The 57671-nt window shown below is 36.1% G+C and carries 58 protein-coding genes (2 of these 58 cut by a window edge); 14 read left to right on the plus strand and 44 right to left on the minus strand.

Annotated elements, in window-relative coordinates; translation table 11 throughout:
• The 4 genes from ACIQ7T_RS06700 to ACIQ7T_RS06715 all read right to left on the minus strand — a co-directional run.
• Positions 1 to 1486 carry the 5' portion of a carbon starvation CstA family protein gene (locus ACIQ7T_RS06700; RefSeq protein ID WP_370078063.1) on the minus strand. Its footprint begins 308 nt before the window's first position, so 1486 of the gene's 1794 nt are visible here — the first part of the coding sequence; its start codon is at positions 1484 to 1486; the stop codon falls past the left edge of the window.
• A 118-nt stretch (positions 1487 to 1604) separates the two neighbouring features.
• A complete protein-coding gene (locus tag ACIQ7T_RS06705; protein ID WP_402869283.1) occupies positions 1605 to 2351 on the minus strand; it encodes a LytR/AlgR family response regulator transcription factor in 747 nt (248 codons plus the stop codon).
• A gap of 4 nt (positions 2352 to 2355) precedes the next feature.
• Positions 2356 to 4107 carry a LytS/YhcK type 5TM receptor domain-containing protein gene (locus ACIQ7T_RS06710; RefSeq protein WP_370078272.1) on the minus strand — a complete coding sequence of 584 codons (1752 nt, stop codon included), beginning with the start codon at positions 4105 to 4107 and terminating at the stop codon, positions 2356 to 2358.
• Between the two features lie 23 nt (positions 4108 to 4130).
• A complete protein-coding gene (locus ACIQ7T_RS06715) occupies positions 4131 to 4628 on the minus strand; it encodes an NUDIX hydrolase (protein WP_370078067.1) in 498 nt (165 codons plus the stop codon).
• Positions 4629 to 4798: 170 nt separating this feature from the next.
• On the opposite strand from ACIQ7T_RS06715, the gene ACIQ7T_RS06720 reads away from it, so the two are divergent.
• Both ACIQ7T_RS06720 and ACIQ7T_RS06725 read left to right on the plus strand, forming a co-directional pair.
• Positions 4799 to 5350 (plus strand): hypothetical protein, encoded by a 552-nt coding sequence (locus tag ACIQ7T_RS06720; RefSeq protein ID WP_402869285.1) that lies wholly within the window; start codon positions 4799 to 4801, stop codon positions 5348 to 5350.
• Between the two features lie 126 nt (positions 5351 to 5476).
• Positions 5477 to 6810, plus strand: a protein-coding gene (locus tag ACIQ7T_RS06725) for an IS3 family transposase (RefSeq protein WP_402869287.1) whose coding sequence is annotated in 2 segments (ribosomal slippage) — positions 5477 to 5864 and positions 5864 to 6810 — 1335 coding nt in all. Because the reading frame shifts where the segments join, the coding sequence is not laid out codon by codon here.
• A 143-nt stretch (positions 6811 to 6953) separates the two neighbouring features.
• Here the strand turns inward: ACIQ7T_RS06725 and ACIQ7T_RS06730 are convergent.
• A complete protein-coding gene (locus tag ACIQ7T_RS06730; RefSeq protein ID WP_370078071.1) occupies positions 6954 to 7397 on the minus strand; it encodes a MarR family winged helix-turn-helix transcriptional regulator in 444 nt (147 codons plus the stop codon).
• A gap of 144 nt (positions 7398 to 7541) precedes the next feature.
• Between ACIQ7T_RS06730 and ACIQ7T_RS06735 the strand changes: the two genes are divergently transcribed.
• Entirely contained in the window at positions 7542 to 8033 is a 492-nt protein-coding gene (locus ACIQ7T_RS06735) for a CarD family transcriptional regulator (protein WP_370078073.1), read from the plus strand.
• Positions 8034 to 8093: 60 nt separating this feature from the next.
• Here ACIQ7T_RS06735 and ACIQ7T_RS06740 read toward each other — a convergent pair whose 3' ends face one another.
• Positions 8094 to 8495 (minus strand): NUDIX hydrolase, encoded by a 402-nt coding sequence (locus ACIQ7T_RS06740; protein WP_402869529.1) that lies wholly within the window; start codon positions 8493 to 8495, stop codon positions 8094 to 8096.
• 272 nt (positions 8496 to 8767) lie between these two features.
• Here ACIQ7T_RS06740 and ACIQ7T_RS06745 point away from each other — a divergent pair, with 272 nt between their 5' ends.
• Together ACIQ7T_RS06745 and ACIQ7T_RS06750 are read left to right on the plus strand one after the other, a co-directional pair.
• On the plus strand, positions 8768 to 9010 hold the full coding sequence (locus ACIQ7T_RS06745; protein WP_402869289.1) for a hypothetical protein: 243 nt from the start codon (positions 8768 to 8770) through the stop codon (positions 9008 to 9010).
• Positions 9011 to 9196: 186 nt separating this feature from the next.
• Positions 9197 to 9382: a hypothetical protein gene (locus tag ACIQ7T_RS06750; protein WP_402869291.1), complete on the plus strand. Its 186-nt coding sequence runs from the start codon at positions 9197 to 9199 to the stop codon at positions 9380 to 9382.
• A gap of 143 nt (positions 9383 to 9525) precedes the next feature.
• Here the strand turns inward: ACIQ7T_RS06750 and ACIQ7T_RS06755 are convergent, their stop codons facing one another.
• Positions 9526 to 9897, minus strand: coding sequence for a HesB/IscA family protein (locus ACIQ7T_RS06755; RefSeq protein WP_370078077.1), 372 nt, complete (start codon positions 9895 to 9897; stop codon positions 9526 to 9528).
• A gap of 429 nt (positions 9898 to 10326) precedes the next feature.
• On the opposite strand from ACIQ7T_RS06755, the gene ACIQ7T_RS06760 reads away from it, so the two are divergent.
• Positions 10327 to 11019 carry a DUF2225 domain-containing protein gene (locus ACIQ7T_RS06760; protein ID WP_370078079.1) on the plus strand — a complete coding sequence of 231 codons (693 nt, stop codon included), beginning with the start codon at positions 10327 to 10329 and terminating at the stop codon, positions 11017 to 11019.
• A gap of 50 nt (positions 11020 to 11069) precedes the next feature.
• On the opposite strand, the gene ACIQ7T_RS06765 is transcribed toward ACIQ7T_RS06760, so the two are convergent.
• Complete coding sequence (locus ACIQ7T_RS06765) at positions 11070 to 11306, minus strand: NifU family protein (protein ID WP_010857481.1); 237 nt, start codon at positions 11304 to 11306, stop codon at positions 11070 to 11072.
• A gap of 83 nt (positions 11307 to 11389) precedes the next feature.
• Between ACIQ7T_RS06765 and ACIQ7T_RS06770 the strand changes: the two genes are divergently transcribed.
• On the plus strand, positions 11390 to 11725 hold the full coding sequence (locus ACIQ7T_RS06770; RefSeq protein WP_370078081.1) for a YuzD family protein: 336 nt from the start codon (positions 11390 to 11392) through the stop codon (positions 11723 to 11725).
• Positions 11726 to 11784: 59 nt separating this feature from the next.
• Here ACIQ7T_RS06770 and ACIQ7T_RS06775 read toward each other — a convergent pair whose 3' ends face one another.
• Positions 11785 to 12849 (minus strand): NAD(P)/FAD-dependent oxidoreductase, encoded by a 1065-nt coding sequence (locus ACIQ7T_RS06775; RefSeq protein WP_402869294.1) that lies wholly within the window; start codon positions 12847 to 12849, stop codon positions 11785 to 11787.
• Positions 12850 to 13191: 342 nt separating this feature from the next.
• Between ACIQ7T_RS06775 and ACIQ7T_RS06780 the strand changes: the two genes are divergently transcribed.
• Positions 13192 to 13428, plus strand: coding sequence for a YuzB family protein (locus ACIQ7T_RS06780; RefSeq protein ID WP_285398312.1), 237 nt, complete (start codon positions 13192 to 13194; stop codon positions 13426 to 13428).
• 118 nt (positions 13429 to 13546) lie between these two features.
• On the opposite strand, the gene ACIQ7T_RS06785 is transcribed toward ACIQ7T_RS06780, so the two are convergent.
• Together ACIQ7T_RS06785 and ACIQ7T_RS06790 are read right to left on the minus strand one after the other, a co-directional pair.
• On the minus strand, positions 13547 to 14302 hold the full coding sequence (locus tag ACIQ7T_RS06785; RefSeq protein ID WP_402869296.1) for a TIGR01457 family HAD-type hydrolase: 756 nt from the start codon (positions 14300 to 14302) through the stop codon (positions 13547 to 13549).
• Positions 14299 to 14751 carry a DUF86 domain-containing protein gene (locus ACIQ7T_RS06790; protein WP_402869298.1) on the minus strand — a complete coding sequence of 151 codons (453 nt, stop codon included), beginning with the start codon at positions 14749 to 14751 and terminating at the stop codon, positions 14299 to 14301. Before ACIQ7T_RS06790 ends, ACIQ7T_RS06785 begins: the two co-directional genes overlap by 4 nt.
• Before the next feature lie 88 nt (positions 14752 to 14839).
• Between ACIQ7T_RS06790 and ACIQ7T_RS06795 the strand changes: the two genes are divergently transcribed.
• The gene (locus ACIQ7T_RS06795) at positions 14840 to 15106 is read left to right on the plus strand and encodes a DUF3055 domain-containing protein (protein ID WP_068985326.1); all 267 of its coding nucleotides are present in this window, start codon (positions 14840 to 14842) and stop codon (positions 15104 to 15106) included.
• Positions 15107 to 15273: 167 nt separating this feature from the next.
• On the opposite strand, the gene ACIQ7T_RS06800 is transcribed toward ACIQ7T_RS06795, so the two are convergent.
• Both ACIQ7T_RS06800 and ACIQ7T_RS06805 read right to left on the minus strand, forming a co-directional pair.
• Positions 15274 to 15468, minus strand: a complete 195-nt coding sequence (locus ACIQ7T_RS06800) for a hypothetical protein (protein ID WP_142510565.1) — start codon at positions 15466 to 15468, stop codon at positions 15274 to 15276.
• 64 nt (positions 15469 to 15532) lie between these two features.
• Positions 15533 to 16060 (minus strand): D-glycero-alpha-D-manno-heptose-1,7-bisphosphate 7-phosphatase, encoded by a 528-nt coding sequence (locus tag ACIQ7T_RS06805; protein ID WP_402869300.1) that lies wholly within the window; start codon positions 16058 to 16060, stop codon positions 15533 to 15535.
• Between the two features lie 122 nt (positions 16061 to 16182).
• On the opposite strand from ACIQ7T_RS06805, the gene ACIQ7T_RS06810 reads away from it, so the two are divergent.
• Positions 16183 to 16392, plus strand: a complete 210-nt coding sequence (locus tag ACIQ7T_RS06810; RefSeq protein ID WP_402869302.1) for a hypothetical protein — start codon at positions 16183 to 16185, stop codon at positions 16390 to 16392.
• A gap of 98 nt (positions 16393 to 16490) precedes the next feature.
• On the opposite strand, the gene ACIQ7T_RS06815 is transcribed toward ACIQ7T_RS06810, so the two are convergent.
• The 8 genes from ACIQ7T_RS06815 to ACIQ7T_RS06850 form a co-directional block, all read right to left on the minus strand.
• Complete coding sequence (locus ACIQ7T_RS06815) at positions 16491 to 16844, minus strand: YutD family protein (protein WP_370078093.1); 354 nt, start codon at positions 16842 to 16844, stop codon at positions 16491 to 16493.
• 32 nt (positions 16845 to 16876) lie between these two features.
• Positions 16877 to 17800 carry a lipoyl synthase gene (lipA, locus tag ACIQ7T_RS06820; protein ID WP_370078095.1) on the minus strand — a complete coding sequence of 308 codons (924 nt, stop codon included), beginning with the start codon at positions 17798 to 17800 and terminating at the stop codon, positions 16877 to 16879.
• Between the two features lie 415 nt (positions 17801 to 18215).
• Positions 18216 to 18983 carry a sporulation protein YunB gene (yunB, locus tag ACIQ7T_RS06825; RefSeq protein WP_402869531.1) on the minus strand — a complete coding sequence of 256 codons (768 nt, stop codon included), beginning with the start codon at positions 18981 to 18983 and terminating at the stop codon, positions 18216 to 18218.
• 64 nt (positions 18984 to 19047) lie between these two features.
• The gene (locus ACIQ7T_RS06830; RefSeq protein ID WP_402869304.1) at positions 19048 to 20157 is read right to left on the minus strand and encodes an HD-GYP domain-containing protein; all 1110 of its coding nucleotides are present in this window, start codon (positions 20155 to 20157) and stop codon (positions 19048 to 19050) included.
• Between the two features lie 41 nt (positions 20158 to 20198).
• The gene (locus ACIQ7T_RS06835) at positions 20199 to 21563 is read right to left on the minus strand and encodes a bifunctional metallophosphatase/5'-nucleotidase (protein ID WP_402869306.1); all 1365 of its coding nucleotides are present in this window, start codon (positions 21561 to 21563) and stop codon (positions 20199 to 20201) included.
• A 98-nt stretch (positions 21564 to 21661) separates the two neighbouring features.
• A complete protein-coding gene (locus ACIQ7T_RS06840) occupies positions 21662 to 22483 on the minus strand; it encodes a sulfite exporter TauE/SafE family protein (protein WP_402869308.1) in 822 nt (273 codons plus the stop codon).
• Positions 22483 to 23340 carry a DUF72 domain-containing protein gene (locus ACIQ7T_RS06845; RefSeq protein WP_402869310.1) on the minus strand — a complete coding sequence of 286 codons (858 nt, stop codon included), beginning with the start codon at positions 23338 to 23340 and terminating at the stop codon, positions 22483 to 22485. Before ACIQ7T_RS06845 ends, ACIQ7T_RS06840 begins: the two co-directional genes overlap by 1 nt.
• Positions 23341 to 23484: 144 nt before the next feature.
• Positions 23485 to 23673 carry a hypothetical protein gene (locus tag ACIQ7T_RS06850; RefSeq protein WP_402869312.1) on the minus strand — a complete coding sequence of 63 codons (189 nt, stop codon included), beginning with the start codon at positions 23671 to 23673 and terminating at the stop codon, positions 23485 to 23487.
• Between the two features lie 138 nt (positions 23674 to 23811).
• On the opposite strand from ACIQ7T_RS06850, the gene ACIQ7T_RS06855 reads away from it, so the two are divergent.
• Complete coding sequence (locus tag ACIQ7T_RS06855) at positions 23812 to 24636, plus strand: GNAT family N-acetyltransferase (RefSeq protein WP_370078105.1); 825 nt, start codon at positions 23812 to 23814, stop codon at positions 24634 to 24636.
• Between the two features lie 61 nt (positions 24637 to 24697).
• Here the strand turns inward: ACIQ7T_RS06855 and ACIQ7T_RS06860 are convergent, their stop codons facing one another.
• The 3 genes from ACIQ7T_RS06860 to ACIQ7T_RS06870 form a co-directional block, all read right to left on the minus strand.
• Positions 24698 to 25300 (minus strand): nitroreductase family protein, encoded by a 603-nt coding sequence (locus tag ACIQ7T_RS06860; RefSeq protein WP_370078107.1) that lies wholly within the window; start codon positions 25298 to 25300, stop codon positions 24698 to 24700.
• A 78-nt stretch (positions 25301 to 25378) separates the two neighbouring features.
• Positions 25379 to 25981 (minus strand): DsbA family oxidoreductase, encoded by a 603-nt coding sequence (locus tag ACIQ7T_RS06865; RefSeq protein ID WP_370078109.1) that lies wholly within the window; start codon positions 25979 to 25981, stop codon positions 25379 to 25381.
• 93 nt (positions 25982 to 26074) lie between these two features.
• Positions 26075 to 26512: an Rrf2 family transcriptional regulator gene (locus ACIQ7T_RS06870; protein WP_370078276.1), complete on the minus strand. Its 438-nt coding sequence runs from the start codon at positions 26510 to 26512 to the stop codon at positions 26075 to 26077.
• A 694-nt stretch (positions 26513 to 27206) separates the two neighbouring features.
• Between ACIQ7T_RS06870 and ACIQ7T_RS06875 the strand changes: the two genes are divergently transcribed.
• A complete protein-coding gene (locus ACIQ7T_RS06875; protein WP_402869314.1) occupies positions 27207 to 27557 on the plus strand; it encodes a DUF3592 domain-containing protein in 351 nt (116 codons plus the stop codon).
• Between the two features lie 230 nt (positions 27558 to 27787).
• Here ACIQ7T_RS06875 and ACIQ7T_RS06880 read toward each other — a convergent pair whose 3' ends face one another.
• Complete coding sequence (locus ACIQ7T_RS06880; protein WP_402869316.1) at positions 27788 to 28255, minus strand: DUF6097 family protein; 468 nt, start codon at positions 28253 to 28255, stop codon at positions 27788 to 27790.
• 446 nt (positions 28256 to 28701) lie between these two features.
• Complete coding sequence (locus ACIQ7T_RS06885) at positions 28702 to 28887, minus strand: hypothetical protein (protein ID WP_402869317.1); 186 nt, start codon at positions 28885 to 28887, stop codon at positions 28702 to 28704.
• Positions 28888 to 29012: 125 nt separating this feature from the next.
• On the opposite strand from ACIQ7T_RS06885, the gene ACIQ7T_RS06890 reads away from it, so the two are divergent.
• The gene (locus ACIQ7T_RS06890) at positions 29013 to 29882 is read left to right on the plus strand and encodes a ferritin-like domain-containing protein (protein WP_402869319.1); all 870 of its coding nucleotides are present in this window, start codon (positions 29013 to 29015) and stop codon (positions 29880 to 29882) included.
• A gap of 89 nt (positions 29883 to 29971) precedes the next feature.
• Here the strand turns inward: ACIQ7T_RS06890 and ACIQ7T_RS06895 are convergent, their stop codons facing one another.
• From ACIQ7T_RS06895 to ACIQ7T_RS06925, 7 genes are all read right to left on the minus strand, one after another.
• Positions 29972 to 31330 carry a lytic polysaccharide monooxygenase gene (locus ACIQ7T_RS06895; protein ID WP_402869320.1) on the minus strand — a complete coding sequence of 453 codons (1359 nt, stop codon included), beginning with the start codon at positions 31328 to 31330 and terminating at the stop codon, positions 29972 to 29974.
• A 418-nt stretch (positions 31331 to 31748) separates the two neighbouring features.
• Positions 31749 to 33146: a Fe-S cluster assembly protein SufB gene (gene sufB / locus ACIQ7T_RS06900; RefSeq protein ID WP_031417705.1), complete on the minus strand. Its 1398-nt coding sequence runs from the start codon at positions 33144 to 33146 to the stop codon at positions 31749 to 31751.
• Positions 33147 to 33246: 100 nt separating this feature from the next.
• Positions 33247 to 33675, minus strand: coding sequence for a Fe-S cluster assembly sulfur transfer protein SufU (sufU, locus tag ACIQ7T_RS06905; protein ID WP_370078118.1), 429 nt, complete (start codon positions 33673 to 33675; stop codon positions 33247 to 33249).
• A complete protein-coding gene (locus ACIQ7T_RS06910; RefSeq protein ID WP_100544504.1) occupies positions 33665 to 34894 on the minus strand; it encodes a cysteine desulfurase in 1230 nt (409 codons plus the stop codon). The genes sufU and ACIQ7T_RS06910 overlap by 11 nt, the downstream gene beginning before the upstream one ends.
• Positions 34894 to 36201, minus strand: a complete 1308-nt coding sequence (sufD, locus tag ACIQ7T_RS06915) for a Fe-S cluster assembly protein SufD (RefSeq protein WP_370078120.1) — start codon at positions 36199 to 36201, stop codon at positions 34894 to 34896. The genes ACIQ7T_RS06910 and sufD overlap by 1 nt, the downstream gene beginning before the upstream one ends.
• An 18-nt stretch (positions 36202 to 36219) precedes the next feature.
• Positions 36220 to 36999 (minus strand): Fe-S cluster assembly ATPase SufC, encoded by a 780-nt coding sequence (sufC, locus tag ACIQ7T_RS06920; protein WP_370078122.1) that lies wholly within the window; start codon positions 36997 to 36999, stop codon positions 36220 to 36222.
• A 708-nt stretch (positions 37000 to 37707) separates the two neighbouring features.
• On the minus strand, positions 37708 to 38244 hold the full coding sequence (locus tag ACIQ7T_RS06925) for a hypothetical protein (RefSeq protein WP_402869322.1): 537 nt from the start codon (positions 38242 to 38244) through the stop codon (positions 37708 to 37710).
• Positions 38245 to 38535: 291 nt separating this feature from the next.
• On the opposite strand from ACIQ7T_RS06925, the gene gltC reads away from it, so the two are divergent.
• Positions 38536 to 39438, plus strand: coding sequence for a glutamate biosynthesis transcriptional regulator GltC (gene gltC, locus ACIQ7T_RS06930; protein ID WP_370078126.1), 903 nt, complete (start codon positions 38536 to 38538; stop codon positions 39436 to 39438).
• 329 nt (positions 39439 to 39767) lie between these two features.
• On the opposite strand, the gene ACIQ7T_RS06935 is transcribed toward gltC, so the two are convergent.
• From ACIQ7T_RS06935 to ACIQ7T_RS06985, 11 genes are all read right to left on the minus strand, one after another.
• The gene (locus ACIQ7T_RS06935) at positions 39768 to 40862 is read right to left on the minus strand and encodes a polysaccharide deacetylase family protein (RefSeq protein WP_370078130.1); all 1095 of its coding nucleotides are present in this window, start codon (positions 40860 to 40862) and stop codon (positions 39768 to 39770) included.
• Between the two features lie 22 nt (positions 40863 to 40884).
• Positions 40885 to 44076 carry a hypothetical protein gene (locus ACIQ7T_RS06940; RefSeq protein ID WP_402869325.1) on the minus strand — a complete coding sequence of 1064 codons (3192 nt, stop codon included), beginning with the start codon at positions 44074 to 44076 and terminating at the stop codon, positions 40885 to 40887.
• A complete protein-coding gene (locus ACIQ7T_RS06945; RefSeq protein ID WP_402869327.1) occupies positions 44073 to 45497 on the minus strand; it encodes a glycosyltransferase family 2 protein in 1425 nt (474 codons plus the stop codon). Before ACIQ7T_RS06945 ends, ACIQ7T_RS06940 begins: the two co-directional genes overlap by 4 nt.
• On the minus strand, positions 45494 to 46537 hold the full coding sequence (locus ACIQ7T_RS06950; RefSeq protein WP_402869329.1) for a HEAT repeat domain-containing protein: 1044 nt from the start codon (positions 46535 to 46537) through the stop codon (positions 45494 to 45496). Before ACIQ7T_RS06950 ends, ACIQ7T_RS06945 begins: the two co-directional genes overlap by 4 nt.
• Positions 46538 to 46539: 2 nt before the next feature.
• Positions 46540 to 47436, minus strand: a complete 897-nt coding sequence (locus ACIQ7T_RS06955) for a response regulator (RefSeq protein WP_370078138.1) — start codon at positions 47434 to 47436, stop codon at positions 46540 to 46542.
• A 717-nt stretch (positions 47437 to 48153) separates the two neighbouring features.
• Positions 48154 to 48987, minus strand: coding sequence for an amidase (locus tag ACIQ7T_RS06960; RefSeq protein WP_370078140.1), 834 nt, complete (start codon positions 48985 to 48987; stop codon positions 48154 to 48156).
• A 542-nt stretch (positions 48988 to 49529) separates the two neighbouring features.
• The gene (locus ACIQ7T_RS06965) at positions 49530 to 50696 is read right to left on the minus strand and encodes a dicarboxylate/amino acid:cation symporter (protein ID WP_370078146.1); all 1167 of its coding nucleotides are present in this window, start codon (positions 50694 to 50696) and stop codon (positions 49530 to 49532) included.
• A gap of 886 nt (positions 50697 to 51582) precedes the next feature.
• Positions 51583 to 54759 (minus strand): hypothetical protein, encoded by a 3177-nt coding sequence (locus ACIQ7T_RS06970; protein WP_402869332.1) that lies wholly within the window; start codon positions 54757 to 54759, stop codon positions 51583 to 51585.
• Complete coding sequence (locus ACIQ7T_RS06975) at positions 54756 to 56180, minus strand: glycosyltransferase family 2 protein (RefSeq protein WP_370078149.1); 1425 nt, start codon at positions 56178 to 56180, stop codon at positions 54756 to 54758. Before ACIQ7T_RS06975 ends, ACIQ7T_RS06970 begins: the two co-directional genes overlap by 4 nt.
• Complete coding sequence (locus ACIQ7T_RS06980) at positions 56177 to 57223, minus strand: HEAT repeat domain-containing protein (RefSeq protein ID WP_402869334.1); 1047 nt, start codon at positions 57221 to 57223, stop codon at positions 56177 to 56179. Before ACIQ7T_RS06980 ends, ACIQ7T_RS06975 begins: the two co-directional genes overlap by 4 nt.
• On the minus strand, positions 57220 to 57671 hold the 3' portion of the coding sequence (locus ACIQ7T_RS06985) for a response regulator (protein WP_370078153.1). 421 nt of this gene lie beyond the right edge of the window; the window shows 452 of its 873 coding nt (coding positions 422-873); its start codon lies beyond the right edge, outside the window; its stop codon occupies positions 57220 to 57222. The genes ACIQ7T_RS06980 and ACIQ7T_RS06985 overlap by 4 nt, the downstream gene beginning before the upstream one ends.

Genomic DNA, 57671 nt, shown 5'->3' on the forward strand with positions numbered 1-57671 from the left:
TCGAAACGCCAAATAATACCCAAATCGAACTGATATCTCCTGAATACAATAAATAGCCCCACATAAAGCATGCAAGTGCACTTGCAAAGATTGTACCTGGAAGCCAATTTGTACGCTTCAACGGTTTGTATACATTGCCGCCAAAATCTTGAATTAAATAACGCGCTACACGTGTCCCGGCATCAATAGCCGTTAAAATAAAGACCGCTTCAAACATGATCACGAATTGATAGAAGTAAGAAGACATTTCAGCAAACCAAGGAATCCCTGTGAAAATATCAGTCATCCCAACTGCTAGCGTTACAGCTCCACCTGTACGTCCTTCTAAATCCATCCCAATACTTTCCGCTAATGCATGTAAATGTACCGGCTCCATTCCTAAAGTAGCAAAGACTGCTGGGGCTGAATTAATCGCAAAATAATCTGCAGGATGAAGAGCCGTTGCTGCGATTAAAGCCATTACCCCTACTAAAGATTCTACGAGCATAGCACCGAAACCAACGATACGAATATCTTCCCAGCGATCAATCATTTTCGGAGTTGTCCCAGAGCCTACAAACGCATGGAAGCCAGAAATAGCCCCACAGGCAATTGTAATGGAGACAAATGGCCATACTGGGCCAGCAATTACTGGACCACCACCATGAATAAACTCTGTAATTGGTGGAAATTGAATAACTGGGTTCACGAAAAAGACCCCGATAATTAACGCAATAAATACGCCAATTTTCATGAAACTACTTAAATAATCACGCGGCGCTAATAAGAGCCATACAGGTAATGCCGCTGCAAAGAAAGCATAGATAGGTAGAATAATAGCTAAAGTATTACGATCAAACGTTAAAAAATCACCAAATGCTGTTCCTTGAATCATAGGTCCAACAAATACACCGATCATTAACAAAATAAAACCAACTGTTGACGTAACAATTAAATTTCCTGTTTTACGATAAGCAATACCAACAAGCATCGCTATTGGAATCGTAATCCCTACCGCAAAAGTTCCCCATGGATTTCGCTCCAACGCGCCAAGGACAACCATCGATAGCCCGGCCATTGTAATAGTAATAATGAAAAGCATTGCAAGGCCTGTACAGAATCCTGCAACAGGTCCTAATTCCTTCTTCATTACCTCTGATAACGACTTTCCTCCGTGGCGCATAGAAGCGAATAACACTACCGCATCATGTACTGCACCACCGATAACTGCACCAATTAACAACCAAAGGAGCCCTGGTAAATATCCAAATTGTGCAGCTAAAATAGGCCCAACTAACGGTCCAGCTGCCGCAATCGCAGCAAAATGGTGCCCAAATGTTACCCATTTATTCGTCGGAACATAGTCTTTACCATCCTCCATAGCGTGTGCTGGGGTGGGCGTATCATCTTTTATCTTAAGTACCTTCTTTGTGAAAAATATGCCATACAAACGATAGCTAATCATCAGAACACAAATGGAACCTATTACTATTGTAATAGCATTCATGTTATCACTCCTTTTACGTTTTCCACATCATAGCAAATGAATTAAAAGATTATTCGTAAAATTCACCAAAATGTCAGAATTTTAAGTTGAAAGGGTGTTTTCTACTGTTGAAATGCAGTTATTTTGATAGCTGGAAAATCTTGCGCACATCCTTCATATAAAGCCTGCTGATAGGTATCGAATGTCTATTATGCAAAATCAAATTGTATTTAGAGCTACTCCAAGGCTCCAGCTCTACAATATGTTCTAAATTGACGATAAATGCCCGATGGACACGCACAAAACCTTTTAAATTGAGCTTTTTCTCCAAAACGGCTAACGACTCTGAAGCAAAATATCTCCCTTTTTCAGTGACAACAATCGTCTTACTATCTTCAGACGTACAATATAAAATTTCTTGTATATTAATAAGTAAGATTCGATCATTTATATAAACTGTTAATTTATCAAGCTTGTCCAATTGTAAATCCTTTAATTTCTCCATCGTTTTAGCCTGCGTCGCTCTTCTTTTCGCCACTAGCTTTTCAACTGCACTTTGTACACGCTCTTGCTCAAATGGTTTCAAAATATAATCAAAGGCGTTCACTTCGAATGCCTGTAATGCATACTCATCATAAGCAGTAGCAAAAATAATTTCAGGTTTAAGTATGCTTTGCTGCAGCTGTTTTGCTAATTCAAGGCCATTATTTACGCCTAGCTGAATATCTAAAAACACACAATCAATCTGCTCAAACTGCGGATCCTGCAGTATGTACTCCAGATTCTCCGATTCTCCAATAATCTGGACTAACTTTGTTTGCTCCAATAAATAGCGCAATTCAGCCCTTGCTAACGGTTCATCATCTACTATATAGACATTTAACATTTCTCTACTCCCATCTTGTGGCTTTTAACGGCAGCTGAATCATAATTTTTGTGCCAACGTCCAGCGTACTTGAAACATGAAAATCCGCCTCAGTTCCATAAATTTCATGAATACGTTGATAAATATTCCATAAAGCTGTCCCTGTCCCTTGCTCGGATTGCATGATCGTTTTGCCAAGCTGTTTAACCTGCTCTTCTCCAATCCCACAGCCATTATCCTCTGTTAACAACAATAGCTTATTATTAATTCGTTGCACCTTCACATCAATTTTGCCTTCCTTACGATTTTTAAAGGCATGATAAATGGCATTTTCAACAAGTGGCTGTAAAGTAAATGGGGGAATTTGTACGTCAAAAAGTGATTCATCCAGGTGAAATTGCACATTATAGCGGTTCGGAAACCTCGTTTGTTCAATCGACAAATACGCCTCCACATGGTCAATTTCATTTTTTAACGGAATCAGCATTTGACGAGCGCCCTGCAAATTACTCCTAAAAAATGTACTAAGCTTTATCAATAATGCTCTAGCTTCATCGGCATCCGTTCGAATCAAACTTGAAATCGTATTAAGACTATTAAAAAAGAAATGAGGATGAACCTGTGCTTGTAGCGCTTTAATTTCGGCATCCTTTAACAGCTTCCTTTGCTGCTCAATTTCAGCATATTCAAGTTGCGATGAAAATAGTCGACTGAGGCCCTCAGCAAGCTCCTTTTTCGCCCCTGTTAATGAAGAAACGTTGATAAAATATAACTTTAAAGTACCTACCGTTTTATGCTGTACTTTTAATGGTAAGACAATCGCAGCACTTAATGGACAATCTTCATGTGGACAATTGATTTCTTTTGCGGACATCGCTGTAATAATACGTCCCTCTACTAATACACGCTTCGTTAAAGCCGTCATTATTTCTTGATGAATAACATGATGGTCCTCACCTACTCCTACATGCGCTAAAATTCCATTTGTATCCGTAATCGCGACTGCATCAACCTCAATCTCTCTTTTAATAATTTCCGCAACCGTTCGGCAGGATTCTTCATTTAACCCTTTACGAAAATGTTCAATTGTTTGTTGGGCAATAGAAAAGGCTTGGTGTGTTTGTAATGCTTTTGTGCGCTCTTCTTCATCAATAAAAGTCTTGATAATAATGAAAAATATCAAAATCCCAAAGGCATTCATAAAAATCATCGGTAGCGCTATTAAAGAAACTAATTGCAAAGCTTGTTCAAACGGCTTTGCCACTATTAAAATAATAATCATTTGTAAAGTCTCTGCACAAATTCCGATAATAACAGCTTTTTTATAGGAGAAGGTTTGACGTATTTTTAATTGCTTACTTAAACTACCAGTAATGAATCCTGCTAGTATTGTCGAAACACCACAGGCAACCGCTGTAAAACCGCCAAGGGTAATACGATGAATCCCTGCAATAATCCCCACGCTAACACCAACAAGTGGTCCACCAAAAATACCTGCAATCGCTACGCCAATTAGCCTCGTATTCGCAATGGCTTCTTCTGCATTAATCGTGCTATGTATCATTTGATTTAAAGGATTGATGGACCCACTTTCGATCTTTATCCCTGTATAGCTGCTAACTATACTTAAAGCACTAAAAATAATTATAAGCCATACCTTTTCCTTAACCCCTTGATCTTGAAATAACACTCCCCGAAAGAGCCGCCATCTTGACATTAAAAAGGCAAACACAATGATTAGCCCTACTCGCTCTAACATAAACAAAAATAGCTCCATCATAGGTCCCCTCCTCTGTCACTTTATTTTTTAAAGAACAATTTATAAGAGGAATAGCCAAAGACATCTCCTGGATTAATGCCTTCAATCCCCTCTAATTGATGCTTTTCAAATTGGTTAGATGCCATTTCCTTTAACATCACTGATGTCATTTCATCCTCTGCAAGCTCCTTTGGATACATCCATTTCGCTTCTAATAATTCTTTTTCCTGAATACAAATCTTCTGCTGCTCATCCTTCATCCGACAATAAAAAATCGCCATATTATCACTAATGTCACCACGAATCACACCCGTTCGAAAACCAATTAAGCCTGATACGTAGCAATCGATACCCGTTTCTTCTTTTAATTCGCGAACAACAGCTTCATCTACTGTTTCGCCTGCATTGACAAAACCAGCCGGCAATGACCATCTTCCCTTTAATCCGCTATATGCCTTTTTGACAACTAGCCATTGTCCTAACTCATTTACTGTTACCCCTGCAACACCTAACCAAACTTTTCCTCTATCTTTTTTCATAAGCTTCACCCCTATATCACTATTATAACGGCCAATTTTCCATATATAGAAGTATTAAATCAGAATTTTATGGCTACTTCACAATCGAAAAATACACATATACACTAATTTGTAAATATCTTACACTTTATAAAGAGCGGAATATTCACTCTATTGCAAGGAGGAGATTTATGTTAAACGAATTATCACCTAATGCAAAACTTTTTATTATAGCGATAGTGTTACTTTTACTATTGCCCTTCATTGTTTTCTTGTTGCCATTCACCATTTCCCAAACATTTTATTTTAGTAAAGATAATATCGTGCTGATTACTCCAACAAGCAACTTCACTATGCTTTTCCTAGCAATCGCGTTCATTATTTTAACGTTGATCATGCTTGGATTTAAAAGAAATAAATACACCTATTTGATTTCGATTATAACAATCGTGAGCGGTCTGATTTTAGGCTATTTTTCTCTTTTAAGTTATATCGCTATACAGAATACACAAATTGTTTTCAAAGAATTTCATCATCAAATTACATATGAATGGCAGGATATTAAGGAAGTCATTTATGAGTATGAAATAGGTGCAGCAGGCACTTATTACTTCCAAACGAACAATAACGAAAAGTTTGTTATTAGAGAAAACGGACAATTTGGCTTAGATGAAAAAAGCGCCATTTACAATTTAGCAAATGACAATAGCGCTACATTCGTAGAGCGCGAGAAGGTAAAGTAACTGATTTTTAAAAAAGGCCACTTTCGCGCTGTAAAATGTACCCTATAAGATAGACACTTAAAAAAAGTCTCTCTTATAGGGTACTTTTATTTATAATGAACATAACAACTAGATGGAGCAGAACTTATGTCAAAGAAACTATTTACTAATCAAGAACAAAAATTACTCAAGAAACATCCTTATGTAAAGGCTGTTAGTGAAAAAGGAATTACTTACACAGATGAATTTAGAGCACTAGCTATTGCAGAATATGAAAAAGGCAAATGTTCACGTGAAATCTTTGAAGATGCAGGCTTCGATATCGACCTGGTAGGGATTCATCGAGCGAAATCAGCTTTAAAACGTTGGCGAGCAGCTTATAAAGAAAAAGGTGTTTCAGGGCTTGAAGACACACGTAAATATCATTCAGGACGTCCACTTGAACGTGAACTAAGTTTAGAAGAAAAAAATACTAGATTAGAAGCACAAATCGCCCTTCTTCGTGCAGAAAATGAACTTCTAAAAAAGATAGAATTAGCAGAAAGAGTGTTGAGAAAGAAAAAGGAAAACTAACAGCGGAACAGAAATTTCAACTGATCCACACCGTTATCCAAAAATATAAATTAAAGCGAATGGTACGTTATCTTTGCCAGTTAGTTGGGGTTTCTCGTTCAGGCTACTATCGTTACTTCACAGAAGAGGCAGAAATGAAAAGACAAACACTCCATCAAGCAGATGAGAAAGTCAAAGAAATCATTTTAAAAGCTTTCCATTTCCGTCGACGTCCAAAAGGAGCTCGTCAAATTAAAATGACGTTAGAGCAACAGTATCAAATCACCTATAACTTGAAACGTATTCGTCGTATTATGAAGAAGTTTCAAATCGTTTGCCCCATTCGAAAAGCCAATCCATATCGACGAATGGCCAAAGCGACAAAGGAACATCGGACATTACCGAACCTGCTAAACCGCCAATTTAAGCAAGGGGTAGCTGGGAAAGTATTATTAACAGACATCACCTATTTGAGTTATGGAAAAGGTAAACGCGCCTACTTGTCTACAATTAAAGATGCGGAAACCAATGAAATTCTGGCATATGAAGTATCTGATAAAATAACGCTAGATATCGCCCTAAATACACTAAGGAATTTGAAGAAGAATGGTATCAAACTAGCAGAAAATGCATTCATCCACTCGGATCAAGGCTTCCACTATACCAATCCCCAATTCCAAAAGCTTGTAAAGGAAATGGGACTAAATCAATCCATGTCACGTCGAGGTAACTGTTGGGATAACGCTCCTCAAGAATCGTTCTTTGGGCATTTTAAAGATGAAACAGATTTTAAATCATGTGAAACACTAGAAGATGTCATACGAGAAATCAAAAGTTATATGACCTATTACAATCATTATCGGGGTCAATGGAACTTAAAAAAGATGACGCCTGCACAATACAGACTTCATCTTCTTCAAGTTGCCTAGAGCTTTTTTAAAAATGTCCTTTACAAAGGGTACACTTTACTGAACGAAAGTGGCTTATGAAATGTAGCCTACCTGCAAAATAGTACTCTACATTTTTATGTTATAAACTTTGTTATTCATGTGCACCATACATTTTCGAATACTTATGCTTCCAACTGCTCGATATCCCAATTAAGCTTTAATATATTTTTTAATCGGATGACCTGATCTTCTCCAATTGTATTGACCAGTTGTTTTTCTATTTCTGCTTTACATAATTGATTTTTTTTATAGCAATCTTCACCAAATTCAGTCATTCGAATAGCTTTATGTTTTTTACTATGTTCGACACTCATAACTGTCACCAACCCTTTAACTTCCAAACTCTTTATTATTTTATGGGTTGCTTGTCTAGAAAATTTAACATTTTTAGCTACATCTGAAATCGTAAGTTGTTTTCGATAAATTATCCCCAAAATATACCATTCCGAATTTGAAATATAAATATCGTTATGCTTATTCCACTTCTCTTCAGCAAATCTTCGAAGTAGTTCGTGACGTTCGCTCAACAAATCAATTACATCTCGATTCTGCAATTCGTCCTTCAACTAGTTCACCTTCATTTCCTATTTTTCGTTATTAATATACAAAAAACAGCAGCAGTCGTCAACTAAGTTGACAAAAACCTTTTAATTGCTTACAATAGATTTAGTCAACTAAGTTGACAATATAGTTTGTTGGAGGGGATATACATGTACAACGTTGGCGATGTAGTCATTTACTCATCACATGGACTTTGTTCTATTGAAGATATTTGTGAACAAACCTTTAACGACATTACTAAATCTTATTATGTTTTACAACCACTAAATGAACCGCAATTAATCATTCGTACCCCTATTGACAATTCCAAAAAACAGCTTAGAGATGTTATTAAAAAAGAAGAAGCCCTTAGTATTTTACATTCATTCACATCACCTGGTGTGGAATGGATTGAACAAAATACACATCGAATGAGATTTCATTTAGAAATCATTAAATCTGGCAATCGCCAAAAACAAGCAAAGCTGTTAAACACATTGTTACGAAAAAAGCTCGAATATAAGACCAATGAAAAAAAATTCCCTAACCAGGAAGAAAAATTATTGCAATCTTTACAAGATACTATCTTTTCAGAGTTTTCCATAGCTCTTAATAAACCATCCGATGAAATTTATGATTATGTATTAACACAACTTCACTAATTGTGAATTATCGGTGCAGTAATAAGGTCACGATTAGAAATAGTCGTGGCTTATTCTTATTTAGAAAGAAATATAAAAAGGTTCTGCTCCATAGTTTAAGCAAAGTAATAGTTCATGTTTAAAATCTTCATTTTCTATTAATAGTAAAGCCTCCTCAACATCAAAAAAACCGACCTCTAAACTTTCACAACTCGTTTGTAATTCACCGCCAACAGGAGTTCCTAACCACCACATATTACAAACACTATTTTTTATTTCTTGTGAAACCCCACAAAACTTTAGAATTTCGATTTCAATTCCAGTTTCCTCTTTTACTTCTCTAATAGCTGTATCTTTTAATGTTTCATTTTTTTCTACACATCCACCTGGTAATTCCCACCCTCTAATAGGATCTTTTTTTAAAAGTAATTGATTTTGCTGATTTAAAATAACAGCACCTGACGTTACGGTAAATGTATGAATGTTTGCTCAACACCTTTTCATTTAATTTTAGTAAGTGCATTTTTTATTGTGTATAGCATTTTTACCAATTACCTAACATTATTACTGTTTCATTTGGAACTGATTCTGGTCATCCATATCGTCTGCTATAACAGTGAAATATGGTCAAGCGTATTCAAACCCTCTCACGTTCAGTCATCATGGCTCAAAAGAAATAACAAATCTATACACCCCCCTAAAATGGCATATATTGTTAACATAGATTCATTCCACATAAAAGGAGGTAAAAAAATTTGAACATTCAAACATATCAAATCTCGACCGATCTTAATATTGTACGTTGGGAATCTATTGATAGTATTAGTGAAAAGATTAATGAAGTTAGGAACTCTCAAAAGCAATATACGAATGATGTAATTGAAATTCATCAAGTTGTTGATTTTGGTCGGATTACAGAAGGCTCACCACATAAAATACTAATTATTTTTAATTGCAAAAGAGATTTAGATAATCTTGGAGAGAAAATAATTTTATAAGTTATTTTTAGAAATCAAATTACTAATCAATACAGTAAGGATCTCAATGTTGTCATTTTAGTTCTGTACAGTACTCTCACACCCATTGAGAAATGAACAGACGAATAATCGTTCATCTCGATACGTTGAGAGGTGTAGAATATTCTATCCGCAATAAGAAGTCATACATGATGTGGAGGTAGAAAATTGATTATTTTTGCGTTTATTATCGTTTACTTCATGCCTATACTCGGGATCATTTTTTGTTTAAATCTTGTCAGCATTTTAACTAAAATTGAGAAGGATGAAAAGACAACGAAGAATACATTTTGGCTTACACTATCATTCGTTCTAATAATTTGGTCTATAGCCATGGGAACTATTATGAAATGACCATCACCCATCAAAACTAGAGGCTTGTGGTTAGGTTATTTCTTCTCCAGAAAACCATACAAAAAAGCCTCTTCAATTTGCTATGTTTTCCAACATACAAATCAAAAAGGCTTAGTATCTACAAACATCTAGATAGTTTATTTTTAATCACAAATCTCAGGCGTACCTTCGCGTTTTGCTGTTTTGAAAGACGTGCCACAGCCACATGATGCGATAGCATTTGGATTGTCGATTGTGAAGCCTCCGCCCATTAGCGATTGCTTATAGTCAATTTTTGTCCCCGTTAAAATCGGCGCATCTTCACGGGAAACAAGAATTGTTAAACCATGTTGTATATCTTCAAAATCATCTTCTTTTTTCTCTTTATCAAAATGCATACCGTATGATAGGCCACTGCATCCGCCACCATTTACAACTACACGTAAAAACGAACCTTGCTCTTCATTGTGCTCCATCATTTCATTAATATGAAAACTAGCCGCTTCAGTAACTTCAATTACTTGCTTACTTGTCATCCCAATCACCTTCCTTCTTACTTATTATCATATCAATTTTGACTATTGTATGACAAACATTCAGCTCCAACAGGATTTTGGTTCATTATTAATAGTTAAGGATAACATTTGTTAAAACGTATGCTAAATAGTTGATTTTGGGACGACAGGGCGACTACTTGGGCTTACCCGATCACTTTTCGCGATACCTGATCACTTCCGGGGCTTACCCGATCACTTCTGGGGCTTACCCGATCACTTCCGGGGCTTACCCGATCACTTTTCAGGGACGCGCCCAGTTGGAACGGAAATCAACCTCACATGATCGTGACAAACCTGATTATTAGTAAAAATTCTAATATTTTTCACATTAATAGTATTTTTTATTCATGTTTATGAAATTTACATTGGTATAATAGTTGTAATAAGTCGATGAAAGAGGTATAAAATATGGAGATTTCACCTTATTACGAAAAAAAAATTCAATGTCTTAATTGCAAAAAAGAATTTCCAACATTAAAAGTACGCTCTAAATTCATTAAAGTAGATCATACAGAAACAGATTTTCATCCTATTTATGCAGACGGTGTAAATGCCCTTTATTATAATGTATTTGTTTGTGAACATTGCGGATTTTCATTTACAGAAGACTTTTCAAAATATTTTGCCCCTGGCACGCAAGATGATATTCGTACGCAAATTACAGAAAAATGGGTGCACCATGATTTTAATGGCGAACGCACTGTATTCCAAGCAATACAAGCATATAAATTAGCATTCCTTTGCGGTACGATTAAGAAAGAAAAATTTGTCGCTATAGCTGGGCTTACATTACGTCTTGCATGGCTATATCGTTCACTAAAAAACAAAGGCCAAGAGCAACGTTTTATGACAATGGCTCGAGATTACTATATGGATTCTTATTCAACTGAGGATTACAGCTCAACGCAAATGTCAGATATACGAATTATGTATATGATTGCCGAACTATCACGACGTATCGGTGATTTAGAAAATGCTACACGCTTCTTTTCAAAGGTCATCGAAAAGCAAAGTATTGGTGGAGAAGCGAAAATCATTGATATGGCTAAGGAACAATGGGCTATTATTCGAGAAGAGAAAGAACACGCCCGCCATGTTTAAGAAAAAAAGTTCTAGCCTGAATGTATCAGCTAGAACTTTTTTAAGTTGTTTTAGAATACTTGCTCTACTTCAATAATACCTGGTACTTCTTCTAATAATGCGCGCTCGATACCAGCTTTAAGTGTAATTGTTGAACTTGGGCAACTACCACATGCACCTAATAAACGTAATTTTACAATGCCGTCTTCTACATCTACTAATTCACAGTCTCCACCGTCACGTAGTAAGAATGGGCGTAATTTATCTAATACCTCTTGAACTTGATCGTTAATTGTTGCTTCTGCCATTTGTCTCGACTCCTTTCCTTATAATGATTATAATGTTAGCAACAGAAAAAATCCAATATAGAATCACGAGGAGTGGAAATGAAATGAATCAAACGAAACCAATGATTGAAATTTACGGAACAGCGGTAATCTGCGCAAGTTGTGTCAATGCGCCATCTTCGAAGGATACATATGAGTGGCTACAAGCAGCCATAGATCGAAAATACCCAAACCAAGGATATGATATTCGCTATATCGATATTGAAGGACCAATTGAGAATGAGCGCGATCAAGATTATGCTACACGCATTCAAGAAGATGAATTTTTTTATCCACTTGTCCTTATAAATGATGAAGTAGTGGGCGAAGGCTATGTACAATTAAAGCCTGTATTTACTGCACTTGAAAATTTAGGTTTCGTTCCTGACGAAACCGTTTAAAAGAAATAAAAGGAATTGTTTCAAAAGTAAATTTTGAAACAATTCCTTTTTATAATAAATTAATCATTTTGACGTTTGTAGTACCATAATAATCCTGATTTCATCAAGCGTGCAATACGTCCTGTTACTGTTGTATCTGCTAAATAAACAAAGCCTTGTTTTTTACCAAGAGCTCCCATGAACCCTTTTAATTTAATATCAGGCATTTTCTCAGGTAAGCTTTCGCCTTTCCAACGCATGCGAAGTACTTTGACGATTTGTTCTGCTTGCTCCTCTGCTAACTGCGCAGTTGGAGGTAGTTCTGAAGCAGCACAGTCACCTACAACATATACATGCTCATCATCAAGAAGATTGAAATACTGTGTTACAAGCGGACGCCCTTGTCTATCTTTCTCAACTTCTAAATCGCGAACAATTTTGACAGGCTGTACACCAGCAGTCCAAACTACAGAATCAAGTGCAATTTCTTCTTCGTGATTGTAAATTTTACCTTGATCAATTTTTGTAATATTTGAATTGGCAATGACTTCGACATCATGTTTTACAAACCAGTCTTTTACATATTTACTTAACTTTTCTGGAAAGTCCTTCAAAATACGAGGACCACGGTCGAATAGCTTTATTTTTAAATCTGATCGACTTTCACGCAACTCACTTGCAAGCTCAATACCACTTAAGCCAGCTCCTACAATTCCGACTGTAGAGCCTGCTGGTAAACCACAAAGTGCTTGGAATGTTGAACGTGATTTCGCCATTGTCTGAATGCTATATGTGTACTCCTCTGCACCTGGTACACCATGATATTTATCCTCACAGCCAAGACCAATTACTAAATCATCATATTCAATATGTTGTCCATTTTCTAGAATGACTACTTTTTCCGTACGATTAATTTCAACAACTTCTCCGTATACAGCCGATAAACGTTCATGCTCTGGGAAGCTTACACGAATTTCTTTATCTGTTGCAGTCCCTGCTGCTAATGCGTAAAATTCTGTTTTTAAACTATGGAAAGGCGCTCTGTCTACTAGCACGATTTCTGTGTCTAATGGAACGTTTGGTAATAATCGAAGCATAAGACGCATATTGCCGTAGCCGCCACCTAAAAGTACTAATTTTCCCATAATAGTCTCCTTTTATATCTCTTATATTAATTGTTCACAAAGTATCCACAAATGAGTATAACCGATTGTGAGAAGTTTCACAATATCAGAATGCAATTTTGTGAAAGATTTCACAAAATAAATGCTAACTTGCTTTTTTCGAACGATTTCTACATCATATTGTCGCTATTGTTCGAATTTTCCTTAAATACTGTTTTCTTCTCTTCACTTTTGTAAAGATAGTTTAAATCATTGGCGTGCGCACAATTTTATCACTTAGTATCTGCTTTTATCTCATGATTAACTCAAATCATTGACGAATGTTTTAAAAGCTAGTAGCATTACTTTGGTGAGGTGACATGTATGAATCCAATGGTTGAATTTTGTATAAGTAATTTGGCAAATGGCTCTCAAAAAACTTATGAAATACTAGAGCGTGATCCGAACATCGACGTTTTGGAATACGGCTGCCTTAGTTACTGTACAAAATGTTCTGAATCATTTTATGCAATCGTCAATGGTGAACTAGTTGAGGCTGATTCTCCTGAAGAGTTGACGAAAGCCATTTATCAATTTATCGAAGAAAATCCGTTATGGTAATGAAGGCATAATACCTCATTCATAAAATGATGAAACACTTACTAATACTAAATTTGAACATAAAAAAAGGATGTTATGCCAAAAAAAATCGACATAACATCCTTTTTTTATGTTTGAACTAATCAATTAAAGCATCTACCACATAGGTAGGTTGCTGCTCCTTCTCAAGTACAGCCTTTGTTGGTGTAACACCCGTATTTACATGGATTGTGTCACAGCCAAAACGAATTCCACACATAATATCTGTGTCGTAATTATCGCCAATCATCACCATTTCATCTTTCTTAAAGCCATGCTCTGTTGCAATGACTTCAAGCATTGCAGGTGATGGTTTACCAATATAGATTGGCTCAACGTCTGCAACCTCACCTACTAATCGGGCAAAGGACCCATTACCTGGTAAAAAACCATGTTCTGTAGGGAATTTAATATCTTGATTCGTTGCTATAAACGTCGCACCATTTTGCACAGCAACTGTCGCCTTAGCGAGTGCCATATAATCTAGATTTCGATCAATGCCCATAACAAATACCTCTGGCTCATCCTCAGTAGGTTCAATACCTTCATTAAATAACGCTTTACGAATACCATCAGAACCTAACATGGCTACTTTTTTGCCCGGGAAATTCAAGGCTACATATTTTGCTGTAACTAATGCACTAGAGTAAATATGCTCTAACGGTGCATTCACACCTATAGCACTTAAAGCTTCTTGCAATTGCTCTCTTGTTTTAGAAGAATTGTTTGTTACGTAAAATGGCTCAAATCCAGCTTGTTGTAACCGATGAATAAAAGTAATCGCAGAAGGAATGCCATCCTTTCCACGATACACTGTACCATCTAAATCAAAGCAATATGCCTTGTAGGTTTTCATTGACGATCCTCTGGTAAAAATGCTGAAACAGGGCCGAGTTCATTTGTTACATAACTATTCACAGCTGGAGAGAATTGCTTTAATGCTGGTAAAGTCGTTGTTAACACATTAACAACTTCCTGAACATCTACATCTATAAATTCACGAACAAGCATTTTACGTAAGCCAACTACTGCTTTTAATGGTGCTTCCATTTCAGTAGATACGACTTTTTCATCGATTAAAATATCAATAATATCCTCATAGCTTCCTGGATCACGCATAATGAAACCGTCAATCATTAAATTTCCTACATCCATCATTGACTCCATCACATTGTGACCAATTCGCCCGATTGCTAATTTCTTAATATCATTTTCTAGCCAGCTATCTTCTGACTCTAAAATTGCTAATAGTCCATCTAAGTACTGTAAGTTTTTTGTGATTTTATTACGATCTACAAAATACACAAGGAAAGCCCCCATTCAAATCTTTAAAAGTTGATAGTCATTTCTCTTCTATAGTACCATATCTATAGGACTGGAAGGAGATTAAAAGATGGAACGTTTTTTTTTATATGATGATGTAGAAGATACGAAAACACGCTTTGTTAGTTTTGCAGGGAATAAGTTACGTTATGATTTAGCCATTTTGCAATCGGGCCGTTTCTTTGGAAAAGTGCTTGTCATGGATATTCAATTTGGACGCTTTGCTATAATTGGTCCAGATGATGTAGAAGAGCCTGGCTATCTTGAACACGTATACAATCGCACAGAGGAAGATACGGTCGAGCTACGGGAATATTTACGTGAATTATTAAATTAACACCCTTCAAAGTGGGTGTTTTTTGTATAGCCATTAAGAATTTAATACAAAAAAATTCCGCTTTTCTGCGAACATAGGGTTCTACTTTGCGCACTGAGCAACAGAAGGTTGGCGGAATTTTTTTGTAAATATCTTAAGTATCAATGATGCCTCGACGGATCGTGCTCCTATTTTTCATTATTTAATTTAGCAGGATTATCCTTATTGCGAGGCTTGTCTTTGTTTTCATTGTCGTTTTGTTTTTTGGCTTGTTGATTTTGCCCAATTACTCCTAAGTCATCAACACTAATATCAAAGCCAAAACCATATTCTTCTCGATCTAACGATTTTTTATTTTCTTTAGTCAAATTAATCACCTCCAATAAATAAATTATCCTTTTTCACATGATTTATACGCTTTGTCTTTCCAATTCAACAATACTAGCGTTAGGCTGTTGCATCTTTAATAATCCAATCAGCAGCACTAATTAAATCTGGAAAAATCGCATCTGCCAGCGGATCTTTCTCACCTAAAAATACTCCCTTAGTTCCTGCTCGTTTGCCTGCTATAATATCTGTATCTGTATCTCCCACCATATAGGATTTTGCCATGTCTATATTATATTTTTCACCAAGATCGACGATTAATTTACTATTGGGCTTACGGCAGGCACAGCCCGACTTTGGTTTATGGGGGCAATATACGACTTCGTGAATAATGGCCCCTTCCTTCTTCAATTCTTTTATCATATGCTCATGTATTTTTTGTAGCTGCTTTTCTTTCATAAACCCCAATCCAACGCCACCTTGATTGGTTACTACAAAAATATAGTCGAAGTATTTATTCAATTTTTTTATAGCTTTCGAAACATGCGGCAAGAAATAGAGATCCTTAGGTTTATTGACAAATTTAACGCGATCCGTTAATACTTCATTGATGACCCCATCACGGTCCAAAAATACAGCTTTTTTCATCTAAACAACACACACCTTTAATATAAAATAAGTAGGTTAGTATAATAGCCAAATATACAGGTTCATCTCCATAGCGTGAGGTTGATTTCCGTTCCGGCTGGGCGCTTTCCTGGGGGCGTCCGATGAGCCGCTTCACTCGCGATGCTCGCTCCAGGGTCTCGGGCCAACACGATGTTGGTCACGAAGGCGTTATCACAGGATGTGATGGTTTTAGCCTTCGTTCCTCTATCGCTGATCCCCAAGGAGTCGCCCAGCCTCCACTCCAATCAACTTATATCAATGGAATATGTTTTATCAGTGTCATCCCAACTTTGGTGAAAAGCCAAAAATAAAACAATTTTTTGCATTCACTTTTATTATTACCAAATTTAAAAAACCTATCACTACAAAGTAAAAACCTGATGCAAAATTTGCATCAGGTTTTTAAAGTTTATTCTGCTATTTGTGCATTCTCAACAAGCTTTGTCACTTCATGATCTTCATTTACTACAGCTTCTGGCTGTTGAGTAGATTTACCGGATTTTCGCAAGACGAAATATGCACAGCCAAAATTACAATACTCAAATAAGTAATCTTGTAGTGTACTAATCTTCGTATCGAAAGTGGCTTTCTGATTTTTATCGTCAAAAAAGCCTTTTAAGCGTAATTGACTATAGCCCCAGTCGCCCACAATATAATCATATCTGGCTAAAATATCTGAGTATCGTTCCTTGAATACTTCCTCTTGAAAAGCTTCTTTGTAATCTTCAATAATCTCGTATTCATATCCTTCAATATTGATCAAAGTGACACCGCCTTCTATTTCAACATTTGTTTTTACTGTTCTGCTTGTAGCTGACGTTCTTTTGTTGCTTCGTTAACTTGTTCATCAGCATGATAGCTACTACGTACAAGTGGGCCTGCTTCACAATGCTTAAACCCTTTTTCCATTGCGATTTTACGCAGTTTACCAAACTCTATTGGAGAATAATACTTTTTAACAGGCAAATGCTTTTTCGTTGGCTGTAAGTATTGACCAATTGTCATAATATCTACGTCGTTTGCTCGTAAATCGTCCATAACTTCTAAAATTTCTTCATGTGTTTCACCTAAGCCGATCATTAATGATGACTTTGTAGGGATGTCTGGCTGCATTTCTTTTGCCAGACGAAGAAAATCTAATGAACGCTCATACTTTGCACGTGCACGTACTCTTGGCGTTAAGCGACGCACTGTTTCAATATTATGATTCAAAATATCTGGCTTTGCATCCATTAACATTTGAAGGTTCTCTTGCAAACCACCTAAATCAGACGGTAAAACTTCAATCGATGTAAACGGACTTTTACGACGAATTGCACGGACTGTTTCAGCTAATACTTGCGCACCGCCATCCTTTAAGTCATCACGTGCTACCATTGTAATAACAACGTGCTTCAAGTTCATAATAGCTACAGAATCTGCTACTCGTTCTGGCTCAGCTAGGTCTAATTCATTTGGTAAGCCTGTTTTAACAGCACAGAAACGGCAAGCACGCGTACAAACAGATCCAAGGATCATCATTGTCGCTGTACGTCGTTCACCCCAGCATTCATGAATATTAGGACAGCGTGCTTCCTCACATACTGTATGCAGATTTTTTTCACGCATGAGCTTCTTTAGCCCTTTATATTCATCATTTGTGTTTAATTTAATTTTTAACCAATCTGGTTTTCTTAAATATTCTTCTTTTCCTTTGCTTGTAGGTTTACAAGATGTCATACGGATATCGCCCCTATCAAATATGTGCAGTTTTTATATTACTATCTTTACTGTTGTCAATGTAACATAATAAATGAACTCCAACAACTATCATAATCAATTTTGCCTCGGCAAAATTGCGTCCGGAACCGGCTTTGTGCTTAGGCCTGCAAATGCTTTTTTGCACGAAAGCGTAGTGCTAACCTAGCGGCAGCAACGTGTTTTTGTCTGTGCGAAAGCAAAGCGTCAGCAAAAGGGTTTTATCTGCGCGAAAGCGAAGCGTCAGCGGCAACAACATGACGTTGATCACTCAGTCGTTGCCACAGGACGTGGCGTTCTTAGACTGAGTTCCTCTATTTCAGCGGGTGTTTGGAAACCTGTACCTGTCGCTACGCTTTCGGTACAAAAGACATTCACCGAAAGAAGGCAAACATTTCTACTTTTTAGGAGAGACAGGTACTTGAATGGAAGGTGTCTCTTTACTACCATTTGAATAAACATCTGGAACTGCCCCCCTGACTAAGCCCATTGCCACCGGAATATCCTGAGTAACTGTAGTAGTTTTACTAGCAAAAGGGACAATAATTTGCACATTTACTTCTATATGAATCCCTACCGTCATATACGCACTATTTATACCAAATTCTTCTATTGAAGAAGTAACTTCACTATGCACATTGCCAATGACATGAAAGCGTATCGGAATTTTAGGTCCTAAATTCCCGATTAAAGGGATATTAGCCGCCTGACTCAACGGCATATAAAAAACTACCCCATTCCCTTCATTAATCTTGTTATAATCATATTCAACATCATCAACATTTGGCAAATGCGACAACTCCCCTTGCTCTGCCTGCTCTAAATACAATTTTACTTGATTGACCGTTTCTGTCCGAACTCGATTAATCGTTTCTGTATTAACTTTCAAATCAGCATGGTTGCCAGGGGATACTTCTACAAGAATATCATTAACATCCATAACACTTGATGTACGAGAATCAATCGCTTTACTCACAACCGAAGATGCAATCTTAGCCGTTTGTATTTCAGCATAATCTAAATAGGTCGGCATAAGCTTCGCATTTAAATAATAAATAAATAAAAAAACACCGATAATAACAAACACAATTACTAAGGTTAATCGATTCAACCGATTCCCCTTTTTTCTATACGTGCCGTGATTACTATATGATCGTAATTTCATTCGTTTTCGAGGGAAAAACAAAAAATCTCCTCCTGTTCCTTAACGTATGAACAGGAGGAGATTTTTATTCGATTTTCAATGGTACAATATAGTCCACTTCAACGCTTTCTATTATTACGGTTGGATAGTCCACTAGATTAATTTCATATGTAGCTGCTAATAGTTGATTTTGTTCCTCAAAAATACGAATCCACGGTAAAGCTGGATTCAATGTATTTTGTCTTGATACAATACCTCGACGCCCATCCAATAATTTCAAAATAACACCTTTAGGATAATGGACAACAGACCTTTTCAATGCATTCACAATACGTGCTTCGTATATAGTTCCAGCACCTGCTTCTAAAATGGCTAGGCCCTGAGAAGGTAGCATTTTTTCACGATATACACGACTTGTAGTCACCGCATCAAAGACGTCTGCTACACCAATAATTTTGGCAAACGGATGTATTTCAAAATCAACTAAGCCCCGTGGATAGCCACTCCCATCAATCCGTTCATGATGTTGGAAGGCACAATGTGCAACAATCAATGAGATAGAATGTAAATTACGTAACAAATCAAAACCATATCGAGCATGCTGCTTCATCGTTTCAAATTCCTCATACGAAAGGCGAGCAGGCTTTGTCAGAATATCTTTTGGTACCATAAGCTTCCCTATATCATGTAACAATGCACCAATTCCAATTAATCGTAAATCTTCAGCTGAGTATCCAAGCTCTTTAGCAATCGCTATCGAATAAAGTGTGACTTGAAAGGAATGTTGATATAAATATTCATCAAATAAATACGCATCTGTTAGTATTGTTAAAATTTCATCATTACCTCTAACTGCCAACAGTAACTCATCTACAATTGAGACAATTGCTTTTGATTGTTGGTCAAGCACATAAGAGGCATTTACTGGATTTAAACCATCGATTGATTGGAAAGAATCTTTAATGGTTGAAATTGCTTTGTTTCGAATAACAGTTGGAACTGTTTCTTGTACCTCAATCCCCTCAGAAATTTTATCGTCAATATATATATAATGCATATTTAATTGTTGAAGTCTTTTTATGATACGTTCATTAATGACAACATCTTTCTTTAAAAGAGGATGCCCCGCCTCATTCCAAATGGTTCTTGCTAATACCATTCCTTCTTTTAATACATCGATTGAAATTAATCGCATGACCTTTTCCCCAATCCATTCTAAAAGCATTTTATCTACTATTACTTAAAGAATCTTTGACCATAATCTATCATAATGTTTCGTAAAAATTCTGGTAGAATATATTTTTTCTTAGCATATTTAAAGCTTGGATAAAAATAACCGAACGTAAACAAATCTAGTGTTACTAATTTATAAATTCGATCATTATCTGCTAGCTTCCCATTGATAAGTAATTGCCGATCTTCATTCATTGAAAAGCCATAAGTTAACATCTTCCCAAAAATAACGCCTCTAAACCCTAATCCTTTTAGCTCAATATAAGGCCATTCTTCATTTTTAGATTGCTGAAAAATTTCTTTCATTTCAGCAACTGATAATTCAATCGTACATACATTTATAGGATGTGGGAAAATTCTATGCAAATCTAGTGCTGTCACTGTTCCCTTAGGCAAACCATCTAAAAAAATACCCGCGTTAAATAACGCACAATCTGCTCCACTTTTCTCTAAAATCGCACGTGCGAACAAATCGGATAATTGTGAATAATGGAACCATTCCTTGTTGTACGATTTTTCCGTAGTGAATACTGGAATATCAAGTAATCGTTTGCCTTCCTTTTCAAAAGATTGAACAATTTCATGTTCATTCTTAATTGCAGGCAAATCATTATTATGAATTAACGTATCCTTTTTTTCAATAATTTTCCTAGATTTTGTATTATATTCTAACATAAGATGGCCAGTATATTGTCCAAATTTCCCTCCACCTGTTAATAAAACGCCATTAATTAGCTTTCCATTAGGGAGAACGTGATGTGTATGTGAGCCAAATATAACATCTATTTCTGGGCATTCCTCAGCTAAAAGCTCATCCTCTGATATCCCTAAATGTGACAAACAAACAATTATATCTACTTCTTCCCGAAGCTGAAGTGCTAAGCGAATGAGTGTACTTCGTGCCTCATCTATCTCCCAGTCTAATTCGTTATAATAAATTTCAAACATAGCCGTTGCTGCAATGACTGCAACCTTTGTGCCATAAGCTGTTGTTAATACAACATACTGCTTCATCCACGTTGGATTTGATCCTTGAGAGGCATTCACATTAGCAACTACTACGTCAAAAGTTGCTTCATCATACAAATGGTACAGCTCCTCATGGGACAATGTTATACCTTCATTATTACCAATTGTTACTACGTCGTAGCCCGCTTCATTCAATAACCTCACATTGCCCTTACCGACTGTTGCTTCCGTATAAATATTTGAACGATCTAAATGATCGCCGACATCAAATAAATAACATGTTTCTCCCATGGTTGTAAGCTTCGTACGCATTTCTTCCACATAGGTTTGCATCCGTGACCAATACTTAAAATGACTGTGCAAATCATTCGTGTGAAAAATATGAATTTTTTCCAGCAATTAAGCCACCTCTTCTTTAAAATAGCTTCTATGTCTGTAGAAGACTTTCTATCAAAGTCATCTTTACTTTTCGGACCTATAGACATCAAAAATCAATATTACATTAAACCTTCGATAATAGAACGAATTCCTAATAATAATAAAATAACTCGAAGCGCTACTACAAGCGTATCTGATTTAATTCTTTTATTTAATGCTGCCCCTAGTTTTGCTCCAATATAAGCTCCTGGAATAACAGGAATCGTATAGAGCCATGGAACGTGTCCTAAATAAATATGACTCGCTGAATTAACAATCGACGATAAAAATACCATGAACATCGATGTTGCCACTGCAACGTGTGGTGGGAATAAAAATAAAATAATCATGGCAGGTACGATCATCGAGCCTCCACCGATACCAAATAATCCGGAGGCAAAGCCAATGCCAAATGTTAATGCAATAGCAAACCAAATGGGATACCCATATATAATGGTATTTCCTTCTTTATCATTGAATTCCTGTTGCACACCGTTTTTTACAAACCATTCTACAGGTTTCAATCGATCACGTACAAGTAATATCGTCGCTAAAATGATTAGTAAAATACCAAAATACAAATTAAATGATGGTACATCTAGCCCCTTATTTACCCATGCGCCCAGAATCGTTCCAGGAATACTTCCTATAAAAAATATCCAACCACTCTTATAATCAACTGTTTTAGATTTCATATAACTTAATGTAGAGGCAAGTCCAGTGAAAATCATCATGACAACCGATAAACCAACTACTTTTTGAGGAGTGATATCTGGAATCATCCCTAGATTTAATCCAACGTATAACGTTGCTGGGACTAAGATAATTCCTCCACCAAGTCCAACCAACGAGCCAATTACCCCAGATAATAATGCAATAATAGCTAAAACAAAAAATTCCATTATAGTTCCCCTTCAAACATATTTAATTGTTTAGGCGCTAACCCTACATCTCTAATCGCTAAAATCCCTTGTAATTCCTTTGCATTTTTCGCAGCATGAAGCCCTGAATTATTATTAAATAATACATACAGATCCTGTACTTCTGATTGAAGATGTTTCAAATGCTGTCCAAGCTGTTGCAATTCTTCACTATTATAGTCATATAAAAAGCGAACCTTCCGCCAGTTTTCGGCATTACCAGTATTACGCCACCCATGAATGTTACGTCCATGAATACGTACAAGTGCCTTAGTTGCAGTAACCGTAGGATGAAATGGTACAGAACCCACGCCAGCCTGTGGTTCATCACAAATGGTATGAATGAATTGATGCTCTCGTAAAAAATCCATTGTTTGCTGCACGACATTGTCCGCATACCATGTTCGATTACGAAACTCAATAGCTACGTCAAAGCCTTTAAGCTGTTGCCTAATATACAATAAATATTGTACATTCTTAGTCTGACAATCAAACCACGGTGGAAATTGTGCTAGTACCATTGCTAGCTTCCCATGACGTTTAAATTCATTGGCACATTCGATAAAGGCATTAAACATGTCATTCTTCGATTCAAACGGTATGTCACCACGTAAATGACCTGTCATTCCTTGATAGGCCTTCACAACAAAACTAAAATTTTCGGGTGTACCCTCACACCACTTTCGAACATTCTCTTGAGAAGGTATGGCATAAAAAGAAGTATCAACTTCGACCGTTAAAAAATGACCTGTATAATCGAATAATTTGTCCTTTGAGGCAGTCACTTCACTATAAAGCGAAGGATGATCACCCCAACCAGTTAATCCAACTATAATCATGTGACCCCCTCCTCTATGTACATTTATCATAGCATATACTTTCTAATGAAATATGAACGTATCGTAAAAAAACACAGCTAATAAATACGTATAGCAAGATGGATTTTACCATCATTTACCTATATGATAAAGTAAAGTCCAAAGTTAAGTGAAGTATTTATTAAAACGTATGTCCTGTAAATAAGCGGATTGGAGTGGAGGCTGGGCGACTCCTTGGGGATCAGCAATAGAGGAACGAAGGCTAAAACCATCACGTCCTGTGATAACGCCTTCGTGACCAGCATCGTGCTGGCCCGAGACCCTGGAGCGAGCAACGCGAGTGAAGCGGCTCATCGGACGCCCCCAGGAAGCTCTGCTCTGTGCGAAAGCGAAGCGGCAGCAACAAAGCGCCCAGCCGGAGCGGAAATCAACCCTACGTTTTGGGGATGAGTCAAAATATAGAAAATAGAACATGAAAGGATAGTGATATAAATGATTACTGAACTACAGCAAAATGAATTTCACAGGTGTAAAGAGCTGTTGAATAAGCAAGGCCAATTAGAAGTTCAAGCAGTTGTAGAGGGAGTAAATCCTGGACGAGTATTTGTGGATAATATCGACACACCACGTACAGCACTTATTTGGTTAGGCAACAATGATGGATTTTTATTTATCGGGAATGAAGAAAATGACCAATTTAATAATCAAATAAATGATTTTGTAGATCGAGTAATTGTACCTGAAGCGAAGAAAGTGGGGTTACATTACTTCGAAGGTATTGGTAACCATCCAAAGTGGAATGAAACGATAGAAAAAATATTTAAACATCGCGAACTTGGTAGTTGGAAGCAAAGAGTCTATAAGCTACATAAAAATAACTATATAGCAAATAATGAGCCCGATGTTAAAGAAGGATGCACTGTTTTAAAAATAGATAACGCTCTATTTAACGATAACGCAATTAAAAATCCCGAATTTTTACATTCAAAAATTCTTTCGTGTTGGTCTTCTCCTGAATGTTTCTTGAATAAAGGAATTGGATATTGTGTCGTTTACAAACATCACATTATTAGTCTTTGTTTTTCAGGCTTTGTAGTTGAAAATGTCCACTGTATTGACATTGAAACATTAGAAGCTCACCAAGGAAATAAATTAGCCCAAAAGTTAGCTCACTACGTTGTAAAAGATTGTTTAGCACAAGGTTCGACCCCATATTGGGATTGTATGGATTCAAACAAGCCTTCCATCGCTGTAGCAGAAAATATAGGGTTTACTAATGTTTTTAACTATGTAGGATACGAATTTTCATTCAACTAAAAATATTAAAACCCCGCTAAGTAAATCACTTAACAGGGTTTATTTGTAGATATGGATTTAATTAATAAAATTTCACTACATCTTCAAAAGGTAATGACGTTTTGTCTCCTGGTTGTTCATTTGGTTCACCAAATGGCATTTGAGCTACTAGGCTCCATTCTGCAGGGATATTCCAAGTTTCTTTAACTTCTTCATCAATAATTGGATTATAGTGCTGAATAGATGCACCAATTCCTTCAGTAGTTAAAGACATCCATGTTGCGTACTGTAGCATAGCATTTCCTTGATGTGACCAGAATGGGAATTGCTCTTTATAAGAAGGTGCGTTTTCTTGCATTTGTTTGATTGTTGCTTGATTTTCAAAGAATAAGATTGTTCCTACTCCATCTGTAAAGCCTTGTAAACGCTCTTCTGTTGCAGCAAAATTTTCTGCTGGAACACGTGCACGCAATGTTTCTTTAACAATATCCCAAAACTTTTCGTGTTCATTATCCATTAAAACTACTACACGTCCGCTTTGCATATTAAATGAAGATGGCGCATGGACACTGACTTTTAATAGCTCTTCAATTTTTTCCTTTGTAATCGCTGCGTTCTTTTTCACTTTACGGATTGAACGACGATTAATAATTGCATCTTTTAAATTAGTTGTTGTTACTGACATTTGTAGTTCCTCCAAATTTTAATCAATTTTATATATAGACTTTTTCATGCAGCATCATTTGCTACTGTTTAAATTTTATTACCTATTTTTTAATTGCTGATCAATGACTTGCGCAATTCTTTCTTTACTAGCTAATCCTTGGATCATTTCATCACCAATAATTAGTGTAGGAACAGCCGTAATATTCGCTTCTTCATAAGCATGCTTTAAAGCTTCTTGATGAGCTTCACGATATTTACCTGAAAGCAAGGATTCTTTGAATTCTTCTTTTGGCAGACCTACCTCATTTGCTAATTGAGTTAACACGTCTACAGCCTCAATATTTTGCTCTTCTTGGAAAAATGCTGTGAAAACTCTATGATGAAATTCATTTCCTTTTCCATATACTTTAGCGAATTGATATCCTTCAAAAGCTAAATTCGTATATGGATGTGGAGATACTCGTGGTAATCGCATATCAATCCCTAGCTTTTTGGCTGTAGGGAGAATATAGGAATCCCACGAACCTAATTTAGCTGGCTCTTTCCAAGGATCAATTTTTGGATATGGCTTAGGTCTTAATTCAAACGGCATCCACTCTATCTCTATATCCTTTTCTTTTGCAATTTCATCCAACGGCCCTTTCCCTAAAAAACAGAAAGGACAAATAAAATCCGAATATGCTTTTATTTTAAGAGTCACCCAATAAAAACCTCCCTTTCTCTTTTAGTTGTAACCATTTTAGTTACAACTAAGTCAAATAAATATGCATTCCGTGAAAAGAAAAGAATGCATTTATTGTGATTGTTGAATTTCATGGATTAAAGATGTAATCACTTGTTCCATAGTAATGTTGGCTAATACTTGCTCCATTGCTTCTTGTGCTTGCACTAAAATTAGTTCTAACACAGCCTGTATATTTGCACCAATAGGACAATCAGGATTTGGATTTTCATGTAGATGAAATAATTTATCTTCTTCCACAACCTCTACTGAACGAAAAACCTCTAGCAAAGTGATAGTATCCAGATCTTTTACTAAAAAAGCTCCACCTGTTCCCCGGCGCACTTGCACTATACCTGCCTTTTTAAGATAGGACAATATTTTCCTAATTACTACCGGATTTGTATTCACGCTTTCCGCCATAAATTCCGATGTGCAAATGGTCGATGGATTTTGTTTGATGATTGATAAAATATGAACAGCGATTGTAAAACGACTGCTAATTTTAATCTTCATCACCTCCAGCTGTAACCATTATAGTTACAACTGAAAAATAAGTCAACTGTTTTATAAAAAATACAACATGCGAAAAAAATATAGATCCAAAAACTGTTGGGTCTATACTTGAACATGCTATTTTATAAGATACTGCTACATGCCTTCTAAATTCGACTGTATGCTAGTCCTCCTTCCATAAGAGGGTCTACCACGTTACAAACACTTAATTACTTTTAAAGGTTGATATTTTGAACAATTGAATTCTTCTTGAAATGTTCTAATGTATTTGGTGAATCTGAGTTTTCATCTGCTGAGAATTGTATAAATAAATAGTCTAGATTCATATCTGCCAATTGCACTACAGAAAGTGCTTCTTGCTAATTTCATTAGGAACCTCTAAACTAAGCTCTCCGTATAATACAGATTTAAGAATACTTCTTTTGGATATACATAAGGTTGCCTCCTCCATACGAATAGCAACCAGTTTTTGACCTTTAAGTTTCTCAATTAAAGTTGATTTTGTAGCTTCAACTATTATTTCCACAAGTTATATTTAATTGTGAACAAAGTAAAAGTGTATAGTATTATAAAAGTAAAGTTCCCAAAGCATTACTGGATCTGGCACCTTTCACAGAAAAAACAATATTCAAAAATTTTGAGTTTACCTATAGTCTTTTGTTTAAAAAAGAAAAAAGTGGGGATGCAAATGTACATTTTTATCGGGGTAATTATCTTCTTTCTAATCATTTTTGTCGCACTATGGATATTACCACTGAAGTATCAAAAAATTGAATGGATTGAAACGAACGCACAGATTATCGAAAGTGATTTTTCACACCGAGCAGTTGGACATGAGATTACATATGCAAAAGGAGAATCAAAGCGTAGAGTAAAGTTGACAGTACAATTTACGTCATTACAAAATAAATCAATCACTGTCACGAGCAAAGTATGGACATATACGAAAAATCGTGCTTTTTTTGAGGAAGGACAATGGGTGACGATTCTTTATAATAAAAAGAAGCCTCAACAGTTTAAACTCAAATATCAAATATAGAAGGTTACTGGGTTAAATGAATGGGAGATAATTTATTATTCATTCTTGTCCCATAGAAAAACACCTTCACGTTGATTTCATAAGGAGTCATACCAGTTTTTCAACGAAAGGTGTTTTTATTTATCTTAGAATTTCTAGGTCAGTACATTGCTACGCTTGACACGCCCATCTCATTGCTCCTAAGGTAGGAACTGTTGTAGAGAAATGAGCGGAAAGAAACTCCGTTAAACCTACTTTTCAATATTTTGATTTAATTGGTCTAATAATTTCAACTTTAAATTAGGATATATTTTATTATACATTTTCTTTTCTATTAATTTATGTGCAATTACGATAGAAGCAAATATAAAAGCGTACAGAATAAATGCCCATGGATACGCTAAGAACCAATCAAGTATATTTTTAAAGATATCCTCGCGACCTATTATTTTTAACTTTCCTAAAATCATATAAACAATAAAGACAACGATTGGTAATGCAATAACACCTGACATAATGTTTAAAGATCGTTTTTTATTCCGAGCTTCGATAAAAGTAGGTTCATTTAAATAATCGCTAACCTCCACTGCTTGTTTTTCAAAAGTATCTTCACTTCTAATAGGTAAGTTGTAATCACTAATTATTTTGTGAAGCTGTTTAAGTTCTTCCGCGCTAGAATGAATATCAAGCATCGTTTTTCCGTAATTCAGATTCCCCACTTCTTTCTCGCTTAAAATATTTAGTATATAGTACCATAAATGAAGGATTTTTGCTATTTGCAGGTTATGATTTGTCATATTTATCTAAGCGAAAAAACAGAGAAAAAAGATGATTCTACATCAAATGTTGGAGTGGAGGCATAATATGAAGCTTCCCGAACGTTTCGGCGACTCCCCCTTTCTTTATGATTTTCTATCCGTCTGTTAGATGGTTCTATCAGGTGGTGAAAAGCAACGTTTATCACCGGTGCTCGCATTTTTAAAAGATGCTCCATTGTTCGATGAAAAGAAGAATCCAACCTAGGCAACACAAGAAATGACTTTGCACAATTACCTATACACAATGCATAAGATAAGTTGATGGATCAATTACGCCTCGGCATAATTGCGTCCGGAATCGGCTTTGTTCTTAGGCCTGCAAATGTTTTTTGTGCGAAAGCGAAGCGCTAACGTAGCGGCAGCAAAAGGGTTTTATCTGCGCGAAAGCGAAGCGGCAGCGGCAGCGGCAGATGGCTTTTGCGCGAAAGCGAAGCGGCAGCAGCAGATGGCTTTTGCGCGAAAGCGAAGCGGCAGCAGCAGATGGCTTTTGCGCGAAAGTGAAGCGCCAGCGGCAACAGCACGATGTTGGTCACTCAGTCGTTGCCACAGGACGGGGCGTTCTTGGACTGAGTTCCTTTTTTTCAGCGGATGTCAGCGTAGCGACAGGTACAGATGTTTGGACACCCGCTGAAAGAAGTTAAACAAAAGGAGGACAATGATGTATCCAAATCAATACTATTATCATTATGCTCCACAGCATAATAGTACTTATCCTATGGTAAACGATGCTCAACTTGTAAATGATATTCAGAAGGCCATTAATGCTGAGTATAGTGCCGTTGCTTGTTATGAGAAGTTAGCTAAGATGGCACCTACTGAGGATGAAAAGAATAGAATACTTGAGATACAAAAAGATGAAATACGCCATCTCGAGGAATTTAGCAAAATTTATATGAATTTAACAGGAAGAAAGCCTTCTTATCAAATAATTGAGGAATGCCCGGACAACTATAGGGCCGGAATCGAATTTGCTTTTAAAGATGAACAAGAAACTGTTGATTCTTATTTAGATATAGCAGATAAAGCAAATGATCCGATGATTAAAGAAAGATTTCGACGTGCAGCAGCGGACGAGCAAAATCACGCAGTATGGTTTTTGTATTTTTTTTCAAAAAGCCCGGACATAACACATAAGCATACACAAAATTACGGTCATCCAGATCTATTACATCCTCCTACATTGACATCCCCTCAATTATTGGGTGAAAACTTAACTCAATCAATTTTTGATAATTTTCTAGGAAACTTTAACTTTATTAATAATACTTTTGGGCATATAAATTCTTTAATACCCTTTTTCGGACATAATTGGGTACCGTTTTCTAATGATGAATCGCAGTTATTCGTAACAAACTCAGAAAACAATAAAATAGCATATACGGCTAGGAGTCGTAAGGAAAAAGACAATATTTCTATGTATGAATCGTTTATGGCATTTAATATTCCTACTGATAATTTTCCAACTGTTTTTCCTCAACTATATAACAACTCTTTGAACCTCCAAAACAACATTAGGTACTTACCTTGAAGAGCAAAAGAAGGAGACGAATTTTAAAGTTCGTCTCCTTCAATCTAAACGCTCTGTACTCTTGCTTTTCCACAAGAGTCCACGCAAAATTATTTAATTTCTTTCCATAAAGACAATGCGAATATCCAATTTGGATCTCCATATCCTTGATAGTTTTGAACAGCTTCATATATTTTACCTTGGTGCTCTACTTTATCACCTTTTGTGTATGCCTTAATTGGACTCCATTGCTCATAAGACGACCCTTGCTCTTTTGTAGTCACAGTGAAAATGGAACTTTTATTAGATTCATTTCCAGCTGTATCAACGGCAGTGACTGCATAGTTATATGTTGTATTTGATTGTAGATTCATGTCCATAAAAGAAGTAGTTTTCGATGTTCCAACTACAGTCATTTGTCCTACTTGTGTGCCTCGATATATAACATAATGGTCAACTGCTACATTATCCTCTGATGCCCCCCACATTAAGTCTACACTTGAGGCTGTTACTCCCATCGTGTGAAGTGAAGTTGGTTGCGTTGGTGCTTCCGTGTCTGGAACTGCATTCATTGTCTCTACAGCTATAGACTCACTTTCTTTAGAAACATTTCCAGCTGCATCCACTGCCTTTATTGTATATGTATATTTTGTATTCGCTTTTAAATTTTTGTCTGTGAATGTTGTTCCCGGTACCGTTCCAATTGCTTTACCATCACGGAATACTTGATATTCTTTTACACCCACATTGTCTGTAGATGGATTCCATTTTAGCTCGACACTGTTAGCAGTAACTTTCGTTGCCTGTAATCCATTTGGCTGAGTTGGAGCTTCCTTATCTACATCCACATTATTCACTAAATTAACATCAATCACATTATAGAAAGCATTTGCAGTATTCGCTACATCCCAAACAGCTAAAATAACGTGGTAGCCACTACGATCAGTTGGTACGTTAATTGTATGAGTTAAATTAGTTGATGCTTCAGTACCGTTATGTTCAACAGTTCCAATTGGCTCAAGATCAGCACGAGTTAATGGCTTATTAGGGTCCCATCCCTTTTTCGTAATATAATAGTGCCATTTGCTTGTTAAATGTGATGCAGTGTACTTCCATGTAAAGGTATTCGGTCCCCCTGTAATCGTATTCTTAAACCAGCGATTTACAGATTGTTGATCGAGGATACCATCAAACTGACCTCCTGCAGATGCAATTTTACCATCAACTGGTCCACCTTGTGGAAATCCTTTCTTGGCCTCTAAGCTCTGTGGCTCATACATAACCCTTCCACAACTCAAGTTAAGCGCGCCATAACTTTGGCTACATAAAGCAGCACGGCTAGCTGGTTTTTCTACAAACCCATGTGCAGATGCATTTGGCGCCATTGCAATCCCCATGATTCCTGCTGCTAATATTGCCGCACTTAGTCCCTTTTTACTTTTACTTAATTTTGTAAATTTAGTGTTCATATAAGTAATCTCCTATCTTTGAAAATGTATTTCTACTCGTATGATAGCTATGGATTAAAAATTAAGCAAACTATGGGTGAATATGATAAAAGTCGCATTACATTGTGATGTTTTTTCGCAAAAGATATATATTAATAGCTCTAAATATAATAAATATCTTATAATTATGTGCCTTTTCATTTAAAGTAGCTTAGGATTTTATTAAAGTGTTCATAAAATATTCAAATTAAAATTAGTCAATTTATGATCTTCTCCACAGTTTTTTATTCTGCGTAAAATAGGTTGGTAAAGCTATATAAACAACATCCGCATAAAAAAAATCGAGTGCAGTGCACTCGATTTTCATAAAAGAAATTTGTGGGCAATAAGGGGTTTGGCCATAGCGTAAAACCCTTACTTGCCAACGTTTATCGGCATATTATCCGATAGAACCTTCCATCTCAAACTTGATAAGACGGTTCATTTCTACTGCGTATTCCATTGGTAATTCTTTTGTGAATGGCTCGATGAAGCCCATTACAATCATTTCTGTCGCTTCTTCTTCAGAAATACCACGAGACATTAAGTAGAATAATTGTTCCTCTGATACTTTTGAAACTTTCGCTTCATGTTCTAAAGAAACATTATCATTTAAGATTTCGTTGTATGGAATTGTATCTGAAGTAGATTGGTTATCCATGATTAACGTATCACATTCGATGTTAGCACGTGCACCACTTGCTTTAGGGCCGAAACGCACTTGACCCATATACGTTACCTTACCACCTTGTTTAGCAATCGATTTAGAAACGATTGTTGAAGATGTGTTTGGTGCCATATGAATCATTTTCGCACCTGCGTGTTGGTGTTGCCCTTTACCTGCTAATGCGATTGATAATGTCATACCACGAGCGCCTTCACCTTTAAGGATACAAGCTGGGTATTTCATTGTTAACTTAGAACCGATGTTACCGTCGATCCATTCCATTGTACCATTTTCTTCAACAACTGTACGTTTTGTTACAAGGTTGTAAACGTTGTTTGCCCAGTTTTGAATCGTTGTATAACGGCAATATGCATCTTTACGTACAACAATTTCTACTACTGCTGAGTGTAAAGAGTTTGTAGTGTAAACAGGAGCTGTACAACCTTCAACGTAGTGTACGTGAGCGCCTTCATCTACAATAATTAACGTACGTTCGAATTGACCCATGTTTTCAGAGTTAATACGGAAGTAAGCTTGTAATGGCGTTTCCACTTTTACACCTGGTGGTACATAGATAAATGATCCACCTGACCAAACAGCTGAGTTTAGCGCAGCGAATTTATTGTCAGTGTAAGGAATCACTTTGCCCCAGTATTGTTTGAAAATATCTTCGTTTTCACGTAAAGCTGAGTCAGTATCTTTGAACACAATACCAAGGTCTTCAAGATCTTGTTTCATGTTGTGATATACAACCTCAGATTCGTACTGAGCAGATACACCTGCAAGGTATTTTTGCTCTGCTTCTGGAATACCTAATTTATCAAAAGTAGCTTTAATTTCATCAGGTACTTCATCCCAAGATTTTTGTGTAGCTTCTGATGGTTTTACGTAATACGTAATTTCATCAAAATCTAAATCTCCTAGGTCGCCACCCCATTGCGGCATTGGTTTTGTATAGAAAGTTTCAAGTGCTTTTAAGCGGTATTCAAGCATCCACTCTGGCTCTTGTTTCATATTTGAAATTTCACGGACGATTTCTTCAGTTAAACCACGTTTTGAACGGAAAATTGATACGTCCTTGTCATGGAATCCGTATTTGTAATCGCCAATATCAGGCATTTTTTTAGCCATCGTTTCTCCTCCGTTCATGCATTATTGTTATCTTGTTTCAAGCTCGGATATCTTACTTTGAGTGAAAGCACCTATAGTGACTTTCACTCAAATTTAGATATTATTGCTTTACACCTTTTTCCATCGCTTTCCAAGCTAATGTCGCACATTTAATACGTGCCGGGAATTGAGAAACACCTTGTAGTGCCTCAACATCCTCAAGGTCATATTTCTCGCTATAGTCTTCGCCCATCATCATTTTAGAGAAAATTTCAGCAAGCTCTAATGCTTCCTCAATTTTTTTCCCTTTGATAAGCTGCGTCATCATGGATGCAGAAGACATCGAAATCGAACAGCCCTCACCGTCAAACTTCGCATCCGCAACAATACCGTCAGTCACTTTTAGCGTTAAGTGAATACGGTCTCCACAAGTCGGATTGTTCATATCGATCGTTACAGCATCTTCTTCAATAGATCCTTTATTACGAGGATTTTTATAATGATCCATAATGACTGAACGATATAGTTGGTCTAAATTATTAAAAGACATCGCCAAAATACTCCTTCGCAGAACGTAACCCTGCAACTAGGCGGTCAATATCTTCCTCTGTGTTATACAGATAGAAGCTTGCACGCGCTGTCGCTACTTGTTGAAGACATTTCATTAGTGGCTGTGCGCAATGATGTCCTGCACGAACAGCAATACCGTTCATATCAAGAACCGTTGCCACATCATGTGGATGTACATCGTCTAGGTTAAACGTTACAAGTCCACAACGCTTCATTGGGTCACGTGGGCCGAAAATTTTAAGTCCGTCAATTGTTTCAAGCTGATCCATCGCGTAGCCTGCAAGTTTATGCTCATGCTCCGCAATGTTATCTAGCCCAATTTCAGTTAAGAAATCAATAGCGGCTCCTAAACCTACTGCACCTGCAATAATAGGAGTTCCACCTTCAAATTTCCACGGTAGTTCTTTCCACGTTGAATCATAAAGTCCAACAAAGTCAATCATTTCGCCACCAAATTCAATTGGCTCCATCTTTTCAAGGTGTTCCTTTTTACCATATAGTACACCTATTCCAGTTGGTCCGCACATTTTATGACCTGAGAACCCTAAGAAATCTACATCCAAATCTTGTACATCGATTTTCATATGTGGTGCTGCTTGTGCACCATCCGCTACCATTACAGCACCGTTCGCATGCGCGATTTGAGCGATTTCTTTAATAGGATTAATCGTTCCAAGGACGTTTGACGCCATTGACACCGACACAATTTTTGTTTTAGGTGTAATTGTCGCACGAACCTTTTCTAAGTTAAGTGTGCCATCCGCTTCAAGCTCAATATATTTCAGCGTTGCATTTTTTTCCTTTGCTAGTTGTTGCCAAGGAATAATATTAGAGTGGTGCTCCATGTGAGTAATGACAATTTCATCACCTTCAGCAACATTAGCACGACCATAACTTGATGCCACTGTATTTAAAGCAGTTGTAGTACCGCGAGTAAAAATAATTTCTTGTGTTGATGTAGCATTAATAAAATTACGAACCTTTTCACGTGCACCCTCATATTTGTCAGTAGCACGATTTCCTAATGTATGCACACCACGGTGTACATTAGAATTATCGAATTCATAATAATGCTTCATTGCTTCAATTACTTGAATAGGTTTTTGAGAAGTTGCTGCGCTATCAAGGTAAACAAGCTTATGACCGTTTACTTCCTGATCTAAAATTGGGAAATAGCTTTTAATGTCTTTATTCATCATTAGCGAACTTTCCTTTCAATAACCTCCGTCAGTTGCTTTTGTACGCCTTCGATTGGTAATTGCGTAACAACTGGCGCAAGGAATCCATGGATAACAAGGCGCTCTGCTTCTGCTTTCGAGATACCACGACTCATTAAGTAGTAAAGTTGTAGTGGATCCACTCGACCAACAGATGCTGCGTGTCCTGCTGTTACATCGTCTTCATCGATTAATAGAATTGGGTTTGCATCGCCACGAGCTTTTTCAGAAAGCATTAATACACGTGATTCCTGCTGTGCATCCGCTTTTGTCGCACCGTGTTCGATGTAGCCAATACCGTTAAAGATTGATTGTGCTGCATCTTTCATTACACCATGCTTTAAGATATGACCATTTGAGTTCTTACCCCAGTGACGAACTTCAGTAGTAAAGTTAAGTTTTTGTTCACCGCGACCAACAACTACTGTTTTTGTATCAGCATGAGAACCGTCACCGATTAGATGTGTAATGTTTTCAGAAATAGTATCTGAGTCATTCATTAAGCCAAGAGCCCAATCTACTTTCGCATCACGAGCTAGTCGTGCACGACGATTTACATAAGTAGTATATCCTTTCGCAAGTACATCAACCGCACCGTAAGTAACTTGTGCATTGTCTTGAACTACTACTTCTGCAATAATGTTTGCTTGACCTTTTGCTTCTTCAACTGTTGAAATATATGTTTCAACATAAGTTACAGCAGAATTTGCTTCAGCAACAACTAACACGTGGTTATATAATGAAGCTTCTGCGTTATCATTTAAGAATACTACTTGAAGCGGTTGTTCGATAATGACATTTTTAGGTACGTATACGAACACACCACCGTTAACAAGTGCCGCATGAAGTGCTGTTAATTTATGCTCATCAACTTTTACAGCTTCTGTCATAAAGTACTTTTTAACAAGGTCGCCATGTTCACGAACCGCTGTTAAAATATCTGTAAAAATAACACCTTTATCAGCTAGTTCTTGCGATGTTTTGATGAAAGCTGGTGTGTTATTGCGTTGAATATAAAGATTTTCTTGAGCCTCAAGATCAATTAAACCTTTTGCTTCTTCTGGTAATGCATCAAGTGAAGCGAATCCTTCACTGTCAACTGTGTGAGTTGGGAAATTTACGAAATCCCATTTTGTAATATTTGTTCTATCTGGTTTTGGCAAATCTAAACCAGTTACTTTGTCTAGTGCTGCCGCGCGAAGTTCTGTAAACCAAGCCGGTTCTCCATTTGCTTCTGAGAACGAGCGCACGTCCTGTACTGTTACAGGCAAGTTAAGTTCCACTGTCATGCTAGTTCGTCCTCCCTCTTATGCTTCTTGTTCTTCAGTTTCTTCTTCGATACCTAATTCTTTTTTAATCCAGTCATAGCCTTCAGCTTCTAAACGTTGTGCTAATTCTTCGCCACCTGATTTAACAACGCGACCTTGCATCATTACGTGTACATGGTCTGGTGTAATGTAGTTAAGTAGGCGTTGGTAGTGAGTGATCATTAAGCAGCCGAATCCTTCTCCACGCATTGCATTGATTCCTTTAGAAACAACTTTAAGCGCGTCAATATCAAGACCAGAGTCAATTTCATCTAAAATTGCGAAAGCTGGTTTAATCATCATTAATTGAAGAATTTCGTTACGTTTTTTCTCACCGCCAGAGAAACCTTCATTTAAATAACGTTGTGCCATATCTTCGTGCATTTCAAGGAATTCCATGTTTTTATCTAATTCACGGATAAATTTCATTAGAGAAATTTCATCGCCCTCTTCACGGCGTGCATTGATAGCTGAACGTAAGAAGTCAGCATTTGTTACACCAGCGATTTCAGAAGGATATTGCATTGCTAGGAATAAACCTGCCTGAGCACGCTCGTCCACTTCCATTTCAAGTACATTTTCGCCATCAAGTTCTACTGTACCAGAAGTTACTTCATATTTAGGGTGACCCATAATAGCAGAAGCTAGTGTTGATTTACCAGTTCCGTTTGGTCCCATGATTGCATGAATTTCATTTGTATTAATTGTAAGGTTTACGCCTTTTAAAATCTCTTTCCCGTCGATTTCAACGTGAAGATCTTTAATAACTAAAGTTGACATGAAAATACCTCCATAGTGTGTTCAGTGAATGGTGTACCATTCCTTAATTATCATCATTCTAATCTTAACTGAAAATCGTTCTCTATGCAAACCATTTCAATCACTTTCAATTTTCTCTGAAACAATCCTTAAAAATAAAGAGTTTGTAAGCATTTTCAGATTATTGCTAATCGTTATTGACAATGAGAATCAACTTACCTCATTTTCAATGAAATAATTCTAATTGAGAATCAGTTTCATCTAGCTACATAGTGAAAACCCCGCAGAAAGTGCGAATTGTAGCGGTTTTGTGACAGAAATATATAAATAACAATACCAATACTATAACCTTTTTTATTAGAATGGAATCAATTAAAGGAAAGAAATCTCGAGAGTACTAGTTCATAAAATTAAGGTTCTTCATTATAAAGTGGGTTGATTTCCGTTCCGGCTGTGGGCGTCAACCAGAACGGAAATCAACTTATATATATGTCAAACTGTGGGTGGGCCAAAATTAATAAATGTAGATCATGCAATTTTTTTAATCTACTTTATTTTTCCCTTTGGCTGTTTTCCCCTTGAAAATATCGATTATGATTGAATATAATGCAGGTTCAGGAGGCGGACTGGAGATTTGTGTATGTATGAAGCAGTAAGTAAATTAAAGAAAGCGGACCATACAAGCCTTATTCAAGACACTAGAACAAGGTCTCTATCTAGAGGAAGTAATTAATATAGAAGTACAAATATAAAAGAAGAAACGGCATAAAATATCATACTAATTCCGAAAATCATCGTCAGCTTATTAATCTCTCTCAAATCACCCGGTTCTTTTTTCATCTCTTTGTAAAATTTTGTCGCCATAAACACGCCGCCCATCAATAAAGCGGCGCAACCGATAGACGAAACAATGTCCGCCTCTAATGCTTTACCCATTTCGATGACCGATGCTGCTAAAAAGTATATAAAAGCTGCAAACAAATATAGAGCTTTTTCCTTCCTCTCTAATTTTCTACTTTTCTTTTTCTTCACTTTATACCAATGCTTCAAACCTTCTTGCGACACATACTGTGCAACAATAGCTTCTACTTGTTTCGAACATTTTTTTTGAACTTTGACCATATAAAAACCTTCGTATTCTTCAGACGACCGCTTTAAAATATCTTTGATTCCTATTTCAAACGGAATGCTACTTTTCTCTAAGTGTTCGATAATTGCTAGGACAGCGTCTTCTGAATATCCAATCAATATTTTCTTTTTAAACAAACTAAACACCTCTTACGAAACAAGTTAAATTACGCCTAATTATACTATTCCATTCGCCTTTTACTGCAATCCAAAATATAACATACTCTTTTAAATATCTGACTCTTTCGTTTAGCAACATTCTTTGAGAAAACTGCCTTCGCCTTACTTTCTTGAGCTCCAATGAAGTTACTGTGCATCTCCCCCGCTTTCTAGCTAACATTTGTTTATTTACAATCATTTTTCATCTTAAATAGTATATAATTGAGGCATAATCAATCGTATTTTTCGATTAATAGAGGTGAAGATCTAGTGGAGTTACGTCAATTACGTTATTTTGTTGAAGTTGCTGAGCGTGAACACATTTCAGAAGCTGCCGAACATCTTCATGTTGCTCAATCTGCAATAAGCCGACAAATTGCTAATTTAGAAAATGAATTAGGCACACCACTTTTTGAACGTGTCGGACGGAATGTTAAATTGACACCGATTGGAAAAATATTTCTCGAGCACACAATTACTGCTTTAAAAGCCATCGATTTTGCCGCAAAGCAAGTTGAAGAATATTTAGATCCTGCTAAAGGTACGATAAAAATTGGTTTTCCAACGAGCTTGGCTAGCTATGTATTGCCCACTGTTATTTCAGCCTTCAAGCGTGAATATCCAGATTTACAATTCCAGCTCCGTCAAGGCTCCTATCGTTTTTTAATTGATGCAGTCAAAAATCGCGAGTTAAATTTAGCTTTTTTAGGCCCGCTTCCACCGAAGGACGAATCGATTCATTCAACAATTTTATTTACTGAAAACATCGCAGCATTACTGCCAGCAAAACATCCATTAGCCAAAAAGGAAAGTATTCAGCTTGCCGATTTACGTAACGATTTATTTGTGCTATTCCCAGATGGATACATATTACATAAAGTAGCTATGGATGCCTGCCGAGCTGCCGGCTTCTCGCCAAACATCATCTCCGAGGGTGAAGACTTAGATGCACTAAAGGGTCTTGTCGCTGCAGGCATTGGGGTCAGCTTATTACCAGAAAGCTCACTGTATGATTCAGCTGCACGCTTCACAGTAAAAGTACCGATTATATCACCTACAATTCCAAGAACAGTCGGCATTATTTCACCTGTAAACCGCGAAATTGCTCCATCAGAAAAAATATTTTTAGACTTCGTTACCAATTTCTTTTCACGTCTTTCTCAATTCCAATAAAAAAATCGCCGTAGCTGGCGATTTTTTTGGGGCTTAAAGTGTTTTAATACGTCAGATTGATGGTTCTATCCATCATTTTGATGTTTCTATCCACGACTTCGGCGGTTCTATCCGTCGCTTTGACGTTCCTATCCACGACTTCGGCGGTTCTATCCGTCGCTTTGACGTTCTTATCCACGACTTCGGCGGTTCTATCCGTCGCTTTGGCGTTCCTATCCACGACTTCGGCGGTTCTATCCGTCGCTTTGACGATTCCTTCCGTCGTTCTCGCCTTTCTTTCCGTCGCTTTGATAATTCTCTCCTTCGGTTCTTTTTGGGATTCCGCTTTCTTATTTAGTAAGCTGTAATCCTTCCTTTGTATTCACTGATAATATAGAATCTTTACCTAGTCCATTAATATATTTCATAATCTGTTCTAAAATTTCTGGCGTTGTTTCATACTCTTCCAATCGATCTTCTGTAATACCGTGTAACATAATAATAACCCAAGACTTCTCAGCAACCGCCTTATCAATCCATTTTTTTACATCCTCGAATTCTATTGTATTTGTAATAGGATATGATTTTAACCAGTATGGATCATAATTATTAGGTACATTAGTTTCTCTACCTAATACACGTATACCGTCGAAATATTGCATAGCAATTTTTCTTACTTCTTCATTATAATCGGAATAAGGAATCGCAACTGTTGAAACGATACCTTTACCTAGTAAAGACTCGATTGTATTTATGCTTTCATCAAATTCATAATGAATTTCATCCACCGATTTTTTTGTTAGAAATGAGTGACTTTGTGTATGAGATGCAATTTCTAAACCTAAATCATGTGCAACCCATACTTGAGATGGTGACATATAATTCTTATCATCTGAGTACAATTTATCACCGATAATATTAAAGGTTCCTGGCATATTATATTTCGAATGAAGTGGTAGTGCTTTATCATACCAATTTCGATAACCATCGTCATAGGATAGGGTTACAAGTGCCTGTCCATGATAATTAGAATTATTTAACGGCTTGATTTTTTTAAGATCTTCGATTGCAAAATTGGTAGTAAAAATCAACTTGAAACTATTTTTTAAACGTTTTGATTTATCATTTTCAATATCAGTTTGGACACTTAAAGTATATGTCGTATAGTTTTCGTATGATTTTTCAGGCTTCACTTTGACTTTATTTTTATCAATTTCAAATGTAAACGGAAAATCATTTCCTGCCTCATCTTTTATTGTAATTGAAGAGCTAGTAATTGATTCTTTATTAATTGGCTGGTTAAATGTGATCGTCCATTCCTTATTTAAATCTGTTATTTCTTTGTGTTCTATCAAAGATTTCGCTTGCGTTATTGTAATACCATTTATGCATAAAAGCACAAATGGTATCGCTAATATAACAATAAGCTTTCTCCATTGAATCAATCTTTCTCTCTCCTTTAAAACATTATTCATATTTCTTAAATGTTTCTTTCATAACTTCATAGGATTTTTTCAAACGTTCTACAGATTTAGGCATACTCCAATTATCCCATGTAAAACTATGCAATTGATTAAGTACACCTTTTTCAATCTCTGGCAATGAAGACACAACCTCATGCTTATCATTAAGAAATAATGCACCTATATTTATTTTATCTACAAAAACTGATGTTTCTCCGTTTTCTTTATAAAAATCCCCTATAAATTCTTTATGACTAGGATCCTTTGATTGAAGAAGTAACCAAGGAATACGTAATTCTATAGTTCCTTTATCGCTCCAATTATAATCGACAAGAGAATTATAATCCTTTGCCTTCGGATTACCATTTCCCTCTATTAATTTTCCTGTTTCATATTCTGAAAAAGGTACAGCTATATCTCGTTCCGGCAAGTATAGCTCTTTATTTAAAGCATAGTAAATCGGACTGAACGTAGTGTTCTTTTTCATAACATTTGAAGATGGAATGTCGATAAGCTTTAATTCATTTCCATATAAATAAGAATAGAAATCATAATAAGGATCGATGACCATACGTGACTCCTTATTCTTATTAAGCTCCACAACAAACTCAATGCCATTTTTGAACGTTACTCCTTTCAAATCTGATTTTGATGTTTTTCCTTGATTCGGAATAACATCTAATAGAATTTGAGTAGAAGATGTTTTATTGAGTAAATCTCCATTTAATTGGAGGTACAAGTATCTTTCATCATAATCAACACTCATTGAAGGCTTGTTTTTTTGTTGTTCATATAAGAGAGGAGCTTTCCATTCTGATATATCTCCGTCAACCTGTACCTTATGACGATCAAAGCTTAGTAAACCAAATTGTTGTTCATTTGTTTGAGCATTAGACCAATAAGGGCGTTGGTTTGGATTATCATAATCCATCGTATTCCATGTACGTTTAAACCACTCATCTTGCCAGGTAAATACTAATCCACCAAGTAAATCCTCTGCCATGATATCCTCAAAAAGATGGGTTAATATTTCACCTTGTTTCTGCTCTGACACAAATCCCTGAGTCCAGCCATACGGATTATCATGGGTTAAACCACGAGAGCCAGGGATTCCAAACTCAGCGATTAATACCGGCATACGATGTGCAGCGTGTAAGTCTGCTAAATAAGCTGCATAACTATTTTTTTCTCCACGATGATCCACATACGACAAGTATTTTTGATCGTAGTTAAAGAAATCTGGATAGTATGGATACACATGGTACGATGCAAATTGACCTGTTTGTTTCGCTAACCCTTTTGTATAAATAACATTCGGATTAACACTGGCAATATCTTCATCTGTATTTGGCTCAGATGGATGATCTAATAAATCTGTTGTAACCCAGTTTGTAAAGCTCATAGGGTGCATCCAGTCATAATTATTTTGCTCATATTGCGTAATATAATCCATTTGTTCTGCAAGCCAATATTCAAATGGAGAAGCATCTTTTGTTTCGAAATAAACACCATTATACTGTCCAATATTAGCATGCTTTTCATTTGTTCCGTTTACCATATGGGGGTACCATTCGATACCAATAACCCAACCGATTATATACTGTGAAATATCCGTATCATAATATCCAGATGCATGTCCTACTACGTGCTCTACATATTTATTACCGTGAATAACATCTACAAGGGTTTTCATTTCTGCTCGGAAATTCTCAAGCGTTGCAGGATCATAAGCATCTAAAGTTTTCTCTAAACCTTCTTCTTCAATCCACACTCCATGTAGTACATATAAAGGATTTTTTGCTTCCTCATTATATCTTTTTAAAGCTCTATAAAAGCCAGGTGGATGTAACGTATAGACTCGGATTGTATTGGCATTCATTTTACCAATCTGCTGGAACCAACGATAATATTCATCCTCCGTAATGGCCGCTTCTCCAGGGAAATAACCTGGTTTTCCCATCCCCATATTAACGCCTTTGAGGGTGATAGCTTCCCATTTTCCATCTTTTAAAATCTCAAATTTTTGATCGTTAATCCGTGTATTATAACCTAAATTATTTTTTGCTGAACTGTCAGATTTCTGCTTAACTTCTTTTTTCTCGAATTCTTTTAAAATAGACTTCATCATCGGTACATATGCTGACCAATAAAAATCATCACCTGAAAATTTTTGTAAAAATTTATAGACCGATTCCAGACCTTTCATTTTATAGAAAGATGGTACTTTATTAATATCATTAAAATCGCCAGCAAAATAATATTTTGTAGTATTTTTCTGTTCACCTGAAACAACTGCTGCGAACGAAAGAGGGACATCATGTTCATTTAATAATTTTTCACCTTCGTCAGTTAAGCTCCACTCATAATTCGCTAAAACATCTTGCTCATTCTTCGCGGTAACAATATCAAACCAGTAGTCATATCGTGGGCTCGATGAAACACCCAAGGACTCCTGCCCTACTTTAGTGAAGTTAAGATAAATACCTTCTTTATCAATATGTTTATTTAACTCTAAAACAAAAACCTCATCTCTAAAGTCATTCACTAATATGAAGCCCCCACCTTCATATTTCCAATCATCCTTAAATTTATCAACAACCCATTGTGGAATTTCATTATTTTTTCTATAATCTAATTCTTCAAAATAGCGGCCAATCCAACCAGACCAATCTATTTTCAAATAATCTAGCACTTGATTTCGCACTTCAGGAGACGTTGGTGATGCAATAGAGTTGAATTCTGCTATAAATAAACTTTTTTTTGTACTAGTTAAACGTTTCATAATAGCATCCCATTCTTGCGACTCTAATCCACCAACAATTTTCTTTGTGCGTGCCCCAAACCTTTCTTGCTTTGGGTTAAGATCATCTTCATAGACACCATACGTATCTGCTAAATAGATTGCATCATAATCTTTGTAATCCTTTGGCATTTTAGAAGTAGATACACTGTTATTTTGTTCATCTGGAATTGTGCCAAAATAATCCTTAGACTCATCATATTGACCTTCTTTATGTTCGTACTTCAAATAATTTAATAGCCAAGTTAACCCTAAATGCTCTCGATATGATTCATCCTTCACTGTTTTATCAATGATTGCAACATTCAGCTGTTTATTAGGTGACACGAACCAAAGAGCTATTGGTATCACTATAAGCAATAACACTACTATAATTCCCAAATAAATACGCTTCATATCGATTCTTGCTCCTTGCTTGAAATACCTTTACGATCCATTTTGCCCCACTCTCGTCTTCTTACTAAAAAGTTCAAAAGACCTTCACAGCGCCAAATGAGTGTAATAGGACGATACCAAAAAATTTCTGTAAAACTTAATAACATCATACGTATTAAATCTGCAACCTTGAACGTTTTATTTTTGCTCCATGCTTCAAATAACACACCCATAATTGAAAATACAACACCATAAAGTACAAATGCTAAAAGTAGTAAAATAGCTATCTCATAATAGATATCACCTAAGAAAAAAGCAAAAATAATATAAATATATCCACCAAGTTCGATAATTGGCCCAAAGCCTTCAATGAGCCAAAAATAAGGGAAGGATAATAACCCAATACCACCATATTTCGGATTTAAAGTCATTGTTTTATGATTCCATAAACTTTCTAATAATCCTTGATGCCATCTTCTTCTTTGTCGCCTTAAAACGGCCATGGTTTCTGGTGCCTCTGTCCAACAAACAGGGTTCTCTACAAATTCAATACGTTTATTTTCTTTCTTTTTACGGAGATATCGGTGTAGTTTTACTACGAGCTCCATATCTTCACCAATCATACCTTTAGTATAGCCACCTGCTTCTACTACCCATTTTTTCGAAAATACACTAAATGCACCCGAAATAATTAAAACTAAGTTAAATTTACTTAGCGTAATTCGTCCTATTAAAAAAGCTCTAAAGTATTCAATAATTTGCATAGTAACTAAATAATTTTTAGACAAGTTTGTTTCTAATATGGAACCAAGGTGCATATTCATTCCATTAGCAATTTGAACATTCCCACCTGCCGCAATTACCGCACCATCAGATAAGGCAATGGGTTTCATTAAACGTAATAAAGATGTACTCTCCAGAATTGAATCTCCATCAACAGAGCAAAAATAAGGATAACTTGCAACATTAATGCCTACATTCAAAGCATCTGCCTTTCCACCATTCTCTTTCTCTACTAAAAAACAATTTGGGTGAATTTGTGATTGATAGATTTGAATAATGGGATCTGTTGGGATTTCCATCTTTATTATTTTTTCAATTTTTTTCATTTGAAAATGCTCAATAACTATTTCTTGAGTACAATCAGTAGAACCATCATTGACAATGATTATTTCAAATTCAGGATAATGTAGACTAAGTAGAGAATGAATACTATCCACAATACCTACTTCTTCATTATAGGCGGGTATAATTACAGATACTGGCTTAGAATAGAACGCATCAATATACGTATCATCCATTTCAGTTTGATCAAGCCTATATTCTTTTCGTAGCTTTAAAAGTGCAAACAAAAACATAAGCCCATACGTTACTATAACTAGTAGCATATAAATTATGATTACCCCACCAAAAAACCACATTAAATAGTCAAGTATAATCATACTGCACGCATCCTTTTTTCTAATACTTCATTAGCCATATCAATTGCATATTGGTCATTTGTTGTTGTAATGAATTCTTTTAATCTTTGATAACCTCGTGGATCTTCAATTATCGTGCTTGCTGCTTGTGATCGTACCCACCAATTACTATCCTGTAACAATTTTTCTAAATGCTCGGCAGTAAATGTTAAAGGTGCATATTTAAATATTTTTGCGACCATTAATCTTTCTTCCCATATAGACGAATTGACAAATGGAATATACGTTTCTATATCTCGGATAACCCCAATTCTTTCAAGTCCCTTAAGAGTACGAATGCGAATTTCAGTATCTTCACTTACTAATAAATCTTCAAGTCCCTCTATAACATCCATACTACCTTTTGCTGCAATTGTATCAATCAACGCATATTGTGCTGCTTGTTGTAAATTCTCCATTTTTTCCATAAGTCGTTGAAGCATTTCTACTTCTAAATACGAAAATAACTTTTTATATTCACTTTCTGAAAAAGAATAATTACATAGCAATATTTCTTGTATAAATTTTTCTTTTTCAAGAATAGAATATATTTTTAATAGCTGAAATACTTCTATAGAACGGTTGTAATTAATTGATACTTCGCAAGTACTAATAAGCTCTTTTATATGGAAATCAGCAATGCGGTACATTGCATTCATTTTCTTACTCCAATTTCTGGATTTCAGCTCATTTTGGTAATATTCCTTTAAATTCATCTGTGCAAAAGTATAGATTTTTTGTTGGATAATCGGATTGGATATATTTCTTAAATACGATAAAAATATATGTTCTACCGCTAATATTTGAATTTTACTTTTAGGAATTTGCGTATCAGTAAATTGGCCGTCCTGTAGAATGTACTCCTGCCAAAGTATTTTTGTTTTTTGAATATACTTTTCTATCTCATGCTTTTTTCTCTCTTCATACCTTCTCTGATAGATTAAATAAATCATAGCTATACCACAAAATAGTAAGAGAATAACAATAATATATAGTAATAATTGAATAGATAATTCAATCATAATCATAACCTCGCAAATGTTCGCTTTAATTGTGCTTGAAATAAATTTAAATCAAATGGCTTAATTAAATACTCATCAACGCCACTTTCATATGCGTAATTCATATCTCCTTGAGATTTCCTATTTGTCATCATATAAATAATAAATTTCTTTTGATTAGCCATATTCCTTAATGTGTGCAAGACATTGAGACCATTTTTACGAGGTAAAATATCATTCATAATGACAATATGAGTATGTCCTGATAAATACCAATCTGACTGTAAAAATTCGTACCCATCTGAAAAAACTTTTGTTTCCAATTGAAAGTGATCTATAACCATTTTTTGAACTGTCATTTCTAATACTTCGCTTAAAATAGCATTTTCCTCTAAAATACTTACTTTCACTGTTTTAAGCGGCTGAGCCTTAAAGCTCGTCACGATTTCGATTTTCCAAGGTTCTGATAGTTCACTAAAAACTTCAAACTGTTTATCTTTTAAATCTTCAAACGTTACTTGATCATTTTTAACTGCTACAATAATCCCCTGCAATGTAAAAGTTGAATCGATTATAGAAGGGAAATAATCATTTTTTACGAGTTGAAAAATTCGATTTAAAAATGCATTTCCCTCCTCTTCACCATTTTGTGTTAACAAAATTCCCCATCGCAAACTTCCCTCTAACTTAAAAAGCATATCGGTATTCCGAACTTCGGATACTAAAAAATCAGCAATTTGTTCCTCTAAATCTACTATCACATTATTTTGATTGGGGTCAGTTACAGTTGCTTTTAAAAATATAACTGTCATTTCCATATTTGAACGAATAACATTTGCCTTTAACACATCAAAAAATGGTATAATATCACTTTCTTTTAAAATATTTACTTTTTGTGTCGCTTTAATTAAAGTGTTCATCCTATACTCCTCTTACAATTATTCAATATGATATTTGTTTGTTCTGTGGAACTATCAGGCTCATCACCATAACGTGTGGTTGATTTATGTTTCGACTGGTAGCGTCCGATGAGCCGCTAATCCCCAAGGAGTCGCCCAGCCCCCACTCCTATCAACTTACATATGGCATACGTTTCACATTGTCATCCACTACTTTTGGTGATCAGCCAACTATCATGTTATAAACGATAACTATACTTAGTAAATTAAATGAGTATAACTGCTTCTAGAACTTTCTGTATTGAGGTAAAAGTATTTTGTAGCTGATGCATTGATTTGCAACAAAACATCTACCGAAAGAAGATATAAAAAATAGTTAACTATTAGACGAAAACATAATAGTTTTTTTCTTTAGTACATGTGCTATTGGAGATAATATAATGGTAGGATATTGCTTTTTACGCAATTTCGTTAGGAGCTTTTCAGCGTTTTACAGTATATCTTATTAGAATCGTGTTATAAGACTATAACAGTTCAAACTAAACAAATTCTAAACAATTTGAAAATTGCCCCAAAATAACATTGGATAAAAAAGAAAAATCTACAACTTTCCTCAAATAAGCTGAGGAAAGTTGTAGATTATTTTCTTGTATGACAACGAACAAATGAAGGGAACATGCCTTTTAATTACTGATTACAAGAACAACTTATCTTAATTAATTTAATACCGTTAAGATATTATGGTCGCATTTCCATCCAGCTTTCAAGATGGTGGATTGCAATACCATTAAAGCTCTGATTTTCGGAAAAATATTGTTGAATTTTGTTCAATTGTTGATCCATATATGCTTCCCCTTCTTCTGAGAAGCTAACTAAGTCTCCTTCTGCTGACTTCAAAGTTTCAACACCTACAACAACTTTTTTATCCATTCGTTTAGCATATTCAATTTCATTTTTTACGATTTGTATAATGTCCTGTGAATTATCTCGATAAGCCATTATCGTCACACCATCTGAATAATTAATTAACCATTCAGATAAAATACCCTTACCATATTTAGTCTCATATAAAATTTCGTCATACCAAAAAGGTATATCTAATTCTAATGGTAATTTTAATGACCGTGCTTTCTTTTTCGCATGTATAACTAACTGTTGATAGGTTTGAATCGCGGTTGTTTGTTTTGTAGTCCAAATATGTGTTTCATATGGTTCAATATCTAAATGTATTCCTAAAAAACTTTGGGCCTCTGTTGCTTCACGTTGATAAAGCTCTAGCCAATTCATAAGTTGATTTTGATACTCAATGCCATTCTCTGTAATCCAATAGGATTCTCCAGCAAGTGCATATATTTGGATGTTTTTTGCGGTAGCCTTTTCTATAAAGTTTTGATAAACGCTTCTCGATATTTCATAATCAATTTGTAAATAAACTTTGTTTATGCGTTTATTTTCTAAAAATTGTAATGTACTGGTTTCGTTATCTACAAGTATCCATGGATTCCAAATCCATGTAGAGTGTTGTTCTTCTGTAATACCATTAGCCTTTATGGTTGTACTATTTAGTGACATAAACAATATGCATATGATCATCAACTTAAACTTTCGACTATTAATAATTTCACACAGCCCCATTCGTTCAAACTAGTTATACCATATCGAAAATTTCTATAAATAGAAATAAACAAAAAGAAGGATATGTTTCTTCTTATTTTTGCTCCTCATAGAATAGGGATTTGTTCTTAAAAGACTGATCAATCTATCTGTATTTTTCTATAGACACATGCCGGGCGCATCAAAAAAGCAATATGACCACAAATGAGATCATATTGCTTATTATTAAATATTCCCTTATGAAAAGTTCCTAAATGGCAATTTTTGTTGACTTAGTTGATTCTTTTCGTAATTTTAGCGATTTTAACAATCACTTTTATCCGTCACTGGCGATTCGTTCCGTCGCCTCAGCACTTCTATCCGCCACTTTGATGATTCTATCCACGACTTCGACTATTCTATCCGTCACTTTGATATTTCTATCCGTCGCTGCGTCGTTTCTATCTACGATTTTGGCGGTTCTTTCCGCGACTTTAGCTGTTCTATCCGTTACTCAGCTTTTATGAATTAGTCTCTTTGTTGAAACGATCGACAATCATAGATAATGCTCCATCTCCAGTTACATTTGTAGCTGTACCAAAGCTATCTTGCGCTAAGTATAGTGCGATCATTAGTGCAACCATTGTTTCATCGAAGCCGAGCATTGTTTGTAGTAAACCAATTGCTGCCATAACTCCCCCTCCAGGGACACCTGGTGCAGCAACCATTGTAATACCTAGCATAAAGATAAAGCCGATATATTGTGCAAAACCTATATCCATACCGTTCATCATCATAACACCTAAAGAACAAGTTACGATTGTGATCGTACTACCTGATAAATGAATAGTGGCAAACAGTGGGACTGTGAAATTCGTTACTTTTTCTGAAGCTCCTGTTTTTTGCGCTTGTCGCAATGTAACTGGAATAGCTGCTGCTGAGGATTGTGTGCCCAAAGCTGTAAAATATGCAGGTAGCATTGTTCGAAGTAACATAAGTGGATTTTTCTTATTTAAAGTTCCCGCAGCAGTGTATTGAACTAGCAATATTACCCAATGCATCACAATTATAAGTGCGAAGACAATTGCGAAGACAGATAATATTTTTGCTACTTGACCTCCGTATGTCATGTTCAAGAAGATCCCGAAAATATGAAATGGTAAAAGTGGAATAATTACAAATGAAATTAACTTTTCAATGATAACATTAAACTCTTCAAAACCACGTTTCATAACATCACTTTGAATGGCAGTCATACCAATTCCTACGATAAAGGCAAAAATTAATGCTGCCATGACATCCATTATTGGAGGCATTTCAACTTTAAAGAATGCCTGTGCTAAAAATTCCTCAGGGTTTTTCATGCTTTCCATATCACCATTTGAAATGAAATTAGGCAACACATTGCGCGCTACAAAAAAGGCAAATATTCCTGCAATGATTGTTGAGAAGTAAGCAAAGAATGTTGCTAAACCTAATAATTTCCCTGAGCCTTTCCCAAGCTGAGCAATGCCCGGAGCAATAAATGCAATAATAATAAGTGGTACAACAAATTTTAAAAAATTACCGAATATGCCATTGAATGTTGCAAATATACGTACAAATGACTCTGGCGCAAAGCTTCCAAGTATTACCGCTAACAAAATAGCAACAATAATTTTTGCCAATAAACCAAATTTAAACTTCACGATATTGTCCTCCTAAAAAAAACAACTGTCTTTCTCGAATGTATTATTAGTAATTTAACATAAACAGTTGAGAGAATATACAGCTTACGAAATAGGCGGAATTGCAAAACTCTTTTTTATTTTCTGATAAAAATACCATTACCATAACGTCTGGTTGAATTCCGTTCCGACTGGGCGCTTTCGCACAGCTAACATCCGCTTCGCTGCAGGGTCTCGGCCAGCCGATGCTTTATACGCGAAAGCGTAGTGCTAACGAAGCGGCAGCGGAAAAAGGGTTTTATCTGCACAAAAGCGAAACGGTAGCAGCACTATGTTGGCTACGAAGATGTTATCACAGGACGTGATGCTTTTAGCCTTCGTTCCTTTATTGTTGATCCCCAAGGAGTCGCCCAATCGGAACGAAGATCAACATAGATAATGGCAAACGTTTTAAGACATCTATAACTTTTGATGACGAGCCAATAAAAAGCAAAAAACTTAGAATAGGCAAATACTCACCTATCCTAAGCTCTATTTAACTTCTTTCAGCAAAAGTCTCCCACCTCTATAGGTGATGAGATGAATGCGGATTTAAGCTACTTTACAACGGTTGTCCAAACACCAGCTGAAATAAGTTAAAGCCTCCGGCGGATGTCACAGAATCGGAAAGGAGTTCTTAGGGGATGTTAGCCTAAAACCATCGCATCCATGCGATAACGGCTAACTGACCTGCATCGGTGCTGCTGTCGCTGCGTTAGCACTACGCTTTCGCGCAAAAAACATCTGCAGGCCTAAGCACAAAGCCGATTCCGGACGCATTGTTTATCTGCGCGAAAGCGAAGCGACAGCGAAGCGACAGCGAAGCGACAGCGAAGCGACAGCGGCAATTATGCCGAGGCATAATTGATTAAACTTTAAATAATTTTTGTAAAATATAATAGGATTGTTTTAAACGCTCTTCATACTTTGGAGTTTGCCATTGTTCCCAAGAATAAGCTGAAAGAGCAGGCAAGACATGGCCGTTGGTCTCTGGTAAAGATTTCACAACCTTGCCATCCTTATCTACAAAGACAGCACCAATATAAATATTATCTACCTTAGTAGAAGCTGTCACACCATCTTTATATAGATCTCCCATAAACTCACGCTGACTTGGATCTTTTGCTTGGATTAGTAGCCAAGGAATTCGTAGCTCAATAACATTATTATCCGTCCAAGTATAGTCTACTAATGAATTATAATCTTTTGCTTTTGGATTGGCATTCCCTTGAAGAAGCTTCCCTGTTTCATAATAACTAAAATCGGTCGTAATTTTTTGCTCTGGTAAGTATAGCTGTTTATTTAGCACATAGTTAATCGGTGCAAACTTACCACTATTTTTTGTGATAGTTGCCATACGAGGCGGAATCATATTTAACTTATGACCGTAAAAATAATCATAGAAATCATAGTACTCATCTATGACGACTCGAGAGTCTCCACTTTTATTTAATTCCACAATAAAATCTACGCCATTTGAAAAGGTCATATCTTTTATTGATGTTGCCGACGTATTTCCTTGGTTTGGTGCGACATCAAGTAAAATACGCGGTGATGCTTTATCTAAAACATCACTTTTTATTTTGAAATACAAATATCTTTCATCGTAATCGACAGCAAAATCTGTGGAATCAGAAGGTGCGGTATTGTACATTTGTGTACCTTTCCACTCCTTTGTATCGCCGTCTACTTTTACTTTAAACCTATCAAAGCTTAGTACACCAAATTGCTGTTCATTCGTTTGTGCGTTGGACCAAAATGGTCGACGATTTGGATCATCATAATCCATCGTATTCCATGTTCGCTTAAACCACTCGTCCTGCCATGTAAAGACAAGTCCTCCTAGCAAGCCTTCATGCATAATATCTTCATATAAATGTTGAAGTGTTTCACCTTGCTGCTGTTCGGACATATGCCCCTGATTCCAGCCATAAACATTTTCATGTGTCATACCGCGCGCTGCTGGGATTCCAAATTCCGCAATAAGAACAGGCATACGATGAGCTTCATGTAAGTCTTTTAAATATCCTGCATAACTATTTTTATTGCCCCGGAAATCTTTATAATTTAAATATTTTTGGTCGAAGTTAAAGAAGTCAGGGTAATATGGATACACATGATAGGAAGCAAATTGTCCTGGTGCCTGCATCTCACCCTTCGTATAAATGACATTTGGATTGACTCCTACTAAATCTTCATCTTCAGAAGGTTCAGATGGGTGGTCTAGTAAGTCAGTTGTTACCCAGTTTGTAAAACTCATAGGGCGAATCCAATTGTATTGATCCTTCTCATAAGTAGTAATAAGATCCATTTGCTCCGCTAACCAATGCTCAAATGGTGCAGCATTTTTTGTTTCAAAATACGTCCCATTGTATTCACCTATATTAGCGTGTTTTTCGTTCGTACCGACTACCATGTGCGGATACCATTCAATTCCTAGCACCCAGCCAATAACGTAGTTTGAAACGTCAACATCGTATAATCCTGAAGCATGTCCTGTTACTGGCTTCACATAAGTGTTGCCGTGGATAACGTCTACCATGCGCTTCATTTCACTTTGGAAATCCTTTAAGGTAGTTTCATCATAGGCATCTAGTGAGTCAGACAATCCTTCCTCATTAATCCATACACCATGCAAGACATACAGTGGTTTATCTGGGTTTTCCTCGTTATATTTAGCAAGTGCCCGATAAAAACCTGGTGGGTGTAATGTATAGACACGAATCGTATTGGCATTCATCTCACCAATTTGACGGAACCAGCGATAGTACTCTTCTTCCGTAATAGCGGCCTCGCCAGGGAATGCTCCCGGTTTCCCCATACCGATATTAACGCCCTTAAAGACTAGTGGCTCCCATTTCCCATCGCGTAAGACTTCAAATGATTCACCTTTAATCCGTGCATTATAATTTTGTTTTTCATGATTAACGTTTTCTTGAACCTCTTTTTGCTCAAACGTTTCAAAAATTTTATGCATGACTGGTATATAAATCGACCAGTAAAATGAACTATCTGCATATTTCTCAGCGTATTTATAAATGGTCGGTAATCCCTTTATTTTGTAAAGAGACGGTACCCGTGACATATCGTTAAAGTCTCCAGCAAAGTAATAGCTTGTAGTGTAGCGTTTTTCCTGTGAAACGATAGCCGCAAATTGCTGTGGAATATCGTTGTCCTTTAATAGTTTTTCCCCATCTTTTGTTAAGTCCCATTTATAATTAGCAAGAGCATCCTCTGCATATTTAGGCGTGATAATATCAAACCAATAGCCATACTCTGCACTAGCAGAAGTATTAAAGAATTTTTTCCCTTCTTCAGTAAATTGCAGCTGAATACCTTCCGTTTTTACATGCTTGTCCAGTTCCAGCACAATGAGCTTTTCTGTAATTTCATTAAATAAAAGAAAGCCACCGCCCTTATATGGCCAATTATCACCATGTTCATCTATGACCCATTGTGGGATTTCTGAGTTTTTATGATAATCAAGCTCATCAAAATAACGCCCAATCCATCCAGACCATGATATTCCTAAATAGTCCTGTAGCTCTTTTCTAACTGCCTCTGATGTTGGTGACGCAAATGTATTGTATTCAGCAATTAGCATACTTTTCTTGTTGCTTGCTAAACGACCTACTATTGATTGCCATTCATCCATTTCCAAGCCACCAACAATTTTTTCTGAGCGTTTACCTAGACGCTTTTTTTCATTTAAATCATCCTTATAAACACCATACGTATCTGCCAAATAAATAACATCATAATTGCTATAGTCGGTCGGAAACTTTTTTTCAGATACTCTTTTCGTTTTATCATTCGGAATCGTACCATAGTAATTTTTTTGTACATCATACGGATGATCATCGATTGTGTATTTATAATGGTTTAAAAACCAGTTCACACCTAAATGCTCTCGATATGTTTCATTCGGAACCGTTTTATCTAGAATCGCGACGTTCAGCGGTTTTTCATCGCTCAAATACCACCATGCTATAGGTGTAATAATGAGAATTAGAATAGCTATAATTCCTATATATATTCGCTTCATACACTGTTCTCCTTTTCAGCGATGCCGACACGCTTCATATTACCCCAATCGCTTTTTCTTAGCACAAACCGAACTAATCCTTCACAGCGCCATAAAAGAGTGAGTGGTCGATACCAAAAAATTTCAGTAAATGCTAAAAGTATCATTCGTAATAGCTCTCTCTTTCTCGGATAAGCGTTCATTGTCCATGCCTCGAATAGTATAGATGCTATTGAAAAAATAACTCCATAAATAACGAAGAGCAGCAACAGTATTACCGCTGCTTCATAATAGATTTTCCCTAAGAAAAATGCTACAACGATATAAATATAACCACCTAGCTCAACAATTGGACCTAGACATTCTACAAGCCAAAAATAAGGCAATGCAATAAACCCTAATAAGCCATATTTTGGGTTGAATGTCATCGTTTTATGCTTCCAAAGGCTTTCGAATAATCCTTGATGCCAACGTCTACGTTGATTTCGCAATACCCCTAATGTCTGAGGTGCTTCCGTCCAGCACACAGGATCTGGTACAAATTCAATACGCTTCTTTTCTTTTTTCTTTCTTATCAAACGGTGAATATTCACGACAAGCTCCATGTCTTCTCCAATAATATTCGTTGAATAACCGCCCGCTTCCACAGCCCATTCTTTCGAAAAGACGCTAAATGCTCCCGAAATAATAAGCACAAGATTGAATTTACTTAAAGCGATTCGCCCCATAAAAAAAGCTCTCAAATATTCTATTGTTTGCATGACTACTAAGTAATTATTTGATAAGTGCGTTTCAGTAACGGAACCAAGCTGCATTTTCGCTCCATTGGCTATTCGAATATTCCCACCTGCCGCAATCACTTCACCATCAGATAAAATAATCGGCTTCATCACACGAAGTAATGATTTTTCATCTAAAATTGAATCACCATCAATAGAGCAAAAATAAGGATATTGCGAAACATTAATACCTACATTTAATGCATCCGCCTTACCACCATTTTCTTTATCTACTAAAATACAATTCTTATAAATTTCTGATTCGTAAATTTGTTTCACTTGTTTTGTAGGGATACTTGCACGAACAATTTTATCAACGGGCTTCATTCTGAAATGCTCGATGACCGTTTGCAGTGTAGTGTCAGTAGAACCATCGTTAATAATGATAATTTCCGTTTGCGGATATCGTAAATTCAGCAATGAATAGACTGTATCGACAACTCCAACCTCTTCATTGTAAGCAGGGACTAGTAAGGATACTGGTTTTGAGTAGAAGGCATCGATATGTGCATCATCATACTCTGAGGGATCTAATTTATAGCGTTTTCGTAAATCTAGCATGGCAATTACAAACATTGTGCAATATGAAACGATAACGAATAACATATAAAACATAATAATGCCGCCAAAGAACCACATACAATAATCTAAAATTAATTTCATTTGATCCCCTGCCTTCTGACTACTGTTTCCTGTGCTATTTCAATTGCATATTGGTCGTTTGAAGACTCCATAAATTGCTGTAATTTTGCAATTCCTTCTCTATTTTCTGCAATTGTTTTTGCTGCCTGTGAGCGTACCCACCAATTTTCATCTTCAAGAAGCTGTTCTAAATAAGCATAGGTATAGTCTAGTGGCGCATGCTTAAAGAGTTTGGCAACCATTAATCTTACTTCCCACATATCTGAAGTCACAAATGGGACATAAGGATCGATTTCATCAATTACACCAATTTCGTAAAGACCCTTTAATGCTCTTATTGTTATTTCTGGAACCTCGTGTGTTAATAGCTGTTTTAACTTATCAATATATTGCATATTTCTTTTTACAGCTGCAGTATCAATTGCAGCAAATTGGATATTTTTCGTCCAGCTATCAAAGTCTTCAAACAATCGAATAAAAACATCATCCTCTAACAAGACAAATAATCTTCTATATTCGCTTTCAGAATAGCTAACGCTCGATTCTTTAATTTTTTCGATAAATAATTCTGGTTGGAACAGAGAGTAAATTTTTAACAGTTGAAAATATTCTTCCTCCGAAATTTTGGCTTTCTCGAATTGTTGACAAGCATCAACTAATTCCTCTATCTGTAAATCAGCAATTCGATATAAAGCATTCATCCTAATGCTCCAACGTTTACTTGCTAAATCCTTTTTATAAAACTGTTTTAAATAGAGATTAGAAAACTCTTTGATTTTATGTTCAACTATTTCATTCGTTATATTTTTTAAATACGATGAAAATATTGTTTCTATAGCTGCTACTTGAGCTCTTCCGCGGGGTACAAGGACTATAGAGAAATTTTCTTCATTGATTAAATAGTTGTACCAGTGCTGTGAATAGTTTTGTAAATAAGTATTATACGTTTCTGCAAAGCGAATCTCCCGCTGATGCTGCAAAAGTAGATATATCGTAAATAAAAATAAAATGACTAATAAAACAACGATGGCCGTTAAAAGAAAAGAAATCGATAGCTCGATCATAGCCAAAACCTCGCAAACGTTCTCCTGATTTTTGCTTCTAACAAACGTAAATTAAATGGTTTTACGATAAATTCATCGACTCCACCTTCATAAGCATTAAGTGTCGCCCCTTCTGAGTTTCGTTCTGACATCATATAAATGATGAACTTTTTCTCATTCGGCATTTCTCGTAAAATGTGCAAAATTTCTAAGCCATTTTTACGTGGTAAAATATCGTTCATGACAACTAAATGCATATGGCCTGTTTTATAGCTTTCGGACTGTAAAAAACTATAGCCATCTTCATAGGTAGCCACATCTAACGTAAAATGAGGAATATCTAAATCATTGAGCGTTGTTTCTAGCACTTTTCTAAAGATTGCATTTTGTTCAATAATGCTTACTTTTACTTGCTCAGTTGGTTGTTCACTATAATCTGTAACTTGTTCTATTGACCAAGTCGGCTGTT

Origin of the sequence: Lysinibacillus sp. NPDC096212 (assembly GCF_044763105.1) — a bacterium.
Taxonomy (GTDB): domain Bacteria; phylum Bacillota; class Bacilli; order Bacillales_A; family Planococcaceae; genus Lysinibacillus.

Bases quoted from the DNA above. Each gene is read 5' to 3' on its own strand.
- ACIQ7T_RS06705 (WP_402869283.1), bottom strand. From the start codon at position 2,351: ATGTTAAATGTCTATATAGTAGATGATGAACCGTTAGCAAGGGCTGAA.
- ACIQ7T_RS06710 (WP_370078272.1), bottom strand. From the start codon at position 4,107: ATGGAGCTATTTTTGTTTATGTTAGAGCGAGTAGGGCTAATCATTGTG.
- ACIQ7T_RS06715 (WP_370078067.1), bottom strand. From the start codon at position 4,628: ATGAAAAAAGATAGAGGAAAAGTTTGGTTAGGTGTTGCAGGGGTAACA.
- ACIQ7T_RS06720 (WP_402869285.1), top strand. From the start codon at position 4,799: ATGTTAAACGAATTATCACCTAATGCAAAACTTTTTATTATAGCGATA.
- ACIQ7T_RS06735 (WP_370078073.1), top strand. From the start codon at position 7,542: ATGTACAACGTTGGCGATGTAGTCATTTACTCATCACATGGACTTTGT.
- ACIQ7T_RS06755 (WP_370078077.1), bottom strand. From the start codon at position 9,897: ATGACAAGTAAGCAAGTAATTGAAGTTACTGAAGCGGCTAGTTTTCAT.
- ACIQ7T_RS06760 (WP_370078079.1), top strand. From the start codon at position 10,327: ATGGAGATTTCACCTTATTACGAAAAAAAAATTCAATGTCTTAATTGC.
- ACIQ7T_RS06765 (WP_010857481.1), bottom strand. From the start codon at position 11,306: ATGGCAGAAGCAACAATTAACGATCAAGTTCAAGAGGTATTAGATAAA.
- ACIQ7T_RS06770 (WP_370078081.1), top strand. From the start codon at position 11,390: ATGAATCAAACGAAACCAATGATTGAAATTTACGGAACAGCGGTAATC.
- ACIQ7T_RS06775 (WP_402869294.1), bottom strand. From the start codon at position 12,849: ATGGGAAAATTAGTACTTTTAGGTGGCGGCTACGGCAATATGCGTCTT.
- ACIQ7T_RS06780 (WP_285398312.1), top strand. From the start codon at position 13,192: ATGAATCCAATGGTTGAATTTTGTATAAGTAATTTGGCAAATGGCTCT.
- ACIQ7T_RS06785 (WP_402869296.1), bottom strand. From the start codon at position 14,302: ATGAAAACCTACAAGGCATATTGCTTTGATTTAGATGGTACAGTGTAT.
- ACIQ7T_RS06795 (WP_068985326.1), top strand. From the start codon at position 14,840: ATGGAACGTTTTTTTTTATATGATGATGTAGAAGATACGAAAACACGC.
- ACIQ7T_RS06805 (WP_402869300.1), bottom strand. From the start codon at position 16,060: ATGAAAAAAGCTGTATTTTTGGACCGTGATGGGGTCATCAATGAAGTA.
- ACIQ7T_RS06810 (WP_402869302.1), top strand. From the start codon at position 16,183: ATGAGCCGCTTCACTCGCGATGCTCGCTCCAGGGTCTCGGGCCAACAC.
- lipA (WP_370078095.1), bottom strand. From the start codon at position 17,800: ATGACATCTTGTAAACCTACAAGCAAAGGAAAAGAAGAATATTTAAGA.
- yunB (WP_402869531.1), bottom strand. From the start codon at position 18,983: ATGAAATTACGATCATATAGTAATCACGGCACGTATAGAAAAAAGGGG.
- ACIQ7T_RS06830 (WP_402869304.1), bottom strand. From the start codon at position 20,157: ATGCGATTAATTTCAATCGATGTATTAAAAGAAGGAATGGTATTAGCA.
- ACIQ7T_RS06840 (WP_402869308.1), bottom strand. From the start codon at position 22,483: ATGGAATTTTTTGTTTTAGCTATTATTGCATTATTATCTGGGGTAATT.
- ACIQ7T_RS06845 (WP_402869310.1), bottom strand. From the start codon at position 23,340: ATGATTATAGTTGGATTAACTGGTTGGGGTGATCATCCTTCGCTTTAT.
- ACIQ7T_RS06850 (WP_402869312.1), bottom strand. From the start codon at position 23,673: ATGAGCCGCTTCACTCGCGTTGCTCGCTCCAGGGTCTCGGGCCAGCAC.
- ACIQ7T_RS06855 (WP_370078105.1), top strand. From the start codon at position 23,812: ATGATTACTGAACTACAGCAAAATGAATTTCACAGGTGTAAAGAGCTG.
- ACIQ7T_RS06860 (WP_370078107.1), bottom strand. From the start codon at position 25,300: ATGTCAGTAACAACAACTAATTTAAAAGATGCAATTATTAATCGTCGT.
- ACIQ7T_RS06875 (WP_402869314.1), top strand. From the start codon at position 27,207: ATGTACATTTTTATCGGGGTAATTATCTTCTTTCTAATCATTTTTGTC.
- ACIQ7T_RS06890 (WP_402869319.1), top strand. From the start codon at position 29,013: ATGTATCCAAATCAATACTATTATCATTATGCTCCACAGCATAATAGT.
- ACIQ7T_RS06895 (WP_402869320.1), bottom strand. From the start codon at position 31,330: ATGAACACTAAATTTACAAAATTAAGTAAAAGTAAAAAGGGACTAAGT.
- sufB (WP_031417705.1), bottom strand. From the start codon at position 33,146: ATGGCTAAAAAAATGCCTGATATTGGCGATTACAAATACGGATTCCAT.
- sufU (WP_370078118.1), bottom strand. From the start codon at position 33,675: ATGTCTTTTAATAATTTAGACCAACTATATCGTTCAGTCATTATGGAT.
- ACIQ7T_RS06910 (WP_100544504.1), bottom strand. From the start codon at position 34,894: ATGATGAATAAAGACATTAAAAGCTATTTCCCAATTTTAGATCAGGAA.
- sufD (WP_370078120.1), bottom strand. From the start codon at position 36,201: ATGACAGTGGAACTTAACTTGCCTGTAACAGTACAGGACGTGCGCTCG.
- sufC (WP_370078122.1), bottom strand. From the start codon at position 36,999: ATGTCAACTTTAGTTATTAAAGATCTTCACGTTGAAATCGACGGGAAA.
- ACIQ7T_RS06940 (WP_402869325.1), bottom strand. From the start codon at position 44,076: ATGAAGCGTATTTATTTGGGAATTATAGTAGTGTTATTGCTTATAGTG.
- ACIQ7T_RS06945 (WP_402869327.1), bottom strand. From the start codon at position 45,497: ATGATTATACTTGACTATTTAATGTGGTTTTTTGGTGGGGTAATCATA.
- ACIQ7T_RS06950 (WP_402869329.1), bottom strand. From the start codon at position 46,537: ATGATTGAATTATCTATTCAATTATTACTATATATTATTGTTATTCTC.
- ACIQ7T_RS06955 (WP_370078138.1), bottom strand. From the start codon at position 47,436: ATGAACACTTTAATTAAAGCGACACAAAAAGTAAATATTTTAAAAGAA.
- ACIQ7T_RS06960 (WP_370078140.1), bottom strand. From the start codon at position 48,987: ATGTCACTAAATAGTACAACCATAAAGGCTAATGGTATTACAGAAGAA.
- ACIQ7T_RS06970 (WP_402869332.1), bottom strand. From the start codon at position 54,759: ATGAAGCGAATATATATAGGAATTATAGCTATTCTAATTCTCATTATT.
- ACIQ7T_RS06975 (WP_370078149.1), bottom strand. From the start codon at position 56,180: ATGAAATTAATTTTAGATTATTGTATGTGGTTCTTTGGCGGCATTATT.
- ACIQ7T_RS06980 (WP_402869334.1), bottom strand. From the start codon at position 57,223: ATGATCGAGCTATCGATTTCTTTTCTTTTAACGGCCATCGTTGTTTTA.